The organism is Streptomyces actinomycinicus, from assembly GCF_016741775.1.
Classification (GTDB): Bacteria; Actinomycetota; Actinomycetes; order Streptomycetales; family Streptomycetaceae; genus Streptomyces; species Streptomyces actinomycinicus.
Map to the genome: position 1 here is coordinate 1 of NZ_JAERRK010000034.1, position 48,821 is coordinate 48,821.

Consider the following 48,821-nt stretch of genomic DNA (forward strand, 5'->3'; position numbering starts at 1 on the left):
CGACCGTGATCATCCAGATGAACGAGGTCGCGATCTTCAGGCCGGCGAAGAAGTAGGTGAGGTTCTGGAGCGTGGAGACGTCCATGTCCCGCAGCCAGGCGACGACCGGGTACGAGATGAAGAAGGAGGCCTCGTAGCCGTCCACGTGGTGCTGGGCCCCTTCGAGGGCGTGCAGCATGAAGATGCAGACGCCGACGACGAGGATGACGGTCTCGACGAAGTAGGCCTGGCCGAAGTTGGAGCCGGCGAAGCGGGACTTGCGGCCCGGCTTGCGGGGGTGGCTCAGCTGGCGGATGGCGATCAGGACGAGGATGCCGAGGATCGTCATCGTGCCGATGAACTCGACGTACACGTTGTAGGGCGCCCAGTCGCCGATGATCGGCAGGATCCAGTCCGCCTCGAACAGCTGGCCGGTGGCGTTGACGATCGTCAGCAGCAGGGTGAAGAAGCCGACCGCCACGAACCAGTGCGCCACGCCGACGATGCCCCAGCGGTTCATCCGGGTGTGGCCGAGGAACTCCTTGACCACGGTGACGGTGCGCTGTGTGGGGTCGTTGGTCCGCGTGCCGGCGGGGACCGGCTGGCCCAGCCGCATGAAGTTGAAGATCTGCAGGAGGGCGCGGCCGAACAGTGCCACGCCGACCACGATCAGGACCAGCGACACGATGATCGCGGCGAGTTGCATTGGGGCTCCTGAGGCGGCCTCGGTCCGATCGAGCTGTCCGAGCTGATCGATATTACTAAGCGGTAACTTATGCAGTCCGTTTGAGACTACCTCCATCTTCCGCCGGGATGCAGCCGGGCGCGGGGTGATCTGGGTCGCTGAGGGTGCCCTGTGTCCTCCACTTGCAGGCAATCAGATCGTGTTATTCGTACCGAATTGATACTTTCGCCCCTACCTTAGAGCCGTGCTCTACGGGATCGCAGCCGCCACCGCCGCCCTGCTCCTCACCGCCGTGCTCGCGGCGGCGCTCCGGCTGCCCGCGCTGAGGGCGGGGATCCTGGACCCCCGCCGTCAGCGGCCGCTCCCGCTGCTCGGCGGCCTCGCCGTCGTGATCGTCACCTGTCTCGTCGCCTGGACGGGGGAATGGACCCGGGTCGCGCCGCTCGGCGAGGGGGTCGGGCGGCTGCTGGCGGTCGCCGCCGGTATCGCCGGCCTGGGCCTGGTGGCCGACGTGTGGCGGCTGCGCGCGCGGGTGCTCGTCGCGGGTACGGCCGTGGCGGCGGCCTGGGTGGTGCCGTACGACGAGACGGGTGTGCCGGGCGGGCTGCTGGCCGTGGCCTGGATCGTCCTGGCGACCCTCGCCTTCAAGGGGCTGGACCACGCCGACGGACTCGCCGGGACCGTCGGCGTGATCACCGCCTTCGGGGCGGGTGTCTGTGCCGCCGCCGAGGTCATGGACGGCCTGGCGGTGCTGCTGAGCGTGGTCGCCGCGGCCCTCACCGGCTTCCTGATGCACAACTGGCATCCCGCGCGGATCGGTCTCGGCGCCTGCGGCTCGGTGTTCACGGGGTTCCTGCTGTCCTCCGCCGTCGTCTTCACGCGCGCGGGATACGAACTGGGGCCGAGCGCGGCGGTGGTGTTCTGCCTCGCCGCGGTCGCCGTCGCCGACGCCCTCCTCGTGGTCATCGCCCGCTCGGTTGCCCGGCGTCCGCTGCTGAGGCGGGGACCCGACCACCTGGCGCACCGGCTGCGCCGTCCGGGGCTGGCCCCGCCGGGGGCGGTCGTGCTGCTCGGGGCCGGCGCCTTCTCCTCGGTGCTGGTGGGGGTGCTGGTGCACACCGGCTGGACCGGGGAGGGGGCGGCCCTCTGGGTGGCCGGCGGGGTGGCCCTCGCCGTGGCCGTGCTCGTACTCGTTCGGGTGCCTGTCCAGCAGGGGCGGCGTCCACCATCGACGCAGGTCAGCGGCCACTTGCGTGTAAGGAACGGATAAGAGTTGAGCCGGGCTGACTCAGGTCTGTTGACCCCGGCGATCCGCTCGTGCACACTTGAGCCTGTTCCACTCAAGTCAGCTGGAGGAATCAACCATGGCACGTGCGGTCGGCATCGACCTGGGCACGACTAACTCCGTCGTCAGCGTTCTGGAGGGCGGCGAGCCCACCGTCATCACCAACGCCGAGGGTGCCAGGACCACGCCGTCCGTCGTCGCCTTCGCGAAGAACGGTGAGGTGCTCGTCGGCGAGGTCGCCAAGCGCCAGGCGGTCACGAACGTGGACCGGACCATCCGCTCGGTGAAGCGCCACATGGGCACCGACTGGAAGATCCAGCTCGACGGCAAGGACTTCAACCCGCAGCAGATCTCCGCGTTCATCCTGCAGAAGCTGAAGCGGGACGCCGAGTCCTACCTGGGCGAGAAGGTCACGGACGCGGTCATCACCGTCCCGGCCTACTTCAACGACTCCGAGCGTCAGGCCACGAAGGAGGCCGGCGAGATCGCCGGTCTGAACGTCCTGCGCATCGTCAACGAGCCGACCGCGGCCGCGCTCGCCTACGGCCTCGACAAGGACGACCAGACGATCCTCGTCTTCGACCTCGGTGGCGGCACCTTCGACGTGTCCCTGCTGGAGATCGGCGACGGCGTCGTCGAGGTGAAGGCCACCAACGGTGACAACCACCTCGGTGGTGACGACTGGGACCAGCGCGTCGTCGACTACCTGGTCAAGCAGTTCCAGTCCGGCCACGGCGTGGACCTGTCCAAGGACAAGATGGCCCTGCAGCGCCTCCGCGAGGCCGCCGAGAAGGCCAAGATCGAGCTGTCCTCCTCCACCGAGACCTCGATCAACCTGCCCTACATCACCGCCTCCGCCGAGGGCCCCCTGCACCTCGACGAGAAGCTGACCCGCGCCCAGTTCCAGCAGCTGACCGCGGACCTGCTGGAGCGCTGCAAGACGCCGTTCCACAACGTCATCAAGGACGCCGGCATCCAGCTCGGCGAGATCGACCACGTGGTCCTCGTCGGCGGCTCCACCCGTATGCCCGCCGTCGCCGAACTGGTCAAGGAGCTGACCGGCGGCAAGGAGGCCAACAAGGGTGTCAACCCGGACGAGGTCGTCGCCATCGGCGCCTCGCTCCAGGCCGGTGTCCTCAAGGGCGAGGTCAAGGACGTCCTGCTGCTCGACGTCACCCCGCTGTCCCTCGGTATCGAGACCAAGGGCGGCATCATGACCAAGCTGATCGAGCGCAACACCACGATCCCGACCAAGCGCTCCGAGATCTTCACGACGGCCGAGGACAACCAGCCGTCCGTGCAGATCCAGGTCTACCAGGGCGAGCGCGAGATCGCCGCGTACAACAAGAAGCTCGGCATGTTCGAGCTGACCGGTCTGCCGCCGGCGCCGCGTGGCGTCCCGCAGATCGAGGTCTCCTTCGACATCGACGCCAACGGCATCATGCACGTCACGGCGAAGGACCTCGGCACCGGCAAGGAGCAGAAGATGACCGTCACCGGCGGTTCTTCGCTCCCGAAGGACGAGGTCGACCGCATGCGCGAGGAGGCCGAGCGCTACGCGGAGGAGGACCACAAGCGCCGCGAGGCCGCCGAGTCCCGCAACCAGGGCGAGCAGCTCGTCTACCAGACCGAGAAGTTCCTCAAGGACAATGAGGACAAGGTCCCCGGCGAGATCAAGACCGAGGTCGAGGCCGCCGTCGCCGAGCTGAAGGAGAAGCTCAAGGGCGAGGACACCGCCGAGATCCGCTCCGCCACCGAGAAGGTCGCGGCCGTCTCGCAGAAGCTGGGCCAGGCCATGTACGCCGACGCCCAGGGCGCGCAGGCCGCGGACGGCGCGTCCGCCGGTGCCGGCGAGGCCAAGGCCGATGACGACGTCGTCGACGCCGAGATCGTGGACGACGAGCGCAAGGACGGTGCCGCGTGACGGAGGAGACCCCGGGTTTCGAGGAGAAGCCCGACGTCCCCTCCGGCGCGACCCCCGAAGACGCCGAGTCGAAGGCCGCCCCCGAGGAGGGGGCGGCCCCGGCCGGGGACGGAAGTGCAGACGCGGGCCTGGTGGCCCAGCTGGACCAGGTGCGCACCGCGCTCGGCGAGCGCACGGCGGACCTCCAGCGCCTCCAGGCCGAGTACCAGAACTACCGCCGCCGTGTCGAGCGTGACCGGGTCGCGGTCCGGGAGATCGCCATCGCGAACCTCCTGACCGAGCTGCTGCCCGTGCTCGACGACATCGGCCGCGCGCGCGAACACGGTGAACTGGTCGGCGGCTTCAAGTCGGTGGCCGAGTCGCTGGAGACGGTCGCGGCCAAGATGGGCCTGCAGCAGTTCGGCAAGGAGGGCGAGCCCTTCGACCCGACGATCCACGAGGCCCTGATGCACTCCTACGCGCCGGACGTCACCGAGACGACCTGCGTGGCGATCCTGCAGCCCGGGTACCGCATCGGCGAGCGCACCATCCGCCCCGCGCGGGTGGCCGTCGCCGAGCCGCAGCCCGGCGCGCAGACGGTCAAGGCGGAGGGCGCCGAAGAGGCTCCCGCGGCCGACGACAAGGAGAGCGGTGGCCCGGAAGAGGGCTGACGTGAGAACTGAGGGAAGGCCGCGGAAGGGGGTACGTCGAGGATGAGCACCAAGGACTTCATCGAGAAGGACTACTACAAGGTCCTCGGCGTCCCCAAGGACGCCACCGAGGCCGAGATCAAGAAGGCGTACCGGAAGCTCGCCCGCGAGTTCCACCCGGACGCCAACAAGGGCAACGTCAAGGCCGAGGAGCGCTTCAAGGAGATCTCCGAGGCGAACGACGTCCTCGGCGACCCGAAGAAGCGCAAGGAGTACGACGAGGCACGCGCCCTGTTCGGCAACGGCGGCTTCCGTCCCGGGCCGGGCGCGGCCGGCGGCTCCTTCAACTTCGACCTGGGCGACCTCTTCGGGGGCAACGCCCAGGGCGGCGGCTTCGGCGGCGGCATCGGCGACGTCTTCGGCGGCCTGTTCAACCGCGGCGGCGGCGCGGGTCCGACACGTACCCAGCCGCGGCGCGGCCAGGACGTCGACACCGAGGTCACGCTGAGCTTCACGGAGGCCATCGAGGGCGCCACGGTGCCCCTCAGGATGTCCTCCCAGGCGCCCTGCAAGGCCTGCTCGGGCACCGGCGACAAGAACGGCACGCCGCGTGTGTGCCCGACCTGCGTCGGCACCGGGCAGGTCGCTCGGGGTTCCGGTGGCGGCTTCTCACTCACCGACCCCTGCCCCGACTGCAAGGGCCGTGGCCTGATCGCCGAGCACCCCTGCCTGGAGTGCAAGGGCAGCGGCCGCGCGAAGTCCTCGCGGACGATGCAGGTCCGCATCCCGGCCGGCGTGACCGACGGGCAGCGGATCCGGCTGCGCGGCAAGGGCGCGCCCGGTGAACGGGGCGGCCCGGCCGGCGACCTGTACGTGGTCGTCCACGTCGGCGAACACCCGGTGTTCGGCCGCAAGGACGACAACCTCACCGTCACCGTGCCGGTGACGTTCGCCGAGGCGGCCCTCGGCGGTGAGGTGCGCGTACCGACCCTGGGCGGCCCCGCCGTCACCCTGAAGCTGCCGCCCGGCACCCCGAACGGCCGCACGATGCGGGCGCGGGGCAAGGGCGCGGTCCGTAAGGACGGCACCCGCGGCGACCTGCTGGTCACCGTCGAGGTGAGTGTTCCCCAGGACCTGTCGGGGAAGGCTCGTGACGCACTGGAGGCGTATCGCGAGGCGACCGCGGGCGAGGACCCGCGGGCGGAGCTGTTCGAGGCTGCGAAGGGAGCTTGAGAGTGATGGACGGCCGTCGGCGCAACCCGTATGAACTGACCGAGGAAACCCCGGTCTACGTCATCTCGGTGGCGGCCCAGCTCTCCGGACTCCACCCGCAGACGCTGCGTCAGTACGACCGCCTGGGCCTGGTCTCCCCGGACCGCACCGCGGGCCGGGGCCGCCGTTACTCGGCCCGTGACATCGAACTGCTCCGTCAGGTGCAGCAGTTGTCGCAGGACGAGGGCATCAACCTGGCCGGCATCAAGCGGATCATCGAACTGGAGAACCAGGTCGCCGCACTCCAGTCCCGGGTCGTGGAGCTGGAGGCGGCCCTGGACGGTGCTGCGGCGGCGATGCAGCAGCGCGAGGCCGCCGTGCACGCCTCCTACCGCCGTGACCTGGTGCCGTACCAGGAGGTCCAGCAGACCAGCGCGCTGGTGGTGTGGCGTCCGAAGCGGCAGCAGTCCCCGGACTGACACCCCATCACTCGCGAAGGGGCCGGCAGGAGCGATCCTGCCGGCCCCTTCCTCGTGCGGTCAGGGCGCCAGGACGGCCCAGTCGCCGCCCGCCGCGGACTCCGTGCCGTCCGCCTGCAGGGCGGTCACCCAGTAGAAGTGGGTGGTGCCCTTGGGGGCGCCGCCGTCCTCGTAGGACGTCCCGGTCGTGTCCGTCAGCTTCTCGTAGGCCCCGGTCCCGGGGTTCCAGCGGTAGATCCGGTAGCCGGTGGCGCCGGGCACCGCGTTCCAGCCCAGGGCGACCGGTCCCGCGCCCTCCTCCCCGGCGGTCGCGTTCAGCCGGACCGGCGAGTTCTCGGGCGTGGGGACGCCCGGGGTCATGTCCAGCTCGGTCGTGATCACGGCCGGGGCCGGCCCGTTCCACCGGATCGCCGAGTTGCCGTCGTCGTCGACGGCGTCCACGAAGAAGCAGACCTCCTCGCCCTCGGGGCGCATGAGGTACGTGTAGGAGGTCTCCGTGGGGGAGACGTACTGCGTCGAGACGCCGTAGCAGACCTGCTCGCCGTCGTCCCCGACCAGTTCGCCCCGGTGGACCGTGTAGTACTTCAGGTCCGTGGCCGGGTTCTTGTCCCAGTTCAGGTGGAAGCCGTACTCGGCCGGGGTGGCCGTCAGGCCGGTGACGAGCGCGGGCGGGTCGTTGTCCCAGATCTTCCCCCGCTGCGGCGCGGAGCGGGCGGACTCGTTCCCGGCCGCGTCGACGGCCGAGACCCGGTAGTAGTACACGGCGCTCTCGGCGGCCGAGGTGTCCAGGTAGGAGAGCTTGTCCGTGCTGCCCAGCGGGGTGTACGTGCCGTTCTCGGCGGGGGAGCGGAAGACGCGGTAGGACACCGCGCCCGTGACCCCGTCCCAGGCGACCTCGAGCCCGCCGGTGCCGCCCTCGGCGGTCACTTCGCCGGTCGCCCCGGTGATGACGGGCACGGCGGGCGCGGTCCGGTCGACGGTGGTGACCGGCTGGTCCGCCGTGCCGGCCGACTCGTTGCCGGACCGGTCGAAGGCACGGACCTCGTAGTAGTACGTCTCGCCGGTCTGCGGCAGGGCGGTGTCGGTGTACGAGGTGACCGTGCGGGTCGCGAGCGGCTCGGCGCCGAACGGCTTGCCCTTCAGGCGCCGGTAGACGCGGTAGCCGGCGAGGTCCATCTCCTTGTTCTTCGCCCAGCCCAGCCTGGCCTGACCGGTCGCCTTGTCGTACGTCACCGACACCCCGGCCGGCACCAGGGGCTTGACCTTGTCGACGTCGGCGCCGGTGCGCGGGGCGTAGCCGAAGGAGACGTCGGCGCCGCCGGTCCAGTTGACGTAGTCGATGCGCAGGGTGTGCCTGCCGGGCGGGACGGTGACGGCGACCGTCTTCGACTGCGTGCGGGAGACGTTCTTCCACAGGTCGACCTTGCGGGTGCCGTCGAGGTAGACCCGGATGCCGTCCTGGGCGCTCGCGGCGAGGGAGAAGGGCCCGCCGGAGCCGAAGTCGCGGGTGAGGGTCCAGCGGACGCCGAAGTTGTCCTTCGGCAGGCCGGTGGCCGGGGCGCCCGTGCCCCACTGCTCGTAGATGCCGCTGTCGCAGTCCGTCTTCTTCGGTGTGCCCGAGAATGTGGTGTTCGCGAAGAACTGCCGGGTGTAGACCGGCGAGGCGCAGGCCGGAGCGGCGGACGCGGGCGGCGCGACCACGCTCAGCAGGGCGGCGGAGGCGGCGAGTACGACGGCCGTGGCGGTCGTACGTCTGGCTGGGATCATTCGTTCCTCTGATCGAGTGGGACGGCTCGGGGCAGCCGTGACTCCGACTCGGAACGGGCCGGATTGGTTGTACGGGTCTTTGCCGGTCCCATGGACTCCCTTGGGATGTGCAGTCCGTAAAGGCCCTTTGAAGGATGTTTCGCGTGACCTTCACAGGTGCAGCTGAGCGTGGTGTTGCGGACTCGTTAAGTGATTCTTCTTGACGCCGGGTGCGGCGCCCGCGTTGTCTTTTCAGACACCTGGGTCGTATAGCAGCGCCCACGTCCGGAACGCACCTGAAGTGAGCCCCCGAATGCGTCGTATCGCCATATCCGTGGCCGCGTCCACGATGACCCTCTCGCTCGCCGGCTGTGGCGTGCTGAACGCGACAGGGGACGGCGCAAGCGCGAGCCCGACGAAGGGCAACGACATCACCGTGGGTCTGCTGCTGCCCGAGAAGGCGAACTCCCGCTACGACAAGTTCGACTTCCCCATCATCCGGGACAAGGTGGCCGAACTCACCAAGAAGCAGGGCAAGGTCGAGTACGCCAACGCCGACGCGAGTGCCGCCCGGCAGTCCGAGCAGATGCAGAACCTGATCGACAACAAGGTCGACGTCATCCTGCTCGACGCGGTCGACGCGCACGGCATCGCCGACGAGGTCGAGAAGGCCAAGGACGCGGGCATCCCGGTCATCGCCTACGACCGGCTGGCCGAGGGTCCGATCGACGCGTACATCTCCTTCGACAACGAACTCGTCGGTGAGGTGCAGGGCCGCACCCTGCTGGAGGCGCTCGGGCCGGACACCGACACCTCCGACAAGATCGTCATGATGAACGGCTCGCTCACCGACCCGAACGCCAAGCAGTTCAAGGAGGGCGCGCTCTCCGAGCTGAACGGCAAGGTGACGATCGCGGCGACGTACGACACCACCGACTGGAAGCCGGAGAACGCCGAGGCCAACATGGCCAAGGCGATCGCGCAGATCGGCAAGAGCAACATCGCCGGCGTCTACTCCGCCAACGACGGTATGGCCGGCGGCGTCATCAAGGCCCTCAAGGCGGCCGGCGTCACCACGCTGCCCCCGATCACCGGCCAGGACGCCGAACTCGACGCGGTCCAGCGGGTCCTCGCCGGCGAGCAGTACATGAGTGTCTACAAGTCCTACCCGGACGAGGCCGAGGCCGCCGCGCAGATGGCCGTCACCAAGGTCCAGGGCAAGGACATCCAGTTCGACGCCCTCACCCAGGACAAGGTCGACAGCCCCACCGCCAAGGACATCCCCTCCAGGCTGGTCCAGGTGAGCGCGCTGACCAAGAGCACCGTCAAGGACACGGTCGTCGCCGACGGCATCTACCCCGTCGAGGACATCTGCACCGCCAAGTACAAGGCGGCCTGCGCCGCGGCCGGTCTGAAGTAGGTCCGCCGCGCCGCTCCCACGGCGCGCTCACGCGGCCCCGGCGAGGCGGAGAAGCCCGGCCGGGGCCGCCCCGGGTGCCGGCGGCACCCGGGGAAGCGACCACCACGATGCCGGGTGACCACCGGTCCCAGCACCTTCAGCTTGTTGCAAGGCGTACGGCGGAGCGCTGCCCAAAAGCGGGCATAGCGGCGGTTTTCGATGGCCGTCGAGCGAAGAGCCGTGTTGCGGACCCGGACGGCGCCGCGCATAGTTGCGCTGCGGAAGTGGCAGCACACCGGGGGTGGAATGGGCGATGGCCGGGTACGGGACGGAGGAACATCCTCACGGTGCCGACCGGCTGTGCGCAGCCGGTGATCGGGTGTACTCCCGGGCCGTACGCCGGGGACGGGTGGCGCGCACGGACGCCGAGACGGTGCCCTGCCTGCTGGAACTGGCCCTGCTGCACCCGGACCCCGACGACATGGACTGGCTGGTGCCGACCTCACCGCAGGAGGTCATGACCCGGCTGCTGCGCGGGGTCTACGACGAGGTCAGCGCGAGTCAGCGGCGCGTGGGCTCGGCGGTGGCCGCCTTCGAGTGGTACGCGGGCCTGGGCCGGCAGCTGAACGCCCTGGCGGCACCGGCCGAGGGCAGCGCCATCCGGGTCCTGGACGGCCTCTCGCGCATCCAGGCGGCGATGGACGAGGCGACCGAGGCGTGCACCACCGAGGTGCTCACGGTGCAGCCCGGCGGCATCCGGCGCGAGGCGGAACTCACCGAGGGCCTGCACCGGGCGCTCGCGCTGCGCGGCCGGGGCGTGCGCATGCGCGACCTCTACACGCATGTGGCCCGGCACGGCCAGGGCCTGCTCAACTACCTCGAGCTGATGGGCGACGCGGTCGAGGCCCGCACCCTGGACGAGGTCATCGACCGGCTCATCCTGTTCGACCGCACGGTGGCCTTCATCCCCGCCAACGCGGACCGCACGATGGCGCTCGAACTACGCCACCCGGCGCTGGTCGAGTACCTGCTGACGGTCTTCGAGCGCCTCTGGCGCCTGGCGATCCCGCTGACCGCGCCCCTCCCCGACACCGGCATCGAGGGCATCTCGCACCGCGAACAGTCCATCGCCGCGCTGCTCGCCGAGGGCCACCAGGACGCGGTGATCGCCGAGCGCCTGGGCATCAGCGTGCGCACCTGCCGCGCGCACATCGCCCGCCTCTCGGAGACCCTGGGCGCGGCCAGCCGTACCCAGCTCGGCGTCCGCATCGCCCAGGTCGGCCTGGACGGTCATCCCCGCCCCACCGCGCTCAGCGGCCTCGATCCTAAATCCCCGACCGTCCGGTGAGACGGCCGGACCGCGCCCGGTGCCGGCTCGTCCCCCGTCTCACTGCTCCCGGTCCAGGATGCCGGACTGTGCGATGAGATAGCCGAGCTGGGCGCGGCTGCCGCTGCCCAGGGCCTGGGCCAGCTTGGCGATATGGGCCCGGCAGGTGCGGACGTTCATGCCCAGGCGGCGGGCGATGGCCTCGTCCACGTGGCCTTCGACCAGGAGCTTGGCGATGGAGTGCTGGATCTCGGTGATGCCGTCGGGGGCGGTCTCGTAGGGGGCGCCGGCGCTCAGCGGGACGGCTCGGCCCCACATGAACTCGAACACCTTGATCAGGTAGCGGACGAGACCCGGGTGGCGCAGCTCGAGGGCGACCTGCTGGTCGTCCCGGACGGGCAGGAAGGCGACGGCCTCGTCGCAGATGATGAGGCGCTCCACCAGTTCGTCGATGGTGCGGTACTCCACCTTGCCGTTGGCGAGCTGGGCCACGTAGGCCAGCTTCTCGGGGTTGTACCGCGCTGTGTGCTGGTAGAGCGTCCGGATCCGTACACCGCGCTCGATGAGCGGTCTGTCGCGTTCCAGGCCCCGCAGGAGGCTGCGTTCGGAGTAGCGGTCGCTCGGCTGGACCGTGAGCACCTCGGTCTGGCACTGGGAAGTGGCCAGGTTCAGCGCCGCGTTGATGCGGTCCCCGCCCTCCAATACTGTGATGGAATCGGTGGTGGCCGTCATGTGGCTGCTCAGGGCCATGAATGGCTCGAAGACGTCGGCCAGCCGGATCGACAGCCGCCTGCGCTCGGTGATCTCCCGTTCTATGGGGTTGAGCCGCTGTGCCAGGGCCACCGGTGCCGGAACGGGACGCAGCCATTCCGGATCGTCCGGGTCCGGGTGCAGGAGGGCGAACTCCAGCAGGCAGGGGGCGCATTCCACCTCGGCGCGAGCGATGCGTCCGGCGCGCAGCGCATCGGCGTAGAGGCGTCCCCCTTCCTCGCACATCTCGGTCACCGCATGGGGATGTACGGCTTTAGTCCGATTCGTTGCCAAATCTCCACCCCCCAGGGTCCTGAACATGCAGGAACATGATGCATTGATTATGTGGCCACGACATGCCCGAATGAGCCATCGTCGTACTCGACGGGGGAAGAGGGGACCTTCAAGTGAGGACGAAGCCGACTATGGGCAAGAGACTGCTTCGCTCGATACTTGCCGCCGCCTTCTCCGTTGTCGTGGCCGCGGGAGCACTGGGCGGCCTGGCGAGTGTGAACGGCGACGTTCGAGCGGACACCAGCTGGCCGGCGGTGACTGCGACCACGGTGGCCGCAATCGATACCAGTTGGCCGGTGCATCCCAAGGACGGCGTGAGGAGCTGACGTGACTACCCCGCCTGACGACCGCTCCTTCCGTCGCGAAATGGCCACCGCCTACCGGTCCGGCTGGCACTTCATCGACCTGGTCACCGCCATCCCCCACAGCGGTGACTCGCTGATGGTGACCGTGTTCGGGGAGCCGGTCGTCGTCACGCGGGACGAGGACGGTGACGTACGGGCGTTCCGGTGCCTGCGCAAGCCGCGCGGGGCGCCGCAGCCGGTGCGATGTGCCATCCGGTACGGAATGATCTTTGTGAACCTGGACCAGCGGGACCACCGGCTGTGCGAGCCGGCGGAGTCCGACCTGAGGACCATCTCGGCCACCCCCCGCAGTGCCTGACGCGATTCCCCCGTCGTAACACATCGCTCAGGTGCTTCCCCCCGCAGCGGCGTCACCGTGACCTGAACACGGTGACGCCGCTGCAGTTTTGTGGGGACATTTCGCGGTTCGGGCGGGGTTTCGCGGTGGCTGGAAACGGTCATCCGTGGCCCAGCGCCCGCTCGACCTCGATCTCGATCACCACACGCGCCGGGTTCGGCCCCGGTGTCCGCTCGTAGCGCTCGGCGTAGCGCCGTACCGCCTCCGCCACCCGGTCCGGCTCGGTCCGCACGCGCGCCCGCCCTTCCAGCGTCGCCCACCGCCGGCCGTCCACCTGGCACACCGCCACCCGCGCGCCCTCCGGCCCGGCCGCCCGCACGTGCCTCACCTTCGCGCTCGTGCCGCTGGTGATCACCCTGGCCAGCCGGGCCCCGGCGTCGTACGTCACCCCCACCGGCACGACGTGCGGGCTGCCGTCCGGGCGCAGGGTCGTCAGGGTGCACAGATGCCGCTCGCGCCAGAAGGCGAGGTACGGCTCGTCGGGGGAAACCGGATCCACGGAGTGCCTCGTCTGCCTCGTCATGCGCGCAACCTAGCGCCGGAACCCTCCCCGGCGAACGTTGAGTGGAATAGACTCAACTTTGTGTACGCTGGTTAAGTCAGCAGTGGAAGAGTGTGCCCGAGGAGGAGAACGGACGACGTGGACGCCGAGCTGACCAACAGGAGCCGGGACGCGATCAACGCGGCGAGCAATCGCGCCGTGACCGAGGGGCACCCGGACCTCACCCCCGCTCACCTGCTGCTGGCTCTGCTCCAGGGCCAGGACAACGAGAACATCACCGACCTGCTCGCGGCCGTGGAGGCCGACCAGGCGGCCGTGCGCTCCGGCGCCGAGCGCATCCTCGCCGGGCTGCCCAGCGTGACCGGGTCCACCGTCGCGCCGCCGCAGCCCAACCGCGAGATGCTGGCCGTGATCGCCGACGCCGGCGAGCGCGCGAAGGACCTCGGCGACGAGTACCTCTCCACCGAGCACCTGCTCATCGGCATCGCCGCGACGGGCGGTCCGGCCGGCGAGGTGCTCAAGGGACAGGGCGCCGACGCGAAGAAGCTGCAGGACGCCTTCCAGAAGTCCAGGGGAGGACGCCGCGTGACCACCGCCGACCCCGAGGGCCAGTACAAGGCCCTGGAGAAGTTCGGCACCGACTTCACCGCCGCCGCCCGCGAGGGCCGGCTGGACCCGGTCATCGGACGGGACCAGGAGATCCGGCGGGTCGTGCAGGTGCTCAGCCGGAGGACGAAGAACAACCCCGTCCTCATCGGCGAGCCCGGCGTCGGCAAGACCGCCGTCGTCGAGGGGCTCGCCCAGCGGATCGTGAAGGGCGACGTGCCCGAGTCGCTGAAGGACAAGCGGCTCGTCGCGCTCGACCTCGGGGCCATGGTCGCCGGGGCGAAGTACCGCGGCGAGTTCGAGGAACGGCTGAAGGCCGTACTCGCCGAGATCAAGGGCTCCGACGGGCAGATCATCACCTTCATCGACGAGCTGCACACGGTCGTGGGCGCCGGCGCGGGCGGTGACTCCGCCATGGACGCGGGCAACATGCTCAAGCCCATGCTCGCGCGCGGTGAGCTGCGGATGGTGGGCGCCACGACCCTGGACGAGTACCGCGAGCGGATCGAGAAGGACCCCGCCCTGGAACGGCGGTTCCAGCAGGTGCTGGTCGCCGAGCCCACCGTCGAGGACACCATCGCCATCCTGCGCGGACTCAAGGGACGGTACGAGGCGCACCACAAGGTGCAGATCGCGGACAGCGCACTGGTGGCCGCCGCCGCCCTGTCCGACCGGTACATCACCTCCCGCTTCCTGCCCGACAAGGCCATCGACCTCGTGGACGAGGCCGCCTCCCGGCTGCGCATGGAGATCGACTCCTCGCCCGTCGAGATCGACGAACTCCAGCGCGCCGTCGACCGGCTGAAGATGGAGGAGCTGGCGATCGGCAAGGAGACCGATCCGGCCTCCCGCGAGCGGCTGGAGAAGCTGCGCCGCGACCTCGCCGACAAGGAGGAGGAGCTGCGCGGCCTGACCGCCCGCTGGGAGAAGGAGAAGCAGTCCCTCAACCGGGTCGGTGAGCTGAAGGAGAAGCTGGACGACCTGCGCGGACAGGCCGAACGCGCCCAGCGCGACGGTGACTTCGACACCGCCGCCAAGCTGCTGTACGGCGAGATCCCGCAGCTCGAGAAGGAACTCGAGGCCGCCTCCCAGGCCGAGGAGGAGGCCGCCAGGGACACGATGGTCAAGGACGAGGTCGGCTCCGACGACATCGCCGACGTCGTCGCCGCCTGGACCGGCATCCCGGCCGGCCGCCTCATGGAGGGCGAGACGCAGAAGCTGCTGCGCATGGAGGAGGAGCTGGGCAGGCGGCTCATCGGGCAGAGCGAGGCCGTACGGGCCGTGAGCGACGCCGTACGGCGCTCCCGGGCCGGTATCGCCGACCCCGACCGGCCCACCGGGTCCTTCCTCTTCCTCGGCCCCACCGGTGTCGGCAAGACCGAACTCGCCAAGGCCCTCGCCGACTTCCTCTTCGACGACGAGCGGGCCATGGTCCGCATCGACATGTCGGAGTACGGCGAGAAGCACAGCGTGGCCCGGCTGGTCGGCGCGCCCCCCGGGTACGTCGGCTACGAGGAGGGCGGCCAGCTGACCGAGGCCGTGCGGCGGCGCCCGTACAGCGTCGTCCTGCTGGACGAGGTGGAGAAGGCCCACCCGGAGGTCTTCGACGTCCTGCTCCAGGTGCTGGACGACGGCCGCCTGACGGACGGACAGGGCCGTACGGTCGACTTCCGCAACACCATCCTGGTGCTCACCTCCAACCTGGGCAGCCAGTTCCTGGTCGACCCGGTCACCAGCGAGGCGGAGAAGAGGGAACAGGTGCTGGAGGTCGTCCGGACCTCCTTCAAGCCGGAGTTCCTCAACCGGCTCGACGACCTCGTCGTCTTCACCGCCCTCACCAAGCCCGAGCTGGAGCGGATCGCCCGGCTGCAGATCGACCGCCTGGCCAGGAGGCTGGCCGAGCGGCGGCTCACGCTGGACGTCACCCCCGCGGCGCTGGCATGGCTCGCCGAGGAGGGCCTGGACCCGGCCTACGGCGCCCGCCCGCTGCGCCGCCTGGTGCAGACCTCCATCGGCGACCGGCTCGCCAAGGAGATCCTGTCCGGCGAGGTCAAGGACGGCGACACGGTCCGCGTCGACCGCGTCGGCGAGGGCCTGCTGGTCGGCCCGGACACGGGCAAGACGCTGTGACGCCCGGATACTGATCGCCGAGCCGTACGAGGGCCCGCAGCGGGCCCTCGTACGGCTCTCGGCGACGTTCGCGGCGCACGCGCCGGACCCCGGCTCGGCCGCGCCCGGGACCAGCCCGGCGCAGTCCTCGGTGCCCTCCCGGAACCAGTGCCGCGACCGCCGCGAAGAACCCCCGTCTCGTCCGCCCTCGCGCCGCCGTACCGGCCCCCTCGGCCGCGGGCTCCCCACCCGACCGGACGGATCATGTCAGCCGACGGCTGACAGGCCCCGTCGGGGCTTGCCACGCCCCTCCCCGCATGGGGGAGGATGGCGGCATCCGCATGAAGGGAAAAACACGGTGAGCATCGACCCGTCCTCGATTCCGAATTTCGGGGGCCAGCCCGAACCGCAGCCCCAAGGACCGGCGGGCCCCGTCCTCCCGGATCAGGACCTGGTGAAGCAGCTTCTCGACCAGATGGAGCTGAAGTACATCGTCGACGAGGAGGGTGACCTCGCGGCGCCGTGGGAGCAGTTCCGCACCTACTTCATGTTCCGGGGAGAGGCCGAGCAGGCGGTCTTCTCGGTGCGGACCTTCTACGACCGCCCCCACACGATCGACGAGAAGCAGCAGCTGCTGGAGTCCGTCGACGACTGGAACCGCCGCACGCTGTGGCCGAAGGTGTACACCCACACCCACGACGACGGCAGCGTCCGCCTGATCGGCGAGGCCCAGATGCTGATCGGCACGGGCGTCGACATCAACCACTTCGTCTCCTCCACGGTCAGCTGGGTGCGGGCCGCGATCGAGTTCGACAAGTGGCTGATCGAGCAGCTCGGTCTCGAGGAGGACGCCGAGGCGTCCGAGGAGCGGGGCGAGGACGAGGAGTGATCCTCCGCCGCCGCTGAGGCCCGGGGGCCGGCGCCCCCGGGCCCCGGCCCTCACATGCTCCGCAGCCGCTGCGCCGCCTCCCGGAGCACCTCTTCCCGCTTGCAGAACGCGAACCGCACGAACGGGGCCCCGGCCTCCCGGTCGTCGTAGAAGACCGCGTTGGGGATGGCCACCACGCCCGCGCGTTCCGGCAGCGCACGGCAGAAGGCGAAGCCGTCCTTCTCGCCGAGGGGGCGGATGTCGGTGGTGATGAAGTAGGTGCCGGCCGGCTCGAACACCTCGAAGCCCGCCGCCCTCAGCCCCTCGGCCAGGATGTCCCGGCGGGCCAGCATGCCCCGGCGGAACTCCTCGAAGTAGGAGTCGGGCAGGGCCAGTGCCTCGGCCACCGCGTACTGGAACGGTCCCGAGGACACGTAGGTCAGGAACTGCTTCGCCGTGCGGACCGCGCCGACCAGCTCCGGCGCCGCCGTCACCCAGCCGACCTTCCAGCCGGTGAACGAGAACGTCTTGCCGGCCGAGCCGATGGTCACCGTCCGCTCCCGCATCCCCGGGAACGTGGCGAGCGGCACGTGCCCGGCCGCGTCGAAGACCAGGTGCTCGTACACCTCGTCCGTCACCACCAGCAGATCCCGCTCCACCGCCAGCTCGGCGATCGCGGTCAGCTCCTCGCGCGTGAGGACCGTACCGGTCGGGTTGTGCGGGGTGTTGATCAGCAGCAGCCGGGTGCGTTCGGTGACGGCCGCCCGCAGCTCGTCCAGGTCCAGCCGGAAGCGGGCCACGTCACCGGAGTGCGGCCGGAGCGTCACCGGCACCCGCCGGCCGCCCGCCATGGCGATGCTCGCCGCGTACGAGTCGTAGTACGGCTCCAGGGCCACGACCTCGTCACCGGGCTCGACCAGCGCCAGCAGCGCGGCGGCGATCGCCTCCGTGGCGCCCGCCGTGACCAGCACCTCGGTGTCGGGGTCGTACGACAGTCCGTAGCGGCGCCGCTGGTGCCCGGCGACGGCGGTACGCAGCTCGGGGATCCCGGGGCCCGGCGGGTACTGGTTGCCGCGGCCGTCGCGCAGGGCCCGAACGGCGGCCTCCCGGATCTCCTCGGGGCCGTCGGTGTCCGGGAAACCCTGGCCCAGGTTGATCGACCCGGTCGCCACGGCGAGCGCCGACATCTCGGCGAAGATCGTCGTCCCGAACTCGGCGAGCCGGCGGTTGAGGTGGGGGCGTGCGCTGGAGGTCATGGGCCATCCTGCGCCCAAGCTCTGGAGTTCCTCAACTCTGCTTTGGGCGTCGAAGCGGCCGGGCATCCCCCCGTCACCGCGGCAGACGCGGAAGTACGCGAGGCGCCCACGGGGGGCCGCTTCGGGGGAAGGAAGGAGGGTGACGCCATGAGCGACAACGCGATCGAGGGCATCATCCTGGCGGTGGCCGTCGTAGTGGTCGTCGGGGCGAGCCAGGCCCGCCTCAAGCGGCGGAACCGGGTCTCGCTCGGCAAGGGCCGGCGGGGCCGGTCGTACGGCTCGTCCTCGTCGTCCTCGACGTATGCGGACGGCGGGAACAGCAGCTGGTGGGTGGGCGGCGGCGACTCCGGTTCTTCGGGGGGCCACGGCGGCGGCCACCACGGGGGCCACCACGGCGGCCACTCCTGCGGCGGCAGCTCCTCCTGCGGCGGCAGCTCCTCCTGCGGTGGCAGCTCTTCCTGCGGCGGGGGTTCGTCGTGCGGTGGGGGAGGCGGATGCGGGGGAGGCAGCTGACACGGGGCAGCTGAGCTTCCGGAACAGGGGGAACCGCATCCGCACCGCACCTGAGCGCCCGTCGGGGGCGAACATCCGGCGGGCGCTCGGCTGTTCCCCTTTCCGCGCCCGGCGTACGCCATGGTTGAACAATTGAGCAGTGAGGCCCTCTGAGGGATGGAAACCCCACGAACTTGGGTAAAAACGCTGTGGCGTAGCCACTGTTCATGATTCCCTCTAAATCGCCAACACAGCCCCTCGGACGTCCCTGAAGACTCCCCACCCGGCCGGGCCGGCTGGGCTGACATGGCCGATCTCTCCCTCCTTGCGTGTTAGCGGAGCCGATCCATGCTCACGACCCTGAACACCTCCTACACCGATACCCGCGCCGCCGACCTGGCCTGGGCACTGGGGCGCGAGCCGCTGCCCGCCCTCGCCACACTCGACCTCGAACTCACCGGAGCGAAACTACAGTTGAGACTGCTCGGCGCGTCCCACCAGGTGATCCTGGAGGAGGAGCGCGGTGACTGTTCGGAGACGGTCGCCTGCCTCCCCGGTTCCAGCACCCCGCTGCCGCTGGGCGTGGCCAAGCGCGTCGGCGACTGGGAGTACGAGTTCGCCGCCCGCGTCGAGGTGCTCAGCCCGGGCTCCTTCGCGGGCCGCGCCCAGGAACTACTGGCCCTCGTCTCCGACCATCCGCACGGCCTCGCCGGCGTCTTCCCCGGCAGCCCGCACGCCTTCACGGCGATGCTCGCCCAGCGGCACGAGGGCCAGGTGCACTGGCGCACCTGGCACTCCTACCCGCAGGACGGGCAGCTGGTGGCCACCCGGACCCGGGTCGGAGCGCGGGTGGCGGCGCCGCAGCCGGGTTGATCGATGGGCGGCGCCATAAACCCGCACGGCGTCAACTGCCCGCAGATCCACACGTGTGGGTGACGAAGCGTCCCGAGTGCGTAACGTAACGTCGCAGCGTGATCGAGCCGCACGCCCCCGCACCCCCGGGTGTCCCGCCCTCCTGGACGGGCCCCGCACGGCTGCCCGTCCGACCCGGCACCGGGCGGTTCCTGGTCCTCGTGTGCGTCTTCGTCTGCGCGGCCTGCGGACTGGTGTACGAACTCGAACTCGTCGCGTTCGCCTCGTACTTGATCGGCGACTCGGTCACCCAGGCCTCCGTGGTGCTGTCCGTCATGGTGTTCGCGATGGGCATCGGCTCCCTCGGCGCCAAGCGGCTGCGCTGGCACGCGGCGGCCGGTTTCGGTGCGGTCGAGACGGTCCTCGCGCTGGTCGGCGGGTGCAGCGCGATGGCCCTGTACGCCGTGTTCGCGTGGACCGGCGGCTGGGGCGGGGTGTGGGCCGCCGGGCCCCGCTGCCTCCTGGTCGCCTTCTCCCTCGCCATCGGCCTGCTCATCGGCGCCGAGGTGCCGCTGCTGATGGAGCTGATCCAGCGGATCCGCCGGCAGGACGCGGGCGGCGCCGTCGCCGACCTGTTCGCGGCGGACTACGTGGGCGCCCTGGTCGGCGGTCTCGCCTTTCCCTTCCTGCTCCTGCCGTTCCTCGGCCAGTTGACCGGAGCGCTGGTCACCGGGGCGGTCAACGTGGTCGCCGGCGGCGCCCTGGTCCTCGGCCTCTTCCGCCGCGACCTCACCCGCCGCGCCCGCTGGACCCTCCTGCTCGCCGGCCTCGGCGTGCTCAGCGTCCTCGCCTCCGCCGCCGCCCTCGCCGACGACTTCGAACGGGCCGCCCGGCACGCCGTGTACGGCACGGACGTCCGGGTGGCCGTGCAGACCGGCGTCCAGGAGATCGTCCTGGCCGGCGGCACCCACGGCCGTCCCCTCGACCTCTTCCTCGACGGGCGCCTCCGCGTCGGCGGCCGGGACCAGTACCGCTACCACGAGGCCCTGGTCCACCCCGCCCTGGCCGGCCCCCACGCCCGCGTCCTGGTCCTCGGCGGCGGCGACGGCCTGGCCGCCCGCGAGGTGCTGCGCCACCGCGGCGTGCGCCGCGTCGACGTCGTCGAACTCGACCCCGCACTGGTGCGCCTGGCCCGCAGCGACCCCGGCCTGACCGCCGCCAACGGCCACGCCCTCGCCGACCCGCGCGTCCACGTCACCACCGCCGACGCGCTCACCTGGCTGCGGGGGACACGCGGACCGGCGTACGACGTCCTGATCGCCGACCTCCCCGACCCCGGGATCACCGCCAGCACCAAGCTGTACTCCCAGGAGTTCTACGGTCTGGCCCGCCGCGTGCTGGCCCCGCACGGCCGCCTGGTCGTGCACGCCGGGCCGGTCACCACCCGGCCCCGCGCCTTCTGGACGGTCGCCGCGACCCTCCGCACGGCCGGACTCGCCCCCACCCCCTACCGGGTCCTCGGTCAGGACTCCGGCTTCGCCACGGGCCCCGACCGAGCGGCCGACACGTCCGGCGCCCCCCACGACTGGGGCTTCCTCCTGGCCGCCCCGGGCCACACCCCCCCACCCCTGCGCCCGGGCCTCCCCGCCCTGCACACCCTGACGCGGGCCGCCTTGAACGCGGACGAGAGAGCAGCCCGCCGAACCCGCATCACCGACTTGCCGCCCTCGACACTGGTACACCCCCGCTACTGATCCCCGACCGCCCCCCCGAGCCCCTCCGGCGCACGTCTCGGGGGGAGTGGGGGCGGGTGGGGTGCGGGGGCGGGAAGACGAGCGTGAGGCTTGTTCCTCCCGCCCGGCTGCCCACCACCGAACCCTCCGGCCCACCTCTCGGGGGGAGTGGGGGCGGGTCGGGTGCGGGGTCGTAAGACGAGCTTGAGGCTTGTTTCTCGGGGGATCGAGTGGGCTGGGGGCAGGGGTGGGGAGAGGGTCTTGAGGCTTGTTTCGCGCGGGCCGGGTGGGGAGTGCGACGGCCGGCGGGGCGGTCGGTGAGGCGTGCCGGCGGCTGGCGAGCGCCCAGCGTCGCCCTCTCCGTCGACCGAGTCGGGTGGGCTGGGGGCGCCGGGGCGGGGAGAAGGGCTTGGGGGCCGCTGCTCGGGGGCGCTGGTCGGGTGGGTGGGCAAACGGGGGTCTGGGGGCGAAGCCCCCAGCACGCCCGGGTGAGTTCCGGCCATGACTGGGTAGGCTCACCGACCATGGAGCACCAGGTCTTCGTCCCGGCCCCCACCGAGAGGCTCACCGCGGCGCTGGCCGACCCCGCCCGCGTCGTCCGCGCGATCCCCGGCCTGCAGCAGGACGCCGGTGCCGAACCGATCACCGGCCGCCTGAAACTGCGCGTCGGCGGCCACTCCGTCACCTACCGCGGCACACTCCGCGTGCTGCCCCGCACGGACGGCACGTACGCCGTCGAGGGCGAGGCCACCGAGGCCCGCGGCGCCGGCACGGTCACTCTCGCCCTGACCCTGCGCCTGACCGCCACCGAGGGCGGCACCACGGTCACGGTCGAAGGCACGGCGGACGCGTCCGGCCGCATCACGGAACTGCCGGCGGACACGGTCACCGCGGCGGCGACGAGGCTGCTGGACCGCTGCCTGGAGTCCCTGACGACGGACCGGCAGCCGGAGCCCGACAGCGAACCGAACGGCGAGCAGAAGCCCGCGGACACCGGATCCGAGCCGGCCCCGGCCGGCGAGTCCGCTCGGGCCTCCGTCTTCGACACCGCCGTCCCCCCGCCCTCCCTTGACCCGGACGCGGACCGGGACGTGGCGGAGGACGTGGACGTGGCGGAGGACCTGGACGAGGGCGCGGACGTGGACGAGGACGTGGACGAGGACGTCGACGCCGGTTGTTCCGACCGGCTCACCGGGGACTTCGCCGACACCGGCGCACCGCCCGCCGAGGCCGCGCACGCGCGCCGGACGATGATCGGCCGCAGCGCCGAGGAGGTCGACCACGCCCCGCCGCGCGGCCGTTACGCCCCCGTACCGGCCCCCCAGACCGTCGTCGGCAGCCCCGTCCTGCGCTGGGCGGCCCCCGCCGCGGCGCTGGCACTCGCCTCGGCGATCGTGGTCACCCGCGTCCTGCGCAAGCGCCGCTGACCCGAGCGGAGCGCCGTCCCGAGCGCCCTCTTGATCACCCCAGTAGGGTCGGTTCCGTGAGTGACGAAGAGATCACGCTGACCGCGGGCGACGCGGAAGTGAGCGTGCGGCCCGGCGACGGCGGCCGCATCGGTGGACTCCGGACCGGCGGCGTGCAGCTGCTGCGGCAGGGCGAGCGCTACGGCTGCTTCCCTATGGTGCCCTGGTGCGGCCGGATCCGGGAGGGCCGCTTCCTGGACGGCGGCACCGTCCGCCAGATGCCGCTCAACTCCCCGCCGCACGCCATCCACGGCACCGCACGCGACGGGGCCTGGCGCACCGCGCGGGTCTCCGGGAACGAGGCGGTGCTCACGTACGAGCTGACCGACCCCTGGCCGCACTCCGGCCGTGTCACCCAGATCGTCACGCTCGCCGAGGACGCCCTGACGCTGACGATGTCCGTGGAGACGTACGACGACTCCTTCCCGGCGCAGCTCGGCTGGCACCCGTGGTTCCGCCGCAACCTGGGCGGCGAGGACGCCCGGCTGGACTTCGAGCCGGCCTGGCAGGAGGAGCGCGGCGCCGACCACCTGCCGACCGGCAACCGCATCGACCGCAAGCCCGGACCCTGGGACGACTGCTTCGGCATGCCCGGCGGCGTCGACGTCACCCTGACCTGGCCCGGGCAACTGGAGCTGAAGGTGACCAGCCGCGAGGAGTGGGTGGTCGTCTACGACGAGCAGGCCGAGGCCGTCTGCGTGGAGCCGCAGACCGGCCCGCCGAACGGACTCAACACCCTCCCGCGCCTGGTCACCCCGCTGGAACCGCTGGAGGCGACGACCACCTGGAGCTGGCGGCGGCTCTAAGCTGGTCGGCATGACGGACGTACGCGGCGCGCTGCTGCAGCAGATCAAGGACAAGGCCGTGGTGCACGGCAAGGTGACGCTCTCCTCCGGTCTGGAGGCCGACTACTACGTCGACCTGCGCCGCATCACCCTCGACGGCGAGGCCGCCCCGCTGGTCGGACAGGTGCTGCTGGATCTGACCGCGGACCTGGAGTTCGACGCGGTGGGCGGGCTCACCATGGGCGCCGACCCGGTCGCCGCGGCCATGCTGCACGCCGCCGCCGCGCGCGGGAAGAAGCTGGACGCGTTCGTCGTCCGCAAGGCGGCGAAGGCCCACGGGCTGCAGCGCCGGGTGGAGGGGCCGGAGATCGCGGGCCGCCGGGTCCTGGTGGTCGAGGACACCTCCACCACGGGCGGCTCCCCGCTGACCGCCGTGGAGGCCGTGCGCGAGGCCGGTGCCGAGGTCGTCGCCGTCGCGACCATCGTGGACCGCGCGACCGGCGCCGCCGAGAAGATCGAGGCCGGCGCGGGCGTTCCGTACCGTTTCGCCTTCTCGCAGGATGAACTGGGCCTGGACTGACGACGCGGATTGACCTGGACTTGACCGGCGCATGGACCATCGGTTCATGTCTGGAAAGATGGGGCCGACGATGACGTCACACCCCAGGTCTAGGTCAGGGCCGTAACGCAGAACGCCAACCCGCACACTCAAGGAGCGGACAGATGCCCATCGCAACCCCCGAGGTCTACAGCGAGATGCTCGACCGGGCGAAGGCAGGGAAGTTCGCCTACCCGGCCATCAACGTCACCTCCAGCCAGACCCTGAACGCGGCGCTGCGCGGCTTCGCGGAGGCGGAGAGCGACGGCATCGTCCAGATCTCGACCGGTGGGGCCGAGTTCCTCGGCGGCCAGTACAGCAAGGACATGGTCACCGGCGCGGTCGCGCTCGCCGAGTACGCCCACATCATCGCCGAGAAGTACCCGGTCAACATCGCGCTGCACACCGACCACTGCCCGAAGGACAAGCTCGACGGGTACGTGCGTCCGCTGCTCGCGCTCTCCAAGAAGCGCGTCGACGCCGGTCTCGCCCCGCTGTTCCAGTCGCACATGTGGGACGGCTCCGCCGAGACCCTCGCCGACAACCTGGAGATCGCGCAGGAGCTGCTGGAGCAGGCCCGCGCCGCGAAGATCATCCTCGAGGTCGAGATCACCCCGACCGGTGGCGAGGAGGACGGTGTCTCGCACGAGATCAACGACTCCCTCTACACCACCGTCGAGGACGCGATCCGCACCGCAGAGGCCCTGGGCCTGGGCGAGAAGGGCCGCTACCTGCTGGCCGCCTCCTTCGGCAACGTGCACGGCGTGTACAAGCCGGGCAACGTCGTCCTGCGCCCCGAGCTGCTGAAGGAGCTGAACGAGGGCGTCGCCGCCCGGTTCGGCAAGGAGTCCCCGTTCGACTTCGTCTTCCACGGCGGCTCCGGCTCCTCCGAGGAGGAGATCCACACCGCGCTGGAGAACGGCGTCGTGAAGATGAACATCGACACGGACACCCAGTACGCCTTCACCCGCCCGGTCGCCGCCCACATGTTCACGAACTACGACGGCGTCCTGAAGGTCGACGGCGAGGTCGGCAACAAGAAGGCCTACGACCCGCGCACCTGGGGCAAGCTGGCCGAGGCCTCCATGGCCCAGCGCGTCGTCCAGGCCACGCAGAACCTGCGCTCGGCGGGCAACCGGATCAAGTAAACGGATCGGGTGAGCGGTGCTCCACCGGGCCCGGCGGCTGTCCACAGCGCCGGGCCCGCTGTATATCTGGGGTCATGCCCGATGTCCGGCTGGCGTCGCCCCGGGGCAAGTGGATCCTGCTGACCACGGTCCTCGGCTCCAGCATGGCCCTGCTGGACTCGACCGTCGTCAACGTGGCACTCCCGCGCATCGGCCGCGACCTGGACGCGAGCCTCGCCGCGCTGCAGTGGACGGTCAACGCGTACATGGTCACGCTGGCCGGGCTGATCCTGCTCGGCGGCTCGCTGGGAGACCGCTACGGCCGCCGCAGGATCTTCGTGCTGGGCGTGGTCTGGTTCGCCGCCGCCTCACTGCTGTGCGGCCTGGCCCCGACCCCCGGGGTCCTCATCGCCGCCCGTGCCTTCCAGGGCGTCGGCGGGGCACTCCTGACCCCCGGCTCGCTCGCGCTCATCCAGGCCTCCTTCCACCCCGACGACCGCAGCCGGGCGGTCGGTCTCTGGTCCGGTTTCGGCGGGATCGGGGCGGCCGTCGGCCCGTTCGTGGGCGGCTGGCTGGTGGACGGCCCCGGCTGGCGCTGGGTGTTCCTGCTCAACGTGCCGCTGGCCCTGCTGTGCGTCCCCGTCGCGCTCCGGCACGTCCCCGAGTCGTCCGACAGCCGTGCCCACGGCCGCTTCGACGTCCTCGGCGCCGCGTCGGGCGCCCTCGCGCTGGCCCTGCTGACGTACGCCCTGATCGAGGCCGGCGGCAGCGCCCTGCCGGTGGCGACGGCCGCGGCGGCGGGTGTGGCCGCGGCCGTCGGCTTCGTCCACGTCGAGAAGCACCACCCCGACCCGATGCTCCCGCCGGGCATCTTCGCCTCGCGCCAGTTCACGGCGGTCAACCTGGTCACGCTGACCGTCTACGCGGCCTTCAGCGGGTTCTTCTTCCTCACCGCGCTCCAGCTCCAGGTGGTGGCCGGCTACTCCGCCCTGCAGGCCGGCACGGCCCTGCTCCCGACGACGGCCCTCATGCTGCTGTTCTCGGCCCGCTCCGGCGCGCTGGCCGACCGCACGGGTCCCCGGCTGCCGCTGACCGTCGGCCCGCTGCTCTGCGCCGCGGCGATGCTGCTGATGCTGCGGGTGGGGCCGCACGCGAACTACCTGACGGACGTCCTGCCCGCCGTGCTGGTCATGGGCGCCGGTCTGGTCACCGTGGTCGCCCCGCTGACCGCCACGGTGCTGGCCTCCGTGGACACCGCGCAGGCGGGCCTGGCCAGCGGCATCAACAACGCGGCGGCGCGTGCGGCGGGTCTGGTGGCCGTGGCCGCGCTTCCGCTGCTGGCCGGGATGGGGCCGGAGGCGTACCGGTCGGCGACCGCGTTCGACGCGTCCTTCGACCGTGCGATGCCGATCTGCGCGGGGGTGCTCGTGGTCGGCTCGGTCCTGGCCTTCACGCTGGTCCGACGACCGCCGCCGAACTGCCGCCACCCGGAATGCAGGACTCACGGCTGTGTGACGTCCCCGCCGCTGGAGGCGGAGGGCCGGCAGTGACGTGGCTGCGGCGGTTCCCCGGCTGCGGGTCGGTGGGGGCGATCGCGCAGTTCCCCGCGCCCCTTGCGGGGCGGTCGTCGGTTCTGTACGGGGAGTGTGCGGGCCGGTGGGGGTGATCGCGCAGTTCCCCGCGCCCCTTGCGGGGTGGTCTCGGGGGTGTGCGGGAAACTGGGGGCATGACGATTCACGAGAACCTCCTCGGCGGTCCCCCTCCGACCCACCTCCCCGACGACCCGGAGCCGCGCGAGCTGCTCGCCCAGGGCGCCGCGCCCGCGGACGTCGCCGCCAAGTACCCGACCTCTTCGCTCGCCTGGGCCCAGCTGGCCGACGACGCGTTCGAGCGCGGTGCGGTCGTGGAGTCGTACGCCTATGCCCGTACGGGCTACCACCGGGGGCTGGACGCCCTGCGCCGCAACGGCTGGAAGGGCCACGGGCCGGTGCCGTGGGAGCACGAGCCGAACCGCGGCTTCCTCCGCGCCCTGCACGCGCTCGCCCGCGCCGCGCAGTCGATCGGCGAGCAGGAGGAGTACGAGCGCTGCGCGCAGTTCCTGAAGGACTCCTCGCCGACGGCGGCCCAGACGCTGGGCTGACCGCCGCACGCGTCAGGGGCCGCCCGCCGGGGCCCCTGACGCATGCAGTCCCCGCCAGGCGCGGCCGACGAGGTCACCGGCCGTGCCTTGCGGCGGAGGCGGTTGATTGCGCAGGATGCGGGATGGGGACCGGGGCCCCCGTGCCGGCATCGGCAGGGGCGGACCGCTACCCGGAGTAACACAGGAGACAGCGATGTCCCAACAGGGTCACCCCCCTTACGAGGCCGCTGAGCAAGACACCCCGAACCTCGACTTCGCGGGGACGACGCCGTACGAGGACTACGTCCGGGCCGATGTGCTCACCCATCTCCAGCACACCCTCTCCGACGACCCCGGAGAGATGGTCTTCCTGGTCACCACCCAGGTCATGGAGCTGTGGTTCACGGTCATCGTGCACGAGTGGGAGACGGCCGCGCGGGCCCTGCGCGCGGACGACGTCCCCACGGCCATCGCCGCGCTGAAGCGGTCCGTACGGGAACTGGAAGCCCTCAACGCCTCCTGGAAGCCGCTCGGCCAGCTGACCCCCGCGCAGTTCAACTCCTACCGCAGCGCACTCGGCGAGGGCTCCGGCTTCCAGTCGGCGATGTACCGGCGCCTGGAGTTCCTGCTCGGCGAGAAGTCCTCGTCCATGCTCGTACCGCACCGCGGCGCCCCCCGCGCCCACGCGGAACTGGAGAAGGCGCTGCAGGAGCCGAGCCTGTACGACGAGGTGGTACGGCTCCTCGCCCGCCGCGGGTACGCCATCCCCGACTCCGTGCTGAACCGGGACGTCTCCCTGCGGCACGAGCCGTCACAGGCCGTGGAGGCCGCCTGGACCGCCGTCTACGCCGGCGACGAGAGCGACGCGCTCGCCCGGCTCGGCGAGGCGCTGACCGACGTGGCCGAGCTGGTCTGGCGCTGGCGCAACGACCACCTGGTGGCCACCCGGCGCGCCATGGGCGCCAAGACCGGCACGGGCGGCTCCGCCGGCGTGGCCTGGCTGGAGAAGCGCGCCCGCAAGAACGTCTTCCCCGAGCTGTGGACGGCGAGGTCCCATGTCTGACCTGACCCTGCTCGCCGAGAAGCTCGACGCGGCGGACGAACTGGCCCCGGTGCGTTCCCGCTTCGTCCTCGGCCCCGCGTCCGACGACCCGGCCGACGCCGAGGGCATCTACCTGGACGGAAACTCCCTGGGCGCGCTGCCCGCCCACGTGCCCGACCGGGTGGCGGACGTCGTCCGCCGCCAGTGGGGCGAGCTGCGCATCCGCTCCTGGGACGAGAGCGGCTGGTGGACGGCGCCCGAACGGATCGGCGACCGGATCGCCCCGCTGGTGGGCGCGGCACCGGGCCAGATCGTCGTGGGCGACTCGACGAGCGTCAACGTCTTCAAGGCCCTGGTGGCGGCGATCCGCATGGCGGACGACGACCGGGACGAACTCCTCGTCGACGCCACGACCTTCCCCACCGACGGCTACATCGCCGAGTCGGCGGCCCGTCTCACCGGACGGGCGCTGCGCGCGGTCACCCCCACGGAACTGCCGGGCGCGCTGACCGGCCGCACCGCGGCCGTCCTGCTGAACCACGTCGACTACCGCACCGGCCGCCTCCACGACCTGCCCGCGCTCACCGCCGCGATCCACGCCGGCGGCGCCCTCGCGGTCTGGGACCTGTGCCACAGCGCGGGCGCCCTGCCCGTGGGACTCGACGAGCACGGGGTCGACCTGGCGGTCGGCTGCACCTACAAGTACCTCAACGGCGGCCCCGGTTCACCGGCGTACCTCTACGTCCGCCACGAGTTGCAGGACCGCTTCGACTCCCCGCTGCCCGGCTGGAACTCCCACGCCGACCCGTTCGGCATGGACCCGTCCTACGCTCCGGCACCGGGCGCGCTCCGCGGCCGGGTCGGCACACCGGACATCCTCTCCATGCTCGCCCTGGAGGCGGCCCTGGAGGTCTGGGACGGAGTGTCCCTGGCCGCGGTCCGCGCGAAGTCCCTCGCCCTGACGGACTTCTTCCTGCGCTGCGTGTCCGAGTACACCGAGCCGGGCCGGCTGGAGTGCGTGACGCCCGAACGTCACGAGGAGCGGGGCAGCCAGATCGCCCTGCGCTGCGCGGACGCCGGCGAGATCATGAAACGGCTGATCGCCCGGGGTGTCGTGGGCGACTTCCGCCACCCCGACGTGCTGCGCTTCGGCTTCACCCCGCTGTACGTGGGATTCCGGGACGTCGAGCGGGCGGCCCGCGTACTGGGGGAGGTCGTGGCCTAGGCGTGGCGCCGGGGACGGGCCGGGCCGGGCGGGAGGCGGCGTAGGAGCCCTCGCCGGGCCGGACGGGACGCGGGGTACGAGCCCTCGCCGGGCCGGACGGGACGCGGGGTACGAGCCCGCGTCCCGCCCGGCCCGCCCCACGGGACCGGTTGGCCTCACCGTGCGTGACATCCCCGTGTCCGCGCACGTCACCGGCCTGGTACCGTCCCCGCCAACGGCCTGCGCAGCACGGCCGGCGCACAATCCCCACCTGGTCCGCCACACGCCTGAACACGTTCTGTCGCTGAGAGGTTGGAGCATGCCGGACGACGCCGCAGCAGCCCGCGCCGCCGCCGAAGAGGAGTCGGCCTTCTCGCACCCCCCGGTCGACCCCGACGTCACCGCTGCCTACGGCGACCACCCCGACCAGGTGATCGACTTCTACGCCCCCCGCCCGGGCCCGGACTGCGCCGCCGACGCCCTCGCCCCCCTGGTCGTCGTCCTGCACGGCGGTGCCTGGCGGGCGCCCTACGACCGCCGCCACATCACTCCCTTCGCCGGCTTCCTGGCCCGCAGGGGCTTCGCGGTGGCCAACGTGGAGTACAGGCGCGGGGGTGAACCGCTGATTCCGGGACAGAGTGCGGGGGAGAGCGGGACGGCAGGGGCCGTGGCCGGTAGGACGCCTCTCGCCGGCCGCTGGCCCGACACCTTCGACGACGTCGCGGCGGCCCTGGACGCCCTTCCCGGCCTGGTCCGCGAGGCGCTGCCGCAGGCGGACCCGCGCCGTACGGTGCTGACCGGGCATTCGGCGGGCGGCCACCTCGCCCTGTGGGCGGCGGCCCGGCACGTCCTCCCGGCCGACGCCCGCTGGCGCACCGGCGGCCCGGCGCCGCTCCGCGGTGTCGTCGCGCTGGCGCCCATCGCGGACTTCGAGACGGCGGAGAAGCTGGAGGTCTGCGGACACGCGTCCCTGCAACTCCTGGGCGGGCAGGACGGTTTCGCCGAACGCCGGCCGTACGCCGATCCCGTGCTGCTCCTGCCGACGGGCATCGCCACGACCGTCGTCCAGGGCCGTAACGACCTGGACGTGCCTCAGGCGGTCGCCGAGTCGTACGCGGAGGCCGCGGCCAAGGCGGGGGAGATGGTCGGGCTGACGCTCCTGGAGGACGTCGGTCACTTCCCGCTGATCGACCCGGCGGCGGACGCCTGCGCGGTCGTGGCCGAGGAGATCGCCCAACTGGCCTGGTAGCAAGGCTCGTTGCAAGGCCGCGGCCAGCCCTGAAGGGGCCGACCCGGTGGTACCCGTAGTACCTGAGGTGTACGCGCCGGAACAGCCCTCTGGTGGGACGCCGGCGACAGCTGCCGATCCCTAACTTCCTTCTCAGTCGAGCCCGATGGCCGGGCGCACTGGAGGGAAGCCGACCGTGGGGCTCTGGCGATCGAAGGACGTGGCGTGCGGCGGGGTCCCGCGGGGTGCGGATACGGCCGGCACCGGCCGGAACAGCGCCGGCTCCCCTCGCCCTCATCATCGCCATCGCCTTTTCCGCCGCCGCCCCCGCTTCCACCGTTTCCGTCATCGGCCCCGCCGCCACGGTTTCGGTGACCGGTCCGGCTTTCGCCGTTTCCCTTTCTGGATCCGTCGCCGCGGGTTCCGCGCCTGGCGTCGCGGTTTCCTCGCCGTCCTCCTCGCCACGGCCATCGCGGCCCCCCTCTCGGCCGCGGCCCGTCCCGAGATCCCCGCGCCCGCCCCGGCAGCCCTGCCCCCGCTCACCGCGGCGACGCTGCCGACCGCCTATGCCGCCAACAGGGCCGACGCCGCCGAGGCCGCGCGGATGGCCGCCGCCCACGGTGACGGTCACCGCGCCTCAGCGGACCGCGCGCTGGCCGCCGCCTCCCGCCGGCTCCTCGCCTTCGACGGCCGGGGCGCCGGCCAGGCCACGGAGGTCCTCGGCGACTTCGCCCACGCCGACCACATCGCGGTCCTGGTCCCCGGCTCGGACACCTCGCTGGACACCTACGCCCGCTTCCACGCGGCGGCCGCGGCGCTGTACGCGGACCTCGTCCACCGGGCGGCTCCCGGCACCCGCGTCGCCGTGATCGCCTGGCTCGGCTACGAGACCCCGGCGACGGTCAGCACCACGGTGACCACGACCACCCGCGCCGACGAAGCCGCCCCGCACCTGCGCGCCTTCACACGCGGGCTGCACGCGGTGGCCCCGCCGCAGGCGCACGTCTCCCTGGTCTGCCACTCGTACGGCTCCGTGGTCTGCGGCCGGGCCGCCCGGGGCCTCGACGCGGACGACATCGCCCTGGTCGGCAGCCCCGGCACCGGCGCGGACACCGCCGCCGCCCTGCGCACCCGCGCCCGGGTCTGGGCGGCGCGCGGCAGCGACGACTGGGTGGCACACGTACCGCACCTGCGAGCCGACCTCTTCGGCACCACCGTCGGCTTCGGCACCGACCCGGTCGCGCCGGCCTTCGGCGCCCGGGTCTTCGACGCGGCCGACGCCGGCCACAGCGGTTACTTCGCCCCGGGCTCGGCCTCCCTCACCAACCTGTCCCGGATCGTCCTGGACGACCTCTCGGAGGTGACCCGTGCCTGAACCGTCCCGGCGCACGGCCGACCCCACACCCCAAGCCCCCGCCGACACCGCCCACCCACCCGCCCCCACCCGGGCCCGTCCCGCACCCCGCCCGTCCCACCGCACCCCTCAACCAGCCTGCAGCGAGGCCGACTTCGGCCACGGCGTCGTGTGCACGGCCTCCGCCGATGCCGGCTCCGGGCCTTCCACCCCTCGGCCGGCCCCGCCACCCGTCCCGCACGCGCTCCACCCACGGCACGTCCTGCGCGCGTTCCACCGGGCCGCCCACCGTCTGCACGCCGCCACCCCCGCCTCGCGGGACCGTGCGGTCGACGCGCTGCGTGCCTTCGCGATCCTCGGTGTCGTCCTCGGGCACTGGCTGGTGACGGCGCTGGTGGCGGCGGACGGCGGTCTGCACACGACGAGCCCGCTGCAGCACATGCCCCGGCTGGCCCCCGTCTCCTGGCTGTTCCAGACGCTGGCCGTGTTCTTCCTGGTCGGCGGACACGTGGCGGCCCACAGCCGCGCCACGGCCCGCGCGAGGGGCGACTCGTACGCGGTCTGGCTGCGTTCCCGTCTGACCCGCCTGCTGCGCCCGGTGGCCGCACTCCTGGTGCTGTGGGCGGTGGCCGCCACCGCCCTGCTGCTCACCGGCGCGTCGCTGCCCACGGTCCACGCGTTGCTCAGCCTGGCGCTGTCGCCGCTGTGGTTCCTGCTGGTCTTCGCCGCGCTGACGGCTGCCACTCCGCTCGTCGCCCGCCTCAACCCGCTCTGGCCGCTCGTGGTCGTCCTGCACGTGGACCTGTTCCGGTTCGGCCTGCACCAGGGACCGGCCTGGCTCGGCTGGGTGAACCTCGGCGCCGGCTGGCTGGTTCCCTACACCCTGGGCGCGGCCTGGGCGCGGGGCGAGCTGCGCAGCCGCCTCTCGGCCTGGTCCCTGCTCCTCGGCGGTACGGCGGCCACGGCGGCCCTGGTGACCTGGGCCGGCTATCCGGCGTCGATGGTCGGCGTGCCCGGCAGCAGGATCTCCAACCTGAACCCGCCCACCCTGGCCGCGGTCACGTTCGGCCTGGCCCAGTGCGGCCTGGCACTTCTGCTCCGCGACCGTCTGCGCCGTGCGACGGCCCGCCCGGCGGTCTGGGCGGCGGTGGCCGTGGCCAACCTGTCGGCGATGACGATCTACCTCTGGCACCAGACGGCCATGATGGCGACCACGGCCACGGGCCTGCTGGCCGGCCGCCTGCCGGGCCTGCACACGCCACCCGGCTCGCTGACCTGGGTGGCGTACCGGATCGCCTGGCTTCCGGTGTTCGCCCTGGTCCTCGCCGTGTGCTGGGCCGCCTTCCGCCACCACGAACAGGTCCGCCGCCGTCCCGGCGACCGGGGGCCCCGCATCCTGCACCGCCACCATCCCGGCGGCACGGCCGGCACCGCCTCCGCCCCCCGGTCCGGCGCCGGCTCCCCCCGCCCCGCCGCCCCGGACGGGGGCCCGCCGCCCCGGACCAGGTCACACGCGTAGTACCTGAGGCGGACCGGCGAGGACCCCCCTCCAAGGGGACGACCGCACCGCCCGTCGCCGCCTACCGTGTGGCACGTGACCGAGACGACGCACACGCAGACCACGCCGCCGGGACGGACCGGCCGGCCGCGCAGCCCCGAGTTCCGGCTGGCCGCGGACGCCCTGCGCACGCTGCGGAAGGACCTGTTCCACCAGGCTTTCGCCTACCGCCCGCTGCCCAGGACGGCCGTGAACGGCCCCCTCACCCGTCGTCTCCCGGAGCGGATGCGGGGCTACGCCGCCTGGACCCCCCACGCGGTGGTGGTGGCCGGCGGAGCCGTGGCGCTGCTCGTCGGCGTGACGTCCACGCGGCCCGACGAGTCCTCCCTGCTGGGCGGGCTGCTCGCGCTGGCCCCGGTGCTGCTGACCCTGGCGCGTCCGGTCGGCGCGTTCTGGCTGTCGCTCGCGGCGACGGCGGCCACCGCGGTCGTCGGCAGCAGCTGGGGCAGCTGGCCCTGGCTGGAAGGCAGCTTCGTCTCCCACCTGCTGGTGCTCACCATCGTGGCGATACGCACCCGGCCGCGCACGGCGGCCTGGATGTGGCTGCTGACCGCGCTGTACGGCTTCCTGGCCGAGACCGCGTTCGGCGCCGGGCACTACGGGACCGACACCCCCGCCATGCTGATGCTGTCCGCGCTGATCCTGCTGGTCGTGACGGTCCGGCACACACGCCGGCAGGCGGAGAAGGAGGTGACCGCCCAGCAGACGGTGACCGAGCACGAGCGTTCGCGGCGCACCCTGCTGGAGGAGCGCACGACGATCGCCCGGGAGCTGCACGACGTGGTCGCCCACCACATGTCGGTGGTCGCCATCCAGGCGGAGGCCGCGCCCTACCGGGTGGAGAACCCGCCGCCGGAGCTGGAGAAGGCGTTCGCCACCATCCGGGAGAACGCGGTGGCCGCCCTGACCGAGCTGCGCCGGGTCCTGGGGGTGGTGCGGGCGGAGGACTACGCGGCCCCGGACGCCCCGCAGCCCACCCTGGCCGACCTCGACGGTCTGCTCGCCAACGTGCGCGAGGCCGGACTGGAGGTGGAGAAGGTGGTGACCGGTGCGGTGCGGGAGCTGCCGCAGGGTGTGGAGCTGTCGGCGTACCGGATCGTGCAGGAGGCGCTGAGCAACACGCTGCGGCACGCGCCCGGCGCGACCGCCCGGGTCGAGATCGGCTACGTCCTCGGTGGCCTGGGCCTGCGGGTCGTCAACGGCGCGCCGCCGGCCCCGTACCTGATCAAGCCGTCGCCCGGCGCCGGGCACGGGGTGACCGGGATGCGGGAACGCGTGTCGATGCTGAACGGTGAGATGACGGCGGGCCCGACGGCCGACGCGGGCTACGAGGTGGCGGTGTTCCTGCCGGTCCCGGCCGTGAGCGAGGATGAGGCATGACGATCCGCGTACTGATAGCGGACGACCAGATGATGGTGCGCGAAGGCTTCTCGGTCCTGCTGAACGCGATGCCGGACATCGAGGTCGTCGGCGAGGCCGTCAACGGCCGGGAGGCAGTCGAACGGGTGCGTGAACTGAACCCGGACGTCGTGCTCATGGACATCCGCATGCCGGAGCTGAACGGGCTCGAGGCGACCCGGGAGATCGTCGCGGCGGACGCGGCGGCGAAGGTGCTGGTGCTCACGACGTTCGACCTGGACGAGTACGTCTACCAGGCGCTGCGCGCGGGAGCCTCCGGTTTCCTGCTCAAGGACGCCTCGGCCCGCCAGCTGGCCGACGGTGTCAGAGTGGTGGCGTCCGGCGAGGCCCTGCTCGCGCCCTCGGTCACCAAGCGCCTGATCACGGAGTTCTCGCGGCTGTCCCAGACGCCCCGGCTGGTGCCGGCGGCCCAGGCGGCGTACGGCGAACTCACGGAACGTGAGACGGAGGTGCTGGTCCTCATCGCGCAAGGCCTGTCCAACGCGGAGATCGCCGGGCAGCTGGTGGTGGCCGAGTCGACGATCAAAACCCATGTGAGCCGCGTCCTGGTGAAGCTCGGCCTCCGCGACCGCACCCAGGCGGCGGTCTTCGCCTACGAGGCCCGCCTGGTGACACCCGGCTGACGACCGGCCGGGCCGAGGCGTCCGCCCCTCTCGCCGGCCTCGGTGGTCGAGCGGGCGACCACCCGTGCCACGGTTACGCTCTGGTCGAGGACCGGAGAGCGAGCGGTCGGCCGACCGAGCGAGGAGTGCACATGGACGCCGACATCCGGCCGCACGTCGGTGTGGGGCCCTTCCGGCTCGGCATGCCGGTCGCGGCGGCGCGGGCCGCGGTGGAGGAGTGGGGTGTCGTCCGGACCGTGTCGGGCGACGCGCAGCCGGGCCAGATCGTCCTCACGCACGACGAGTCCCGGCTGAACATCGTGCTCGGCTTCACCGGGGGCGCACTGAGCGGGGTGGAGCTGTTCCGGTTCCTGCACGAGGACGCCGGCGTACGGGTGACGCTCGACGGACTCGACGTCTTCCGCACGCCGAGCGAGGACCTCTTCGAGCAGCTCGCGCAGCGGGGCCACACCATCGAGGAGAACGACCTCGGCTTCGACGCCCTGCCGGAGCTGAAGGTGATCCTCGCGAACCGGAGCAGCCACGAACACCCGGTGGGCGAGGACGGCACCCCCCTCCACTACGACTACGTCCTCCTCGCGGACCGGATCTGAGGGACGCGTCGTGGACCCGGTGCCCGATCGGCCGCGCCGAGCGCGGCGGGGGGCCCGTGACCCCTGGTCAGACGCCGGCGCACGCGTTAGCGTCCCGGCATGGCAGGCCCTGACGACCTCGCTTTCGACCCCTGGGACCCGGAGTTCCTCGCGGACCCCTACCCCGCCTACGCCGAGCTGCGGGCACGCGGCCGGGTGATCCGGTACGAGCCGACGGACCAGTGGCTGGTCCCGCGTCACGCGGACGTCTCGGCGCTGCTGCGCGACCGCCGCCTCGGCCGCACCTACCGGCACCGGTTCACGCACGAGGACTTCGGCCGTACCCCGCCGCCGCCCGAGCACGAGCCGTTCCACACCCTCAACGACCACGGCATGCTCGACCTGGAACCGCCGGACCACACCCGGATCCGGCGTCTGGTGTCGAAGGCGTTCACCCCGCGCACGGTGGAGCGGCTGAAGCCGTACGTGCACGGGCTGGCGAACGAGCTGGTGGGGAAGCTGGTGGAGGCCGGCGGCGGGGATCTGCTGACGGACGTGGCGGAGCCGCTGCCCGTGGCCGTGATCGCCGAGATGCTCGGCATCCCCGAGGCGGACCGGGCACAGCTGCGGCCGTGGTCGGCCGACATCTGCGGGATGTACGAGCTGAACCCGTCCGAGGAGACGGCGGGCAAGGCGGTGCGCGCGTCGGCCGAGTTCTCGGACTACCTCCGCGGGCTGATCGCCGAGCGCCGCAAGGAGCCGGGCGACGACCTGATCTCCGGGCTCATCGCCGCGCACGACGAGGGCGACCGGCTCACCGAGCAGGAGATGGTCTCCACGGCCGTCCTGCTGCTCAACGCCGGCCACGAGGCGACCGTCAACGCCACGGTCAACGGCTGGTACGCCCTGTTCCGCAACCCCGGCCGGCTCGCCGAGCTGCGCGCCGACCACTCCCTGGTCCCCTCCGCGATCGAAGAGCTGATGCGCTACGACACCCCGCTCCAGCTCTTCGAGCGGTGGGTCCTGGAGGACATCGAGATCGACGGCACGACGATCCCCCGGGGCGCGGAGATCGCCATGCTCTTCGGCTCCGCCAACCACGATCCCGCGGTCTTCGACCGGCCCGGGCGTCTGGACCTCGCCCGCACCGACAACCCGCACATCTCCTTCAGCGCGGGCATCCACTACTGCATCGGCGCCCCGCTGGCCCGCATCGAACTGGCCGCCTCCATGACGGCCCTCCTGGAACAGGCCCCGACCCTGAGCCTGAAGACGGCCCCGACCCGCAAGCCGAACTTCGTCATCCGCGGCCTGACCGCCCTCCACGTCGAAACGGGGTGATCCGCGCCCGGCCCCGACGCGCCGCGTGAGGGGGGCGGGGAACGGCGCGACCGGCCACGACGATGCGGCAGCCGGACGCCGGCGTCCAGCGCCCCGGCGCATCGCCGCACCGCCGCCCCCGCGCACCCCGCGGAGCGCGAGGTCACCGCTCCTTGGTCTCCTCAAGCACCGTCCGCCCCAGCAGCGCGTACCGCTCAGGGGACCGGCGCTTGAGGTACTGCGCACAGCCGATCCCCGTGCCCGCGACCAGCGCCACCAGCCACGGCGTGGCCCTCAGCACCAGTGAGCCGGACTCGGGGCCGGCGGCCACGCTCATGTTGGACACCAGCAGCACCACGACCGCGAGCATCGCGATGCCGCCCACGAGGGGCGCGGTGAAGGTGCGGAACCAGTGGCGGCTCTCGGGGTGGTGGGAGCGGAAGTACACCAGGACCGCGAACGAGCAGACGGCCTGGACGACGAGGATCGCCATGGTGCCGAGGATGGCGAGCAGCACGTACGTGCCGGTGTACGGGTCCTTGCCCGCGGCCCAGAACGCGCCGATCAGCACCGCGCTGACGACCGTCTGCACCAGGCCCGCGATGTGCGGGGAGCCGTGCCGGGCGTGGGTGCGCCCGATCGTGTTCCGCAGCGACGGCAGGACACCCTCCCGCCCCAGGGCGTACAGATAGCGGGCGGCGCAGTTGTGGAAGGCCATTCCGCAGGCCAGCGAGCCGGTGATCATCAGCCATTGCATGACGTCGACGGCCCAGTGGCCCACGTAGCGCTCGGTCGGGTCGAAGAACATCGCGAGCGGGTTGGCGGACGAAGCGGCCCGCACGGCCTCCGCCTCGCCGTTGCCGGTGATGGCCATCCAGGAGACGAGGACGTAGAAGACGCCGACGCCGAGCACGCTGATCATCGTCGCCTTCGGGATGATCTTCTTCGGGTCGCGGGACTCCTCGCCGTACATCGCCGTCGACTCGAAGCCGACCCACGACCAGAAGGCGAAGAACAGCCCGAGGCCGGCGGAGGTGCCCTTGAACGCGTTGACGGGGTTGACCGGCGCGAAGGTGAACCCGTGCGGCCCGCCGCCGTGGAAGGCCACGGACACCGCCATGGCCGCCAGCACGGTGACCTCGGTCGCCAGCAGCACCACCAGCAGCTTCTCGGCGACGCTCACCCCGAACCAGGTGCCGGTGGCGTTGACGGCCAGCATCAGCAGCGCGAAGGCCCACCAGGGCACGTCGAGCCCGGTCTGGTCGTTCAGCGTGGTCGTCGCGAAGGTCGAGAAGATGCCGATCAGGGCCGGCTCGAAGACCACGTACGCGAAGGTCGCGAGCAGGCCGGAGGCGAGGCCGACGGTGCGGCCGAGCCCGTAGGAGATGAAGCCGTAGAAGGCGCCGGTCGACGTGATGTGCTTCGCCATCGACGTAAAACCGACGGAAAAGATTGCCAGGACGACCATTGCGACGAGATAGCTCGCGGGCGCTCCGACGCCATTGCCGGACGACACCATGAAGGGCACGTTGCCGGTCATCGCGGTGATCGGCGCGGCGGTGGCGACCGCCATGAACACCACGCCGAGCAGGCCGACTGCATTGGGTTTCAGTCGGTGCACCGTTCCGTCGTCACCGCTCCTGGTCGCCGGGGCGACGCCCTCGTCCACAGCCATGGGTGGCCCCTTCCGTGTCCTGTCCGCGGGTCCTGATGGAGCAGGATGGTGGATCAGGGAGGCCCACGGGAAGGGGTCGGGCAGGTTAAATATTTGTCACCAGACCATTAGAGGGGTGTGCGGGCCCCGTCTCGCACCGAGGGGAGCACCAGCCCCCAGGCCGACTCCGCCACCCGCCACGTCCGTCTGCGCACCGGTCCGGAGACCGTCGCGTCCGCCCGGTAGCGGAAGTCCGGCCCGGTGACCGTCACCGCCCGGCCGGAGGCCAGCAGGGGGGTCGCCTCCGCGCCCACGGACAGGGGCCGTACCTCCACCGAGGCCGTGCCGCCCGTGCCCGGCGTCACCGACACCGCCTCGACCGGCTGGTCCAGATCCACCACCGGCTCCCCGTCGACCTCCACGCGCAGCCGCGTGGGCCCGGGGGCGGGCACCGCGGGCAGCCGCGTCGGGCGCGGGGCGAGGGTGCGGACCAGGGAGCGGTACCAGAGCCGGCCCGAGGAGACCGGTACCGGCTGCCGGGCGGCCGCCCGCACCGGAGCCGGCGGGATGCCCAGGGCGCCCAGCACCACCCCGTCGCTGTCGTCGACCAGCAGGTCCAGGCGCCGCTCGGCCCCGTCCAGCACGGCCCGTGCCGCCGCCACCGCGCCGCCTGGCACGCCGAGCGACTCGGCCAGCGCCGTGTCGCCCACCGGCACCACCGACAGCGCGCATCCGGCCAGCTCCCGCTGCCGGTGCAGCAGGGTCACGGTCTGCACCAGGGCCCGTCCGTCGCCGATCACCACCGGCCGCCGGGACCCCCTCCGGCCCAGCGCCCGGGCGAATTCCTCCGGCCCTTCCGGGAGGCACACCTTGGCCGCAGCACCCGCGCTGAGCACGTCTTTCGCGATCCTTACGGACTCCCCGTCCAGTTGCCGTGCCGCCGGATCGATGATCACCAGCAGCTGATCGGACGTCGCGAAAGTCGCCACCTCGGTCCTGCCTCGCTTCCTCGGGTAGCATCTTTGTGCAAGAGCCCCTTGCGCTATTGCGCCAGGGGCTTCGTCTATTCCGGGGCATCCGGTCCGACGGTTGTGCGACCAACGGCGGTCGCGGTGGTACGCGGCGGTGAACCTTACGCCCACGCCCCCGACCTTGGACATGCCCCGCCCGGAAGGGGTGTACGCGCGTGCCCGCACTTGTGCTGCTCGGTGCTCAGTGGGGTGACGAAGGCAAGGGAAAGGCGACGGATCTCCTCGGTGGATCCGTCGACTACGTGGTGCGTTACCAGGGCGGCAACAACGCCGGCCACACGGTCGTCGTCGGTGACCAGAAGTACGCACTGCACCTGCTCCCTTCCGGAATCCTCTCGCCCGGCTGTACGCCGGTCATCGGCAACGGTGTCGTCGTCGACCCGTCGGTCCTGCTCTCCGAGCTGAGCGGTCTGAACGAGCGTGGCGTCGACACGTCCAAGCTCCTGATCAGCGGTAACGCGCACATCATCACGCCGTACAACGTGACCGTCGACAAGGTGACGGAACGCTTCCTCGGCAAGCGCAAGATCGGTACGACCGGCCGCGGCATCGGCCCGACCTACGCGGACAAGATCAACCGCGTGGGCATCCGGGTGCAGGACCTGTACGACGAGTCGATCCTCCAGCAGAAGGTGGAGGCCGCTCTCGACGTCAAGAACCAGGTCCTCACCAAGCTGTACAACCGGCGGGCCATCACCGCCGACCAGGTGGTCGAGGAGCTGCTGGGCTACGCCGAGCAGATCGAGCCGTACGTCGCCGACACCGTCCTGATCCTGAACCAGGCGCTGGAGGACGACAAGGTCGTGCTGTTCGAGGGCGGCCAGGGCACGCTCCTGGACATCGACCACGGCACGTACCCCTTCGTCACCTCCAGCAACCCGACCGCGGGCGGTGCCTGCACGGGCGCCGGCGTGGGTCCGACGAAGATCAGCCGGGTCATCGGCATCCTCAAGGCGTACACGACCCGGGTCGGCGCCGGCCCGTTCCCGACCGAGCTGTTCGACGAGGACGGCGAGGCGCTGCGCCGGATCGGCGGCGAGCGGGGCGTGACCACCGGCCGTGACCGCCGCTGCGGCTGGTTCGACGCGGTCATCGCCCGCTACGCGACCCGCGTCAACGGCCTGACCGACTTCTTCCTCACCAAGCTGGACGTGCTGACCGGCTGGGAGCAGATCCCGGTGTGCGTGGCGTACGAGATCGACGGCAAGCGCGTCGAGGAGCTGCCGTACTCGCAGACCGACTTCCACCACGCGAAGCCGGTGTACGAGATGCTGCCGGGCTGGAGCGAGGACATCAGCAAGGCGAAGACCTTCTCCGACCTGCCGAAGAACGCCCAGGCGTACGTCAAGGCGCTGGAGGAGATGTCCGGCGCCCCGATCTCCGCGATCGGCGTGGGCCCGGGCCGGGACGAGACCATCGAGATCAACTCGTTCCTGTAGGCCGCAGCCGCAGCCGCAGCACAGCGGTGCCGCCCGCCGGTCCGCCCTTCCCGGGGCGTGACCGGCGGGCGGTTCTTTCCCGGGGACCCGGTGGACAATGGACCCATGAGCGTCCACCGGAGCGCACTGTGCCGGGGACCGTACGGCGGCGAAGGCGCCGCGGCCGGCGGGACGGGCTGCTCCGACCCGGCGATCTTCGAGGTGGCCCGGCACGGCAGGCCTCCGCTGCCGGTGTGCCCGGTGCACCTCGGCCCGGCGCTGCTGATGGCGAGCGGGGTGCTGTGGCCCCCTGAGATCAGGCTCATCGGCCGCGTGACCGGCCTCAGGCCGTAGCGGCCCGCGGCGGCGGCGCGGCTGCCGCGGCACGGCCCGGTTCGGGGCGAGCCGTGACCGGGGCCGGCCCGGCGGTCAGCTGAACACGATCATCGAGCCCTGCGCCAGGGACCGGGTGGCGGCCGCGTGCAGGCCGAGCCACACATGGCGTTCGCGGGCGAAGGGGCTGGGGTCGTAGGGGGCCGGGACGGCCGGTTCCTCCAGCTCGGTCGGGGCCGTCGGCGGGGCCGGGGCCGCCGGGGGGTTCGCCGGGTCGATGCCGATCGTCGGAGCCACGTACTGCAGTTCCCGGAGCAGGGTCTGGGCACTGCCCAGGGGGCCGCCGCCCGCGAGGAGATCCTCGTTCGACAAAGGGTGCGGGAAGTCGACCGGGACGTACGCGCCCGCGTGGTCGTAGTGCCACACCAGGTGGGACTGCTGCGCCGTGGACTCGAACATCTCCAGCAACTGCTCGTAGTCGCCGCCCAGTTCGTCCACCGGGGTCACCGGCAGGCCGCAGACCTGGAGCAGGTAGGCCCGGCGCAGGAAGTGCAGGGCGTCGTAGTCGAAACCGGCGACCGGGGCGACGTCACCGGACAGGCCCGGCATGTACTGGTACACCGGCACCAGCGGCAGGCCGGCGTCGGTCAGTGCCTTGTTGTACTGCGCGAGTTCCTCGGCGAAGGGGTTGTCCGGGGTGTGGCACAACACGTCCACGAGCGGTACCAGCCACAGGTCACAGGCCAAAAGAGGGCTCCTCGCATCGGCGGGCGCACGGTCACGCACGGCAGCAGGTGGTCAGGGCAGGGTAGTCCGTACGGCCCCGGAGCGGCTCCCCCGTGCGGACCGTACCGGTCACTTACCCGTTGGTCAGGTGTTCCAGCAGTGTCAGCGTCTGGGTGTTGGAGGCGGCGACGATCGTCCGGGCGGTCTCGGCGTCGCGGCGGGCCAGCGCGTCGACCAGTTCGGTGTGCCCGGCCCAGAGCCGGCCGCGCAGGTCGGGCAGGCGGAGCAGGTACTGCACCGCGCAGACCCAGGACTGGACGCGCAGGCGGTGCAGGAAGTCGGCGAGGTAGGGGTTGCCGAACAGGGCGCTCAGCTCGCGCCAGAACCGCAGGTCGTAGCCGATCAGGATGGTGAGGTCACCGGCGGCCGCGGCCCGCTGGGCCTCCTCGCCGCGTCGCCGCACGGTGGTCAGGGCCGCGGCCGTGCGCGGGTCCTCGGGCGGGGTGTGGAAGGCGGGGTGGCCTTCGGCGAGGGCCTGGAACATGCCGTCGGTGACCAGGCCGCGAGCCTCGATCATGTTCCGGTAGTCGGCGACCGAGTACTCGGGCACACGGAAACCGCGGTGCTGGTCGGCCTCCAGGATGCCCTGTGCGGACAGGTCGACCAGCGCCTCGCGGACCGGGGTGGCGGAGACGCCGTACTGGTCGGCGATCTCCCTGACCGTGAACGCCCGGCCCGGACGCAGCCGCCCGGCCAGCACCTCGTCACGGAGCGCGTCCGCGATCTGCTGACGCAGGGTGCTGCGCGTCACGGCGCCGTTGCCGGGCATGGTCCGGGCCTCTCCTACGTGCTCGTGAGTGTCCTGTGACGTCACTGTCCTACGACGTCTTACGAGCACGTCACCTTACGCGTTCGGATCGGCCCGGCGGCAGGCGCGGTACGGTCACACGGTGTGTTCGTCGGCGACGCTCAGGGCGGCGTCGAGCGCGGCCAGGCCCTCCTTCAGCTCGGCCTCGGTCGTGTTGCAGGGCGGGACCACGTGCGTGCGGTTCATGTTCACGAAGGGCCACAGACCGCGCTGCTTGGCGGCAGCGGCGAAGGCGGCCATGGGGGCGTTCGCCTCGCCGGCCGCGTTGTACGGCACCAGCGGCTCGCGGGTCTCCCGGTTCCTCACCAGGTCCAGCGCCCAGAACATGCCGACGCCACGCACCTCGCCGACGCTCGGGTGCCGCTCGGCCAGCTCGGCGAGGGCCGGTCCGACGACGCTCTCGCCGAGCCGCTTGGCGTTCTCGACGACGCCCTCCTCCGCCATCACGTTGATCGTGGCGACGGCGGCGGCGCAGGCCAGCGGGTGCCCGGAGTAGGTGAGACCACCCGGGTAGGGACGCTTGCCGAAGGTCTCGGCGATCTTCTGCGAGATGGCCACGCCGCCGAGCGGCACGTAACCCGAGTTCACGCCCTTGGCGAAGGTCATCAGGTCGGGCACGACACCGAACAGGTCGGCCGCGAACCACTCGCCGGTCCGGCCGAACCCGGCCATCACCTCGTCCAGGATGAAGACGATCCCGTACTTGTCGCACAGCTCGCGGACGCCGGCCAGGTAGCCCGGCGGCGGCACCATGATCCCGGCGGTGCCGGGCACGGTCTCCAGGATGATCGCGGCGACCGTCCCCGGCCCCTCGAAGGCGATCGTCGTCTCCAGGTGCTCCAGCGCCCGGGCGCACTCCTGCTCCTCGGTCTCGGCGTAGAAGCGGGAGCGGTAGAGGAAGGGGGCCCAGAAGTGGACGACACCGGCGCCGGCGCTGTCGGAGGCCCAGCGGCGCGGGTCGCCGGTGAGGTTGATGGCCTGCTGGGTGCCGCCGTGGTACGAGCGGTAGGCGGAGAGCACCTTCGGGCGGCCCGTGTGCAGCCGGGCCATGCGCACCGCGTGCTCGACGGCGTCCGCGCCGCCGTTGGTGAAGAAGATCTTGTCCAGGTCGCCGGGGGTCCGCTCGGCGATCAGCCGGGCCGCCTCCGAGCGCGCCTCGACGGCGAACGCGGGGGCGAACGTCGTCATCTTCGCGGCCTGCTCCTGGACCGCCGCGACGACCTTGGGGTGCTGGTAGCCGATGTTGGTGAAGACGAGCCCGCTGGTGAAGTCCAGGTACCGCGTGCCGTCGTAGTCCCAGAAGTACGACCCTTCGGCGCCGGCGACGGCGAGCGGGTCGATGAGGTCCTGGGCGGACCAGGAGTGGAAGACGTGCGCACGGTCCGCGGCCTTCACTGCGGCGCCGGTTTCGGGGCTGGGCTGAGGGGTCATGCGGCCGAGGGTAAATGTCCGCGATGCGGAAGCGACATCGGCGTCTTGTTCCGTGGGCAGGGTCAAAGCACGACAGGTTGTCGACGGCCGGGGCCCAGCCTGTTACGGAACCGTAGACAGCGGTCCGGGCTCCGGCGCCGTACGGCCGCACTATTCTCGTTCGTTGCATACCTATGGGGGGAAGGCGGCGCGGGGATGGAGAAGCTGGGACCGGGGGATCCGCAGCGGATCGGGGCCTACCGGCTGCTGGCGCGGCTCGGCGCGGGCGGGATGGGCCACGTGTATCTGGCCCGCTCGGACCGGGGCCGTACCGTCGCCGTGAAACTCGTCCGCGAGGAACTGGCCGAGCAGGAGGAGTTCCGGGCGCGGTTCCGGCAGGAGGTGCAGGCCGCGCGCCGGGTCGGCGGGTACTGGACCGCGCCCGTGCTGGACGCGGACACCGAGGCGGCCGTGCCGTGGGTGGCGACCGGGTACGTGGCCGGACCGAGCCTGCAGCAGGTGGTCGGGCACGACCACGGCGCGCTGCCCGAGCGGTCGGTGCGGATCCTGGCGGCGGGCCTCGCGCACGCGCTGAAGGACATCCACGCGGCCGGGATCGTGCACCGCGACCTCAAGCCCTCGAACGTGCTGGTGACCATCGACGGACCACGCGTGATCGACTTCGGGATCGCGCGGGCGCTGGAGACGACCACGGCCGGCGGCGAGGGACTGACCCGGACCGGGTCGCTCGTCGGGTCACCCGGGTTCATGGCGCCCGAGCAGGTGCGCGGCGACCGGATCACGTCGGCCTGCGACGTCTTCTGCCTCGGATCCGTGCTGGCGTACGCGGCGACCGGAGTGCTGCCGTTCGGCACCGCCAACAGCGGGGTGCACGCGCTGATGTTCCGGATCGCCCAGGAGGAACCGGACCTGACGGGGGTGCCGGAGGGGATCGCCGACCTCGTGCGGGACTGCCTGCGCAAGGACCCGGGGAGCAGGCCCTCGCTGGACGCGATCCTGGAGCGGACCGGGGCGGAGGACACGGTGGCCGGGGGGCGGTCCCGCGATCCGTGGCTGCCCAGCTCACTGGTCGCGCAGCTCGGGCGGCACGCCGTGCAGCTGCTGGAGGTGGAGAACCCGGAGGGCGGCACGGCGGGAGGCGCGCCGTCAGGTGCCGGCGGCGGTGCGCCTGCCGGCACGGGCGGCCCCGGTGAGGGGCAGTCGCCGGCGGGGGGTGCGGGTTCGTCCTCGGGCCCGGCTGCGGGTTCGTCCTCGGGCGCGGGCCCTGGGTCGTTCTCTGGTGCTGGTGCTGGTGCTGGTGCTGGTGCTGGTGCTGGTGCTGGTGCTGGTGCTGGTGCTGGTGCTGGTGCGGGGGCCGGCGCGGGTGTGGGTGCGGGCGGCGGGGCCGGGGGTGCCGGTGCCGGGTCGCCCGAGCATGCGGCCGTGTCCGACGGGGTGCCGGCTCCGGGCGGCGTGCCGGGGGGCGGGGTCAATCACCTGCCCACCGTTTCGGCGCAGGCTCCGCCGCCGGTGCCGCCCGGGTACGGGGCCGTGCCGGGGGCGTACGGGACTCCGCATCCCCAGCAGCATCCGCAGCCGCCGCAGCAGCACCCCCAGCACGCCGCGTACGCGTACCCGCCGCAACCCGGCGCGGGGGGCTGGGGCGGGGCGCAGCCGCAGTACAACCCCTACGCCGGCGGGCTCGGGTCGACCCCGCCGTACGGCCCGCCGGCCCTCGGCTCGCCGCAGGAACCGGAGCGGCGCAACGGGCGGTCCACCGCGCTGCTCGTCGTGATCGCGGTCGTCGTCGCGCTGGGCGCGGGCGGCTCGGTGTACGCGCTGATGAAGAACGGCGGCGGTACGGACGACAAGGGCACCGGCACCGTCAGCCCGGCGCCCGAGACCGGCTCCGCGCCGCCCGCCACCCCGGCGGCGCCCACCCCGGCCACCTCCGCGCCGTCCGCGTCCGCCTCCGCGGCGGGGGCGATCCCGGACGCTTACCTGGGCACCTGGCGGACCACCATCGACAACGCCAACGGCACCAACACCCGCGAACTCACCATCCGCCAAGGCGAGGTCGGGGCGACCGTGCTGACCCTGGTGGCGGACGGCCCTGCCGAGGGCGGCGGGTCGTACCACTGCGTCTTCACGGCCGAGCTGGCCCAACAGCCCGGCGAAAGCGGACCGTTGGAGATCGGGCCGTCCACCGTCACCACCGGTGAGCCCGCCTCCTCCTGCACCCCGGGTGAGGCCACCGAGGTCACCCTGTTGCCGGACGGCCGGCTGAAGCGGGCGAAGACGAGCGGCGGAGAGAGCCTGACGTACAGCAAGGGGTGACCGTGCGGGAAGCCGACTCGGCTTGCACGTGCGGCCGTTGAACGTCGGGCGAACTTCCGTGGGCGGGTCCCGTCCGGGCCGGTCCGGACGCGTACCGTGACTCCACCATCATCCGGCTCCGGGGAGTGGCGGGGGCACCCACATGGAGTGGCTGAGCGCGGAGAACGTCATCGCCGTGGGTACGGCGGTCCTGGGCATCGTCGCGTCCGCGGGCATGGTCTGGTACGAGCGCCGGGTGCCGCGGCGCAAGCGGATCGGGTACCGCGTGCAGATGGACAACCCCATAGGCGACGACGTGCGCTCGGGGCGCGTCAACCGGCGGCTCGGGCTCTTCCTCGAGGCGCCGGGCATGGAGGACGCCACGCTCGTCCTGCTGCGCATCGAGAACGACGGCTCGCAGGGCATCGACCGCGACGACTACACGAGCCCCGGACGGCACGGGCTCACCGCGGTGTTCACCGACCGGACCATCCGGGGAGTCTCGGTGACCCAGCCGACGGACACCGACCATCTGATGGACCACTTCACCGCCGACCGCGGCTTCGGCTACGAGGGCAACACCCTGCGCATCCCGCGCGTCCCGCTCAACAGGGGCGACCACTTCAAGCTGCTCGTGCTGCTGTCGGGCGGCGACGTGGGCCGGGAGATCCGGCTCATCGGCGGCATCCGGGAAGGCGAGGTCCACCCCAACCGCAGCGCCACGCCCGACGAGACGCCGCCCGTGTTCAGCCGTGCCTCCCGGCTCATCACCATCATGCTCACGGTGTGCGTGGTGACCCTGGCCGGGATCGTCGTGGCCCGCGACGAGGCTCCGCCGCCGATCGGCTGCGAGAAGGGGGCGCTGACCGTGATCGGCTCCACCGCCTTCGCACCGGTGATCCGGGAGGTGGCGAAGAAGTACGAGGAGGACTGCGCGGGGTCGGCCGTCGCGGTCGACGTGCACGGGTCGACCGCCGGGATACGGGAGCTGGCCGCGGCCGGGCGGGCCGCGAAGGGGAAGGGCTCCCCGGCGGTCGTCGCCCTCTCCGACGGGCCCAAGCCGGGTGACATGCCCGAACTGCGCGAGACCCGCGTGGCGTTGTCCGCGTTCGCGCTCGTCGTCAACGACGACGTGGGCGTACGGAACCTGTCCACGGCGGACGTGCGCCGGCTGTACCAGGGCGAGGTCACCGACTGGTCGCAGCTCGGCGGGCGGTCGCTGCCGGTGCACCTGGTCAGCCGGGACGCCAACTCCGGCACCCGGCAGGTCTTCCAGCGGCGGGTGCTGGGGCGCGGCGAGATGGCCAACTCGTCCGTCGACTGCGTCCACAAGGACTATCCGGCGGCGCCGGTCACCCGCTGCGAGCTGGACTCGACCGACCAGGTGCTGGCGAAGGTGGCCGAGCTGCCCGGCGCGGTCGGCTACAGCGAGCTGAACCTGGCCACGCGGGCCGAGGGGCTGCGCGTCGTCTCGCTGAACGGCAGCGCGCCGTCGGTCGACGCGATCGAGCACGGGCACAGTGACTATCCGTACCGGGAGATCGAGTACGCCTACACCTACGGCAGCCCTCCCGCCGACTCCCTGGCCTCCAGCTTCCTGACGTACCTGTCCCGGGGGAACGGCCAGGACGTCGTCCGCACCCACGGGCACGTGCCGTGCTGGACCCCGGAGGGGCTGAGACTCTGCGCGTAGGCCGGGTCCCGGGGGCGCCGTGGGTTCCGGGGCGCCGCGGGTCCGGGGGGGGGGGGGGGGGGGGGGGGGGGGGGGGGGGGGGGGGGGGGGGGGGGGGGGGGGGGGGGTGGGGGGGGGGTGGCTGGTGG

At 72.1% G+C, this 48,821-nt stretch carries 41 protein-coding genes and 1 pseudogene; 32 read left to right on the forward strand and 10 right to left on the reverse strand.

Going from position 1 to position 48,821, the window contains the following annotated elements; genetic code table 11:
• A pseudogene (locus JK359_RS36980) lies at positions 1 to 685 on the reverse strand (Fe-S oxidoreductase); the annotation flags it as partial.
• 223 nt (positions 686 to 908) lie between these two features.
• Between JK359_RS36980 and JK359_RS36985 the strand changes: the two are divergent.
• The 5 genes from JK359_RS36985 to JK359_RS37005 all read left to right on the forward strand — a co-directional run bounded on the left by JK359_RS36985 (position 909) and on the right by JK359_RS37005 (position 6,193).
• The gene (locus tag JK359_RS36985; RefSeq protein ID WP_201844018.1) at positions 909 to 1,934 is read left to right on the forward strand and encodes an MraY family glycosyltransferase; all 1,026 of its coding nucleotides are present in this window, start codon (positions 909 to 911) and stop codon (positions 1,932 to 1,934) included.
• A gap of 94 nt (positions 1,935 to 2,028) precedes the next feature.
• Positions 2,029 to 3,873 carry a molecular chaperone DnaK gene (gene dnaK, locus JK359_RS36990; protein WP_201844019.1) on the forward strand — a complete coding sequence of 615 codons (1,845 nt, stop codon included), beginning with the start codon at positions 2,029 to 2,031 and terminating at the stop codon, positions 3,871 to 3,873.
• Positions 3,870 to 4,523 (forward strand): nucleotide exchange factor GrpE, encoded by a 654-nt coding sequence (gene grpE, locus JK359_RS36995; protein WP_201844020.1) that lies wholly within the window; start codon positions 3,870 to 3,872, stop codon positions 4,521 to 4,523. Before dnaK ends, grpE begins: the two co-directional genes overlap by 4 nt.
• A 42-nt stretch (positions 4,524 to 4,565) precedes the next feature.
• Positions 4,566 to 5,735, forward strand: a complete 1,170-nt coding sequence (dnaJ, locus tag JK359_RS37000) for a molecular chaperone DnaJ (RefSeq protein ID WP_201844021.1) — start codon at positions 4,566 to 4,568, stop codon at positions 5,733 to 5,735.
• 5 nt (positions 5,736 to 5,740) lie between these two features.
• Complete coding sequence (locus tag JK359_RS37005; protein ID WP_201844022.1) at positions 5,741 to 6,193, forward strand: heat shock protein transcriptional repressor HspR; 453 nt, start codon at positions 5,741 to 5,743, stop codon at positions 6,191 to 6,193.
• Positions 6,194 to 6,253: 60 nt separating this feature from the next.
• Here the strand turns inward: JK359_RS37005 and JK359_RS37010 are convergent, their stop codons facing one another.
• Complete coding sequence (locus tag JK359_RS37010) at positions 6,254 to 7,960, reverse strand: PA14 domain-containing protein (RefSeq protein WP_201844023.1); 1,707 nt, start codon at positions 7,958 to 7,960, stop codon at positions 6,254 to 6,256.
• A gap of 292 nt (positions 7,961 to 8,252) precedes the next feature.
• Here JK359_RS37010 and JK359_RS37015 point away from each other — a divergent pair, with 292 nt between their 5' ends.
• Both JK359_RS37015 and JK359_RS37020 read left to right on the forward strand, forming a co-directional pair.
• Positions 8,253 to 9,359: a sugar ABC transporter substrate-binding protein gene (locus tag JK359_RS37015; RefSeq protein ID WP_201844024.1), complete on the forward strand. Its 1,107-nt coding sequence runs from the start codon at positions 8,253 to 8,255 to the stop codon at positions 9,357 to 9,359.
• A gap of 292 nt (positions 9,360 to 9,651) precedes the next feature.
• On the forward strand, positions 9,652 to 10,686 hold the full coding sequence (locus JK359_RS37020; RefSeq protein ID WP_201844025.1) for a helix-turn-helix transcriptional regulator: 1,035 nt from the start codon (positions 9,652 to 9,654) through the stop codon (positions 10,684 to 10,686).
• A 39-nt stretch (positions 10,687 to 10,725) separates the two neighbouring features.
• Here JK359_RS37020 and JK359_RS37025 read toward each other — a convergent pair whose 3' ends face one another.
• On the reverse strand, positions 10,726 to 11,736 hold the full coding sequence (locus JK359_RS37025) for a helix-turn-helix domain-containing protein (RefSeq protein ID WP_201844026.1): 1,011 nt from the start codon (positions 11,734 to 11,736) through the stop codon (positions 10,726 to 10,728).
• Between the two features lie 300 nt (positions 11,737 to 12,036).
• On the opposite strand from JK359_RS37025, the gene JK359_RS37030 reads away from it, so the two are divergent.
• Positions 12,037 to 12,372, forward strand: coding sequence for a Rieske (2Fe-2S) protein (locus JK359_RS37030; RefSeq protein ID WP_201844027.1), 336 nt, complete (start codon positions 12,037 to 12,039; stop codon positions 12,370 to 12,372).
• A 139-nt stretch (positions 12,373 to 12,511) separates the two neighbouring features.
• Here the strand turns inward: JK359_RS37030 and JK359_RS37035 are convergent, their stop codons facing one another.
• Entirely contained in the window at positions 12,512 to 12,934 is a 423-nt protein-coding gene (locus JK359_RS37035; protein ID WP_201844028.1) for a pyridoxamine 5'-phosphate oxidase family protein, read from the reverse strand.
• A 117-nt stretch (positions 12,935 to 13,051) separates the two neighbouring features.
• On the opposite strand from JK359_RS37035, the gene clpB reads away from it, so the two are divergent.
• Positions 13,052 to 15,649: an ATP-dependent chaperone ClpB gene (clpB, locus tag JK359_RS37040; RefSeq protein WP_201844029.1), complete on the forward strand. Its 2,598-nt coding sequence runs from the start codon at positions 13,052 to 13,054 to the stop codon at positions 15,647 to 15,649.
• Between the two features lie 337 nt (positions 15,650 to 15,986).
• Positions 15,987 to 16,517, forward strand: a complete 531-nt coding sequence (locus JK359_RS37045; protein WP_201844030.1) for a type III secretion system chaperone family protein — start codon at positions 15,987 to 15,989, stop codon at positions 16,515 to 16,517.
• Positions 16,518 to 16,567: 50 nt separating this feature from the next.
• On the opposite strand, the gene JK359_RS37050 is transcribed toward JK359_RS37045, so the two are convergent.
• Entirely contained in the window at positions 16,568 to 17,752 is a 1,185-nt protein-coding gene (locus tag JK359_RS37050; protein ID WP_201844031.1) for a pyridoxal phosphate-dependent aminotransferase, read from the reverse strand.
• A gap of 147 nt (positions 17,753 to 17,899) precedes the next feature.
• Here JK359_RS37050 and JK359_RS37055 point away from each other — a divergent pair, with 147 nt between their 5' ends.
• From JK359_RS37055 to JK359_RS37140, 18 genes are all read left to right on the forward strand, one after another.
• Entirely contained in the window at positions 17,900 to 18,265 is a 366-nt protein-coding gene (locus JK359_RS37055) for a hypothetical protein (RefSeq protein ID WP_201844032.1), read from the forward strand.
• Between the two features lie 327 nt (positions 18,266 to 18,592).
• A complete protein-coding gene (locus JK359_RS37060; RefSeq protein ID WP_201844033.1) occupies positions 18,593 to 19,117 on the forward strand; it encodes a DUF2617 family protein in 525 nt (174 codons plus the stop codon).
• A gap of 98 nt (positions 19,118 to 19,215) precedes the next feature.
• Positions 19,216 to 20,850 carry a polyamine aminopropyltransferase gene (locus JK359_RS37065; RefSeq protein WP_201844034.1) on the forward strand — a complete coding sequence of 545 codons (1,635 nt, stop codon included), beginning with the start codon at positions 19,216 to 19,218 and terminating at the stop codon, positions 20,848 to 20,850.
• Positions 20,851 to 21,353: 503 nt separating this feature from the next.
• Positions 21,354 to 22,256, forward strand: coding sequence for an SRPBCC family protein (locus tag JK359_RS37070; protein WP_201844035.1), 903 nt, complete (start codon positions 21,354 to 21,356; stop codon positions 22,254 to 22,256).
• Between the two features lie 56 nt (positions 22,257 to 22,312).
• Positions 22,313 to 23,101, forward strand: a complete 789-nt coding sequence (locus tag JK359_RS37075; protein WP_201844036.1) for an aldose epimerase family protein — start codon at positions 22,313 to 22,315, stop codon at positions 23,099 to 23,101.
• Between the two features lie 10 nt (positions 23,102 to 23,111).
• Positions 23,112 to 23,660, forward strand: coding sequence for an orotate phosphoribosyltransferase (pyrE, locus tag JK359_RS37080; RefSeq protein WP_201844037.1), 549 nt, complete (start codon positions 23,112 to 23,114; stop codon positions 23,658 to 23,660).
• Positions 23,661 to 23,803: 143 nt separating this feature from the next.
• Complete coding sequence (fbaA, locus tag JK359_RS37085) at positions 23,804 to 24,826, forward strand: class II fructose-bisphosphate aldolase (RefSeq protein ID WP_201844038.1); 1,023 nt, start codon at positions 23,804 to 23,806, stop codon at positions 24,824 to 24,826.
• Between the two features lie 74 nt (positions 24,827 to 24,900).
• Positions 24,901 to 26,355: an MFS transporter gene (locus tag JK359_RS37090; protein WP_201844039.1), complete on the forward strand. Its 1,455-nt coding sequence runs from the start codon at positions 24,901 to 24,903 to the stop codon at positions 26,353 to 26,355.
• A gap of 176 nt (positions 26,356 to 26,531) precedes the next feature.
• A complete protein-coding gene (locus tag JK359_RS37095; protein WP_201844040.1) occupies positions 26,532 to 26,945 on the forward strand; it encodes a DUF3151 domain-containing protein in 414 nt (137 codons plus the stop codon).
• A 193-nt stretch (positions 26,946 to 27,138) separates the two neighbouring features.
• On the forward strand, positions 27,139 to 27,987 hold the full coding sequence (locus JK359_RS37100; protein ID WP_201844041.1) for a tryptophan 2,3-dioxygenase family protein: 849 nt from the start codon (positions 27,139 to 27,141) through the stop codon (positions 27,985 to 27,987).
• Entirely contained in the window at positions 27,980 to 29,191 is a 1,212-nt protein-coding gene (kynU, locus tag JK359_RS37105) for a kynureninase (RefSeq protein WP_201844042.1), read from the forward strand. The genes JK359_RS37100 and kynU overlap by 8 nt, the downstream gene beginning before the upstream one ends.
• A gap of 298 nt (positions 29,192 to 29,489) precedes the next feature.
• Positions 29,490 to 30,419, forward strand: coding sequence for an alpha/beta hydrolase family protein (locus tag JK359_RS37110; protein WP_201844043.1), 930 nt, complete (start codon positions 29,490 to 29,492; stop codon positions 30,417 to 30,419).
• Positions 30,420 to 30,804: 385 nt separating this feature from the next.
• Positions 30,805 to 31,773, forward strand: a complete 969-nt coding sequence (locus JK359_RS37115) for an alpha/beta hydrolase (protein WP_307788447.1) — start codon at positions 30,805 to 30,807, stop codon at positions 31,771 to 31,773.
• Positions 31,774 to 32,014: 241 nt separating this feature from the next.
• A complete protein-coding gene (locus JK359_RS37120) occupies positions 32,015 to 33,271 on the forward strand; it encodes an acyltransferase family protein (RefSeq protein ID WP_201844058.1) in 1,257 nt (418 codons plus the stop codon).
• A 75-nt stretch (positions 33,272 to 33,346) separates the two neighbouring features.
• The gene (locus JK359_RS37125) at positions 33,347 to 34,690 is read left to right on the forward strand and encodes a sensor histidine kinase (protein ID WP_201844045.1); all 1,344 of its coding nucleotides are present in this window, start codon (positions 33,347 to 33,349) and stop codon (positions 34,688 to 34,690) included.
• Entirely contained in the window at positions 34,687 to 35,352 is a 666-nt protein-coding gene (locus JK359_RS37130; protein WP_201844046.1) for a response regulator, read from the forward strand. The genes JK359_RS37125 and JK359_RS37130 overlap by 4 nt, the downstream gene beginning before the upstream one ends.
• A 131-nt stretch (positions 35,353 to 35,483) precedes the next feature.
• On the forward strand, positions 35,484 to 35,945 hold the full coding sequence (locus JK359_RS37135) for a hypothetical protein (RefSeq protein WP_201844047.1): 462 nt from the start codon (positions 35,484 to 35,486) through the stop codon (positions 35,943 to 35,945).
• Positions 35,946 to 36,044: 99 nt separating this feature from the next.
• The gene (locus JK359_RS37140) at positions 36,045 to 37,265 is read left to right on the forward strand and encodes a cytochrome P450 (RefSeq protein ID WP_201844048.1); all 1,221 of its coding nucleotides are present in this window, start codon (positions 36,045 to 36,047) and stop codon (positions 37,263 to 37,265) included.
• 142 nt (positions 37,266 to 37,407) lie between these two features.
• Here the strand turns inward: JK359_RS37140 and JK359_RS37145 are convergent, their stop codons facing one another.
• The gene (locus JK359_RS37145) at positions 37,408 to 38,919 is read right to left on the reverse strand and encodes an APC family permease (protein WP_201844049.1); all 1,512 of its coding nucleotides are present in this window, start codon (positions 38,917 to 38,919) and stop codon (positions 37,408 to 37,410) included.
• A 107-nt stretch (positions 38,920 to 39,026) separates the two neighbouring features.
• Positions 39,027 to 39,887, reverse strand: a complete 861-nt coding sequence (locus JK359_RS37150; RefSeq protein ID WP_201844050.1) for a diacylglycerol kinase family protein — start codon at positions 39,885 to 39,887, stop codon at positions 39,027 to 39,029.
• 197 nt (positions 39,888 to 40,084) lie between these two features.
• Between JK359_RS37150 and JK359_RS37155 the strand changes: the two genes are divergently transcribed.
• Together JK359_RS37155 and JK359_RS37160 are read left to right on the forward strand one after the other, a co-directional pair.
• Entirely contained in the window at positions 40,085 to 41,368 is a 1,284-nt protein-coding gene (locus tag JK359_RS37155; RefSeq protein WP_201844051.1) for an adenylosuccinate synthase, read from the forward strand.
• Positions 41,369 to 41,473: 105 nt separating this feature from the next.
• Positions 41,474 to 41,701, forward strand: coding sequence for a hypothetical protein (locus JK359_RS37160; RefSeq protein WP_201844052.1), 228 nt, complete (start codon positions 41,474 to 41,476; stop codon positions 41,699 to 41,701).
• 75 nt (positions 41,702 to 41,776) lie between these two features.
• On the opposite strand, the gene JK359_RS37165 is transcribed toward JK359_RS37160, so the two are convergent.
• From JK359_RS37165 to JK359_RS37175, 3 genes are all read right to left on the reverse strand, one after another.
• A complete protein-coding gene (locus JK359_RS37165; RefSeq protein WP_201844053.1) occupies positions 41,777 to 42,427 on the reverse strand; it encodes a putative DNA-mimic protein in 651 nt (216 codons plus the stop codon).
• A gap of 112 nt (positions 42,428 to 42,539) precedes the next feature.
• Positions 42,540 to 43,235: a GntR family transcriptional regulator gene (locus JK359_RS37170; RefSeq protein WP_201844054.1), complete on the reverse strand. Its 696-nt coding sequence runs from the start codon at positions 43,233 to 43,235 to the stop codon at positions 42,540 to 42,542.
• 114 nt (positions 43,236 to 43,349) lie between these two features.
• On the reverse strand, positions 43,350 to 44,705 hold the full coding sequence (locus tag JK359_RS37175; protein ID WP_201844055.1) for an aspartate aminotransferase family protein: 1,356 nt from the start codon (positions 44,703 to 44,705) through the stop codon (positions 43,350 to 43,352).
• 195 nt (positions 44,706 to 44,900) lie between these two features.
• On the opposite strand from JK359_RS37175, the gene JK359_RS37180 reads away from it, so the two are divergent.
• The gene (locus JK359_RS37180; protein ID WP_201844056.1) at positions 44,901 to 47,021 is read left to right on the forward strand and encodes a serine/threonine-protein kinase; all 2,121 of its coding nucleotides are present in this window, start codon (positions 44,901 to 44,903) and stop codon (positions 47,019 to 47,021) included.
• A 142-nt stretch (positions 47,022 to 47,163) separates the two neighbouring features.
• Entirely contained in the window at positions 47,164 to 48,693 is a 1,530-nt protein-coding gene (locus JK359_RS37185) for a substrate-binding domain-containing protein (protein ID WP_201844057.1), read from the forward strand.
• The last annotated feature ends 128 nt before the right edge of the window (positions 48,694 to 48,821 follow it).

Excerpts from the sequence above, each read along its gene's own strand:
- JK359_RS37145 (WP_201844049.1), bottom strand. The coding sequence starts at position 38,919 with ATGGCTGTGGACGAGGGCGTCGCCCCGGCGACCAGGAGCGGTGACGAC.
- JK359_RS37160 (WP_201844052.1), top strand. The coding sequence starts at position 41,474 with ATGAGCGTCCACCGGAGCGCACTGTGCCGGGGACCGTACGGCGGCGAA.
- JK359_RS37010 (WP_201844023.1), bottom strand. The coding sequence starts at position 7,960 with ATGATCCCAGCCAGACGTACGACCGCCACGGCCGTCGTACTCGCCGCC.
- JK359_RS37070 (WP_201844035.1), top strand. The coding sequence starts at position 21,354 with ATGGAGCACCAGGTCTTCGTCCCGGCCCCCACCGAGAGGCTCACCGCG.
- fbaA (WP_201844038.1), top strand. The coding sequence starts at position 23,804 with ATGCCCATCGCAACCCCCGAGGTCTACAGCGAGATGCTCGACCGGGCG.
- JK359_RS37035 (WP_201844028.1), bottom strand. The coding sequence starts at position 12,934 with ATGACGAGGCAGACGAGGCACTCCGTGGATCCGGTTTCCCCCGACGAG.
- JK359_RS37015 (WP_201844024.1), top strand. The coding sequence starts at position 8,253 with ATGCGTCGTATCGCCATATCCGTGGCCGCGTCCACGATGACCCTCTCG.
- JK359_RS37055 (WP_201844032.1), top strand. The coding sequence starts at position 17,900 with ATGAGCGACAACGCGATCGAGGGCATCATCCTGGCGGTGGCCGTCGTA.
- JK359_RS37005 (WP_201844022.1), top strand. The coding sequence starts at position 5,741 with ATGGACGGCCGTCGGCGCAACCCGTATGAACTGACCGAGGAAACCCCG.
- JK359_RS37185 (WP_201844057.1), top strand. The coding sequence starts at position 47,164 with ATGGAGTGGCTGAGCGCGGAGAACGTCATCGCCGTGGGTACGGCGGTC.
- dnaK (WP_201844019.1), top strand. The coding sequence starts at position 2,029 with ATGGCACGTGCGGTCGGCATCGACCTGGGCACGACTAACTCCGTCGTC.
- JK359_RS37095 (WP_201844040.1), top strand. The coding sequence starts at position 26,532 with ATGACGATTCACGAGAACCTCCTCGGCGGTCCCCCTCCGACCCACCTC.
- JK359_RS37175 (WP_201844055.1), bottom strand. The coding sequence starts at position 44,705 with ATGACCCCTCAGCCCAGCCCCGAAACCGGCGCCGCAGTGAAGGCCGCG.
- JK359_RS37170 (WP_201844054.1), bottom strand. The coding sequence starts at position 43,235 with ATGCCCGGCAACGGCGCCGTGACGCGCAGCACCCTGCGTCAGCAGATC.
- dnaJ (WP_201844021.1), top strand. The coding sequence starts at position 4,566 with ATGAGCACCAAGGACTTCATCGAGAAGGACTACTACAAGGTCCTCGGC.
- JK359_RS37020 (WP_201844025.1), top strand. The coding sequence starts at position 9,652 with ATGGCCGGGTACGGGACGGAGGAACATCCTCACGGTGCCGACCGGCTG.
- kynU (WP_201844042.1), top strand. The coding sequence starts at position 27,980 with ATGTCTGACCTGACCCTGCTCGCCGAGAAGCTCGACGCGGCGGACGAA.
- JK359_RS37110 (WP_201844043.1), top strand. The coding sequence starts at position 29,490 with ATGCCGGACGACGCCGCAGCAGCCCGCGCCGCCGCCGAAGAGGAGTCG.
- JK359_RS37130 (WP_201844046.1), top strand. The coding sequence starts at position 34,687 with ATGACGATCCGCGTACTGATAGCGGACGACCAGATGATGGTGCGCGAA.
- JK359_RS37050 (WP_201844031.1), bottom strand. The coding sequence starts at position 17,752 with ATGACCTCCAGCGCACGCCCCCACCTCAACCGCCGGCTCGCCGAGTTC.
- pyrE (WP_201844037.1), top strand. The coding sequence starts at position 23,112 with ATGACGGACGTACGCGGCGCGCTGCTGCAGCAGATCAAGGACAAGGCC.
- JK359_RS37060 (WP_201844033.1), top strand. The coding sequence starts at position 18,593 with ATGCTCACGACCCTGAACACCTCCTACACCGATACCCGCGCCGCCGAC.
- JK359_RS37090 (WP_201844039.1), top strand. The coding sequence starts at position 24,901 with ATGCCCGATGTCCGGCTGGCGTCGCCCCGGGGCAAGTGGATCCTGCTG.
- JK359_RS37180 (WP_201844056.1), top strand. The coding sequence starts at position 44,901 with ATGGAGAAGCTGGGACCGGGGGATCCGCAGCGGATCGGGGCCTACCGG.
- JK359_RS37025 (WP_201844026.1), bottom strand. The coding sequence starts at position 11,736 with ATGTTCAGGACCCTGGGGGGTGGAGATTTGGCAACGAATCGGACTAAA.
- JK359_RS37100 (WP_201844041.1), top strand. The coding sequence starts at position 27,139 with ATGTCCCAACAGGGTCACCCCCCTTACGAGGCCGCTGAGCAAGACACC.
- JK359_RS37140 (WP_201844048.1), top strand. The coding sequence starts at position 36,045 with ATGGCAGGCCCTGACGACCTCGCTTTCGACCCCTGGGACCCGGAGTTC.
- JK359_RS37135 (WP_201844047.1), top strand. The coding sequence starts at position 35,484 with ATGGACGCCGACATCCGGCCGCACGTCGGTGTGGGGCCCTTCCGGCTC.